This window comes from Streptomyces sp. NPDC051740 (assembly GCF_044453165.1).
GTDB lineage: Bacteria > Actinomycetota > Actinomycetes > Streptomycetales > Streptomycetaceae > Streptomyces > Streptomyces atrovirens.
This window is the reverse complement of the sequence record NZ_JBITCL010000005.1, coordinates 131,005-187,217: the sequence shown is the minus strand read 5'-3', so window position 1 is coordinate 187,217 and position 56,213 is coordinate 131,005. Positions and strand designations below refer to the sequence as shown.

Here is a 56,213-nt window from a genome sequence, read left to right as displayed (position 1 = left end):
CGGAGCGAGGGTCGCCGTCACCGCCGGCACCACGGAGAAACTGGAGCGCTGTGCCGAACTCGGCGCCGACATCCTGATCAACTACCGCGAGCAGGACTTCGTCGCCGAGCTGAAGCGGGCCACCGACGGCGCGGGCGCGGACGTGATCCTGGACAACATGGGCGCCAAGTACCTGGACCGCAACGTCCAGGCCCTCGCCGTCAACGGCCGGCTCGCCATCATCGGCATGCAGGGCGGGGTGAAGGGGGAGCTGAACATCGGCGCCCTCCTCGGCAAGCGCGCCGCCATCAGCGCGACCTCGCTGCGCGCCCGGCCGCTGGAGGAGAAGGCGGCGATCGTGGCGGCCGTACGCGAACACGTCTGGCCGCTCGTCACCGGCGGCCGGGTCCGCCCCGTCATCGACCGCGAGATCCCGATGCCGGACGCGGCCACCGCCCACCGGGTCGTGGAGGACAGCGGCCACATCGGCAAGGTCCTGCTGGTCACACCGGGCTGAGCCGGCCCGGCTGCCGGGGCGGGGCCGCCCCCACCGTTGGCGTGGCACGTCGGTCGTGCCCACCGTTGGCGTGGCACGTCGGTCGTGCCCACCGTTGGCGTGGCACGTCGGTCGTGCCCACCGTTGGCGTGGCACGTCGGTCGTGCCCACCGGGGGCGGGTTCCCGTCCGGGTACGGCACCGCCCTGCGCGTGTCCCACCCGGTGCGGTGGAGGGAGACGGCGCGGGACCCTGGGCCGGCCCCGCGTTCCGCGTCCCGGCAGGAGGCCCACCCGGCGGTGGCGCTTCCGCTCGGTGATACCGCGCCCCGGGTGCCGGGAGGGGCCGTGCGCGGGTGGCCGCCGCGGCCCGTCAGGGGATTCCGGGCGGAGCTCAGGACGTGCCGCGTCCCTGACGCATGCGCAGTGCGACGAAGGCGAGGCCGAGACCGAGTCCGATGAGCATCAGGCCGCTGCCGAGCGGCAGGATGCGCAGTACGGGCTCGGTGGAGGAGGCGACCGTGTTCGGCTCCGCCGACCGCGAGGTCGCGGAGGGCACGGGGACCGCCGCCCGGGACGCCGGTGTCCGCGGGACGGTGTCGCCCGCGCCCGGTGCCCGGGACACGGCCCCGTCGTCCCCCGGCCGCGGTGGCGGCTCGCCCACCTCCCCGGCACGCCCCGGCTTCCGCGGTACGGCGCCCGCGCCCCCGTCGTCCGGACCGTCCCGGTCGCCGTGCTCCCGGTCGCCGTGTCCTCGTTCCCGTGACTCCCTCTCGGTCATCTCGTGCCGCCCCGGCCGGTCCCGGCCCTCACCCGGCCGGCTCCCGGCCCGCGACGGCTCCACTGAGGGCGACGACGCGGGCGAGGGGGACGAGGACGACGAGGACGGGGACGGGGACGGGGAAGAGAGGACGGCGCCGACCCCGTACGCCACCCCCGTGCCGAGGGGCGCCGCGACAGGGCCGTACGGCACCACCGCCGCCCCCGTGACCAGAACAACCGTCGCCCCCACTACACGCAGCCATGGAGCCACGACCGTGACCTCCCGCGCCGGCCGGTGCTCGGTCACACCGTCGGCAAGATGGGCCGGATGGACGCCCAACAGCCTGGCATTCCCGGATGATCCCGGCATTCCGGATACGGCCGTCGGGTGGACCTCCGCCGGAGAACCCCGCTTCCGGGGGCACTGCCGAAGCGGTGCACGGCCGTGCGCGACAATGGCGGCATGGAGATGCCGAGGAACGAACGGTCGCCGGAGAATCCGCAGATCCTGGTCGTCGGCCAGGACGGCATGGCGCTCAGCGGCGGCACCGGAGACGAGGACTCCCGCGAGACCCCGGTGACGGAGCAGGTGGAGCAGCCGGCGAAGGTCATGCGGATCGGCAGCATGATCAAGCAGCTGCTGGAGGAGGTGCGCGCGGCCCCCCTGGACGAGGCCAGCCGGGTCCGCCTCAAGGAGATCCACGCCAGTTCGGTGAAGGAACTGGAGGACGGTCTGGCCCCGGAGCTGGTCGAGGAGCTGGAGCGGCTCTCCCTGCCCTTCACGGACGAGACCACCCCGAGCGACGCCGAACTGCGGATCGCCCAGGCCCAGCTGGTGGGCTGGCTGGAGGGCCTGTTCCACGGGATCCAGACCACGCTCTTCGCCCAGCAGATGGCCGCGCGCGCCCAGCTGGAGCAGATGCGCCGCGCCCTCCCGCCCGGTGTCGGCGACGGCTTGGAGGAACCGCACCCGGGCGGCCGCTCGGGCGGCCCGTACCTGTAGACCGCGCGACGTCCCTGGCCGAACGCCACGAAGGGGCCCGGCATCCGGTGCCGGGCCCCTTCGTCACGCCTTGTACGTCCCGGGGTCAGGACGGGGGGTTGCCCGTCGAGACCTTGAGGGTGATCTCGGGCATGTTCTCGGGGTCGACGTCCGTGCCCGCCGGCGGGAACTGCTCCCTGACGGAGCCCTCGCCGTAGGTGTTCTCGTCGACCTCGACGATCTTGAAGTCTCCCCAGCCGGCGGCCTGGAAGCACTCCTTCACCGACTGGATGTACTTGAACTTGAAGTCCGGGAGCTGGACCTTGTCGGGGTCGTTGGTGGACTCGTACGGCTCCTCGCACTTCTCCTTGTCGATCGTCTTCTTCGTGTCGGGTCCGCGGTAGCCCTCCGCCTTGGTCGCCGACGCCGAGGCCGAAGCACTGCCGCCCCCGCCGGCCTGCGGGTCCTCGTCACCGCCGTTCATCGTCAGCGCCGCGATCAGGCCGCCGACGGCGACGAGGGAGACGACGACAGCCCCGATGACCACCGGCTTGCTCCGGCCACCGCCCGAGCCGCCCGAGCCGGATGTCTGGGGTGTGATGTTGTACTGCGGCTGCGGCTGCGGCTGCGGCTGCGGCTGTGGCTGCGGCGCGTACGGCGACGGGGCGGGCGTCTGGTAGCCGCCCTGCTGGGGATAGCCGTACGCGGGGGACGGCGCGGACGGCGCCGGGGTGCCGTACGGGTACGGCGCCGGCTGGTACGGCGTCTGCACGTTGCCCGCGGGTGCCTGCGGCGCCTGGCCGACCGGCGGGAACACCGCGGAACCGACGCCCGCGCCGCTCTGCGCCTGCGCGCCCGGCACGATGCTCGGCGGGGCCGGGTGGAAGGACTGCGCCACCCGCAGGCACTCCCCGCGCATGGACTCCGCGCTGGGGAAACGCTCGTTCGGATTCTTCTTCAGCGCGCGGGCGATCAGCGCGTCCACGGCCGGCGGCAGCGAACGGTTGATCGAGGACGCGACCGGCGGCTCCTCCTGCACATGCGCGTACGCGATGGCCAGCGGCGAGTCCGCGTCGAACGGCAGCCGCCCGGTGACCAGCTGGAACAGCATGATGCCGACCGAGTACAGGTCGGAGCGGGCGTCCACGCCCCGGCCGAGCGCCTGCTCCGGGGAGAGGTACTGGGGGGTGCCGACGACCATGCCGGTCTGCGTCATCGACGTCACGCCGGACTGCATGGCGCGGGCGATGCCGAAGTCCATGACCTTGACCACGCCGCGCTTGGTCATCATCACGTTGCCCGGCTTGATGTCGCGGTGGACCAGCCCCATCTCGTGGCTGATCTCCAGGGCCGCCAGCACGTCCGCGGTGATCTTCAGCGCCTTGTCGGCGGGCATCGCGCCCTGCCGCCGTACGTCCTCGTCGAGCACGGAGCCGAGCGGGCGGCCCTCGACGTACTCCATGACGATGTACGGCGTCGTCATGCCGTCCACGTCGTCCTCGCCCGTGTCGAAGACCGAGACGATGTTGGTGTGCGTGAGCTTCGCCACGGACTGGGCCTCGCGGCGGAAGCGCTCACGGAAGGCCTGCTCCCGGCCGAGTTCCGTGTGCAACGTCTTGATCGCGACCTGGCGGTCGAGCACGCTGTCGTAGGCGAGGTGGACCGAGGCCATGCCGCCCTGGCCGAGCAGGTCCCGCAGTTGGTAGCGTCCGCCGGCGAGCGCCCGCCCCGCGCTGTGGCCCTGTGCGCCGTCCTGGCTCATGTTCCGCGTCCCCCGTAGCCTCTCCGGCGCCGCCGTCCCGGTGGCCGATCCGTCGTAGATCCCATGCGCTATTCCCGGCCAAGTCTGCCCCAGGCCACTGACACGTCAAGCGCGGTGCCCGTTCCGTGACCGTACGCGAAGGAAGCGTCGCGGAAGCGTTACAGCGGTCGTACTACCGGTACACGGAATTTGCACGACAGTACGGAGTACGGGTTTCATGGCCGGTCCGTCTCGTGCCGGTCCTGGAGGCCCGTACCGGGCCGGGGGCACACGCCGAGGCTGTAGCGTGGCCGACGAAGACCGTAACAACACCGCGCGCACCGCGGGCAGAAACGACGGCGAGGACTGATGGCACAGCAGCAGCGCGCTCAGGGCCCGTCCGACCCCGAGGCGACTGGCGGCGGCATCTCGGACGCGCCGGACAACTGGGGCAACGGCGGGCTCGTCGGCGACGGCCGGTACCGGCTGACCCACCGGCTCGGCCGGGGCGGCATGGCCGAGGTGTTCGCCGCCGAGGACGTACGTCTCGGCCGCACGGTCGCCGTCAAGCTGCTGCGCGCCGACCTCGCCGAGGACCCCGTCTCCAAGGCGCGCTTCACACGCGAGGCGCAGTCGGTGGCCGGTCTCAACCACCACTCCATCGTCGCCGTGTACGACTCCGGCGAGGACGTCGTCGGCGGCGGCCAGTCGGTGCCGTACATCGTGATGGAGATCGTCGAGGGCCGCACCATCCGCGACCTGCTGATGAACGCCGAGGCCCCGGGCCCCGAGCAGGCGCTGATCATCGTCTCCGGTGTCCTGGAGGCGCTCGCCTACTCGCACCAGCACGGCATCGTGCACCGCGACATCAAGCCGGCCAACGTCATCATCACCCACAACGGTGCCGTGAAGGTGATGGACTTCGGCATCGCCCGCGCGCTGCACGGCGCGTCCACGACGATGACCCAGACCGGCATGGTCATGGGCACCCCCCAGTACCTCTCCCCGGAGCAGGCGCTCGGCAAGGCCGTCGACTACCGGTCCGACCTGTACGCCACCGGCTGCCTGCTGTACGAACTGCTGGCGCTGCGGCCCCCCTTCACGGGCGAGACGCCGCTGTCGGTGGTCTACCAGCACGTCCAGGACATCCCCACGCCCCCGTCGGAGGTCTCGGACGCCTGCCCGCCGGAGCTGGACGGCATGGTCATGCGCGCCCTCGCCAAGGAGCCCGACGACCGTTTCCAGACGGCCGAGGAGATGCGCGGGCTGATCCAGTACGCGCTGCAGATGCTCTACGAGCAGGGCGGCCACACCGGCACCTGGAACACCGGCCCGGTGGAGATGCACGAGGGCCCGCGCACCCCGGCGGCCGGCTTCGCGGGCACGACCGCGATGCCGCACCCGGACGTCGCCGGTACGGCGGCGATCCCGCAGCCGATCCTGCCCGCCGGGTACGGCGGTGGGTACGGCGGTGACGACGGCGGCTTCGAGGGCCACGGCAACAAGGGCAGCGGTCGCGGCAAGCTGTGGGTCCTCGCGGTGCTCGCGGTGATCGCCGTCGCGGCGGGAGTGGCGCTGGCGCTGCAGAACGGCGGTGGCGGCGGGGGCGGGGGCAAGACCGACACGTCACCGTCCGTGACGCAGAGCACCGGGGACGAGAAGGCCAGCGAGAGCCCGAGCGACGAGGCGACCGAGGAGACGACCGACCCCGGCACCGAGACCGAGACCGACCCGGGCACGGGATCGGGCGGGAACTGGGACCAGCCGTACACGCCGTCCCAGGATCCGACGTACACGGAGACGCAGGACCCGACGAGCGAGGCGCCGAGCACCCCGCCGACGTCCGTGCAGCCGACCCAGTCGGGTGGCACCGGGGACGGCGGCACCGGGGACGGCGGTACCGGGGACGGCGGCACCGGGGACGGCGGCACGGACGCGGGCACCGAGAACGGCGGCACGGACGCGGGCAGCGAGAACGCCGGCACGGGCAGCATCGAGGGTGTGACCGGCGGCTGACCCCGGCCGCACCCTCACTCACCCCGTGCGGCTGACCCCGGCCGCACTCCCGCTCACCCCGTGCGGCTGACCCCGGCCGCACCCTCGCTCACCCCGTGCGGCTGACCCCGGCCGCACTCCCGCTCACCCCGTGCGGCTGACCCCGGCCGCACCCCCGCTCACCCCGCGCGGCGTACCACTTCCGGTCACGAAACTCGACCCTTCCCGTGCCCGGGGTGGCCGGGATAACGTGCCGTTGCTCCGGCCTCCTGCGAGGCTGTGACCAGCGCGCCTTCGACGCCTTCTCCGATTTACTTGGAAATCCAAGCAAAATCGCAGGTCAGAAGGGTTTCACAGAGATGTGGAGCACTGGGTAACGTGCCTCTTGCAGGGCGCTCGCCGGGGCACCTGTCACGCCTGTTCCCGGCCGAGTGGCACCCACCCCGTGCCCGGTGGTCGAGAACAGGTGAGCCGCACTGGCCTACCGGCAACCCCGGGGGCCGGACCGACGGAGGAGCACACGTGACCGTGGAGAGCACTGCCGCGCGCACACCGCGACGCAGCGCCGGAACGAAGGCCGGCACCACCGGCACCAAGCGCACCACCAGCACCACCAAGAAGGCCACCAGCGCCAAGAAGGCCACCAGCGCCAAGAAGGCCACCGGCGCCGGGAAGAGCGCCGAGCCCGCCCTCGTCCAGTTGCTGACACCCGAGGGCAAGCGCGTCAAGAACGCCGAGTTCGACAAGTACGTCGCCGGCATCACCGCCGACGACCTGCGCGGCCTCTACCGCGACATGGTGCTCACCCGACGCTTCGACGCCGAGGCCACCTCCCTGCAGCGCCAGGGCGAGCTGGGCCTGTGGGCCTCGCTGCTCGGGCAGGAGGCGGCGCAGATCGGCTCCGGCCGGGCGCTGCGCGACGACGACTACGTCTTCCCCACCTACCGCGAGCACGGCGTCGCCTGGTGCCGCGGGGTGGACCCGACCAACCTGCTCGGCATGTTCCGCGGCGTGAACAACGGCGGCTGGGACCCGAACGGCAACAACTTCCACCTGTACACGATCGTCATCGGCTCGCAGGCCCTGCACGCCACGGGCTACGCGATGGGCGTCACCAAGGACGGCGCGGACAGCGCGGTCATCGCCTACTTCGGCGACGGCGCGTCCAGCCAGGGCGACGTGGCCGAGGCCTTCACCTTCTCCGCGGTCTACAACGCCCCGGTGGTGTTCTTCTGCCAGAACAACCAGTGGGCGATCTCCGAGCCGACCGAGAAGCAGTCCCGCGTGCCGCTGTACCAGCGCGCCCAGGGCTTCGGCTTCCCGGGCGTCCGCGTGGACGGCAACGACGTGCTGGCGAACCTGGCCGTCACCAAGTGGGCCCTGGAGCGGGCCCGCGCGGGTGAGGGGCCGACGCTGGTCGAGGCGTTCACGTACCGCATGGGCGCGCACACCACCTCCGACGACCCGACCCGCTACCGGGGCGACGAGGAGCGTCTGGCCTGGGAGGCCAAGGACCCGATCCTGCGTCTTCGCCGCTATCTGGAGTCCGCAAACCACGCGGACGAGGGATTCTTCGCGGAACTGGAGACCGAGAGCGAGGCGTTGGGCAAACGAGTGCGCGAAGCGGTCCGTGCCATGCCGGACCCGGACCACTTCGCCATCTTCGAGAACGTGTACGCGGACGGACACGCGCTCGTGGACGAGGAGCGTGCGCAGTTCGCGGCGTACCAGGCGTCGTTCGCGGACGCGGACGGGGGTAAGTGACATGACGGACAAGATGGCCCTGGCCAAGGCGATCAACGAGTCGCTGCGGCACGCCCTGGACGCGGACCCGAAGGTCGTCGTCATGGGCGAGGACGTCGGCAAGCTCGGCGGCGTGTTCCGGGTGACGGACGGCCTGCAGAAGGACTTCGGCGAGAGCCGCGTCATCGACACCCCGCTCGCCGAGTCGGGCATCGTCGGTACGGCGATCGGCCTGGCCCTGCGCGGCTACCGCCCGGTGGTGGAGATCCAGTTCGACGGCTTCGTCTTCCCGGCGTACGACCAGATCGTCACGCAGCTCGCGAAGATGCACGCCCGCTCGCTGGGCAAGGTCAAGCTCCCCGTCGTCGTGCGCATCCCCTACGGCGGCGGCATCGGCGCCGTGGAGCACCACTCGGAGTCCCCGGAGTCGCTGTTCGCCCACGTGGCGGGCCTGAAGGTGGTCTCCCCGTCGAACGCGTCGGACGCGTACTGGATGATGCAGCAGGCCATCCAGAGCGACGACCCGGTGATCTTCTTCGAGCCCAAGCGGCGCTACTGGGACAAGGGCGAGGTCGACACCGAGGCGATCCCGGGCCCGCTGCACACCGCGCGCGTGGTGCGCGAGGGCACGGACCTCACGCTCGTGGCGTACGGCCCGATGGTGAAGCTCTGCCGGGAGGTCGCCGACGCGGCGGCCGAGGAGGGCCGCTCCCTGGAGGTGCTGGACCTGCGCTCGGTCTCCCCGATCGACTTCGACTCGATCCAGGCGTCGGTGGAGAAGACCCGCCGCCTGGTCGTCGTCCACGAGGCACCGGTGTTCTTTGGTTCCGGCGCGGAGATCGCCGCGCGGATCACGGAGCGCTGCTTCTACCACCTGGAGGCCCCGGTGCTGCGGGTGGGCGGCTACCACGCCCCGTACCCGCCGGCCCGCCTGGAGGAGTCCTACCTCCCGGACCTGGACCGGGTGCTCGACGCCGTCGACCGCTCGCTGGCGTACTGAGGAGAGGGCCGTGACGACGATGACGAACGCGTCCGTACGCGAGTTCAGGATGCCGGACGTGGGCGAGGGCCTCACCGAGGCCGAGATCCTCAAGTGGTACGTCCAGCCCGGTGACACGGTCACCGACGGCCAGGTGGTCTGCGAGGTCGAGACGGCGAAGGCGGCCGTCGAACTGCCCATCCCCTACGACGGTGTGGTCCGCGAGCTGCACTTCCCCGAGGGCACCACGGTGGACGTGGGCACGTCCATCATCGCGGTGGACGTCGCGGGTGGCGCGGCGCCGGTGGTGGAGGAGGAACCCGCCCCTGCCGCCGAGCCCGAGGAGCAGCCGGCGGCCCGCCAGCCGGTCCTGGTCGGCTACGGCGTGGCGACGTCCTCGACGCGCCGCCGCCCCCGCAGGACGCCGGCCCAGGACACCGCCGTCCAGCCGGAGCTGAACGGCCATGCCGCCCCCGCCGTCCCCCGGGAACGCCCGCTGGCGAAGCCGCCGGTGCGCAAGCTGGCGAAGGACCTGGGCGTCGACCTGACGACGGTCACCCCGACCGGCCCGGACGGCATCATCACCCGCGAGGACGTCCACGCGGCGGTGGCGCCTCCGGCTCCGCAGGAGACCGCCCCGGCCACCGCCGTACCGGTCGCCGCCCCCGCGGCCCCGGTGTCGTACGACACCGCCCGCGAGACCCGCATCCCGGTCAAGGGGGTCCGCAAGGCCACGGCGGCGGCGATGGTCGGCTCGGCGTTCACGGCGCCGCACGTCACGGAGTTCGTGACGGTGGACGTGACGCGGACGATGAAGCTGGTCGAGGAGCTGAAGCAGGACAAGGAGTTCACGGGCCTGCGCGTGAACCCCCTCCTGCTGATCGCCAAGGCCCTGCTGGTCGCGATCAAGCGCAACCCGGAGGTCAACGCCTCCTGGGACGAGGCGGCCCAGGAGATCGTGGTCAAGCACTACGTCAACCTGGGCATCGCGGCGGCCACCCCGCGCGGTCTGATCGTGCCGAACATCAAGGACGCCCACGCCAAGACGCTGCCGCAACTGGCCGAGTCCCTGGGTGAACTGGTGTCCACGGCCCGCGAGGGCAAGACCTCGCCGGCGGCGATGCAGGCGGGCACGGTCACGATCACCAACGTCGGCGTCTTCGGCGTCGACACGGGCACGCCGCTCCTCAACCCCGGCGAGTCCGCGATCCTCGCGGTCGGCGCGATCAAGCCCCAGCCATGGGTCCACAAGGGCAAGGTGAAGCCCCGCCAGGTCACCACCCTGGCGCTCTCCTTCGACCACCGCCTGGTCGACGGCGAGCTGGGCTCCAAGGTCCTGGCGGACGTGGCGGCGGTCCTGGAGCGGCCGAAGCGGTTGATCAGCTGGGCATGAGGGCTGTGAACCGCTAGGTTCATGAGACAGGAGGGGCGCCGCAACTTCGGATTGCGACGCCCCTCCTGCTGTACCGGCCCTACGGAAGCACGTACACCGGAGCCGCGTCCTCGGCCCCGCCCCGCGAGCGAATGCAGGCGTGCTTGCGCAGCAGCCTCAGACACTCGTTGACGCGCCGCACGGAAAGCCCCGTACGGGCGGCGATCGACTCCAGCGGCTCGCGCAGCTCACCCTGCTCAAGGTGTGGCGGCCTTCCTGCTGCACTGCTTCGATCACCTCGGCCACCCACTGTTTGAAGGGTGCGCAGGCCGGTTTCGTGCAGGCGTTGACGAGCAGGATCAGGCCTTGCAGATCGATGAGCTGAAGGTCTCGGCGCCAGCTCCTACCTGCGGGAATGCTGAGACAGTGACTTCCAGTCACTGTCTCGAGATTGTCTCGACGATCTTCCGGAACATGGTCGAGGAGTGCCTTGCGAGGGGTGGTGTACCCCAGTGACTTGCAGACGTCCACCGCCGGGAACCAGTGGCTTCCGTTCGGCATGGTCAGCCGCCGGATCCGCTCTCCGGTCGCCGCGTAGACGAAGTCGCTGATGTCGATGGCCCCGGTCCGTTCGGTGGAGCCGGGCTGTTTGCTGGGTTCGTCCATCGAGTTTCTCCTTCGTGGATACCCCGTCCTTCAGGGCGGGGTGGGGGCACCTCCCGCTTGTGGGGGAGAAACGAAGCTCCTGCGGAGCAGGGCAAGGAAAGCCGGTTCGCCGCCAGGGCGGGCCCGCGTCTACCTCCAGCTGCCCGCATCCTTCACAAACTGATGGTCCAGTATGTGAGATATGGGAACCGCCCATGTGAAGCGGGCGTTCAAGTACCGCTTCCATCCGACCGATGCGCAGGCAGCCGAGCTGTCGCGCACGTTCGGGTGTGTGCGGAAGGTCTACAACCTGGCCCTCGCCGCCCGCACTCAGGCGTGGACGCGGCAGGAGCGGGTGAACTACAACCAGACGTCGGCGATGCTGACGGCCTGGAAGAAGACCGAGGAACTCGCGTACCTCAACGACGTCTCCTCCGTCCCCCTGCAGCAGGCCCTGCGCCACCTCCAGACGGCGTTCACCCACTTCTTCGGCAAGCGGGCGAAGTACCCGCGGTTCAAGTCGCGGAAGAAGTCGAGGAAGTCGGCGGAGTACACCACCAGCGCGTTCCGGTTCCAAGACGGCAGGCTGACGCTGGCGAAGATGGCCCGGCCGCTCGACATCGTGTGGTCCCGTCCACTCCCGGAGGGAGCGTCGCCGTCCACGGTGACCGTGTCGCAGGACGCGGCCGGACGCTGGTACGTGTCCCTGCTGGTCGAGGACCCGACGGTTCAGCCGCTCCCGGCCACCGATACGGCCGTCGGTGTCGACGTCGGACTCGACCACCTGCTGACCCTCTCCACCGGGGAGAAGGTCGCCAACCCCCGGCACGAGCGGCGCGACCGCGCCCGTCTCGCCAAGGCCCAGCGGCAGCTCGCCCGCAAGGCCAAAGGCGACGGCGCCAACCGCCGTAAGGCCCGTCAGAAGGTCGCCAAGGTCTACGCCCGGATCACCGACCGGCGCCGGGACAACCTCCACAAGCTCACCACTCGACTCGTTCGTGAGAACCAAACGATCGTGATCGAGGACCTCACCGTTCGGAACATGGTGAAGAACCACAGCCTGGCCCGCGCCATCAGCGACGCGGCCTGGGCCGACTTCCGGAGCCTGCTGGAGTACAAGGCCCAGTGGTACGGCCGCGAAGTGATCGCGGTCGACCGCTGGTTCCCCTCCTCCAGGCTGTGCTCCACCTGCGGCATCCTGCGGGACAAGATGCCGCTGAACGTCCGCACCTGGACGTGCGGCTGCGGGACGACCCACGACCGGGACGTGAACGCGGCGAAGAACATCCTGGCTGCCGGGCTGGCAGTGTCTGTCTGCGGAGCTGGCGTAAGACCTCAACGGAGTACTCCGGGCGGGCGGCCGGTGATGAAGCAGAAACCCCTACGGCGCGAGCCGTAGGAATTCCCCTCCTTCAGGAGGGGAGGAAGCCAAATGAACCACCTCCGCTGCGGAACGTAGGGCGCAAAGGAGGGCATATGCCGGCCAGTTCGATGATGTTCAGGACTGCGAGCGAAAGTGAACGAAACCGCTGCGGCGGCTCATGACGACGTGTATGGCGGATACCCGAGGCGATGGTGAGGTCGTCGGGGCGGTGACATTTCTCGGCACCGCTCTCCACCTGCGTAAACGCTGAGACCGTAACCTCCAGTTACGGTCTCGGACATCTCTCGGCGTCCCCGCGCCGAAGGCATGCGAAAGGGGCCCACCCGCGCCGGGTGGACCCCTTTCCGGTTCGGCGGTGTCAGATCTTGCCGAAGCCGTAGCCCAGGAGCTTCTTCGCGTCCTTCTCGCGCTGGGCGGACGACGACGAGGCGAGGACCGTGCCGATGACCGTCTTGCCGTTGCGGGTCGCGGCGAAGACCAGGCAGTACTTGGACACCGAGCCGGAGCCGGTCTTCACGCCGATCGTGCCGCTGTAGCTGCTGAGCAGCGAGTTCGTGTTGGTCCACGGCGCCATCGTGCGGGTGCTGCCCGTCTTGGTCTTCGTCTTCGCCGTGTACTTCTTCGTCTTCACGATCGAGCGGAACGTGGAGCTCTTCATCGCGCTGCTCGCGATCTTCGTCAGATCGCGCGGCGTCGAGTAGTTGCTGCCGTTCCCGATGCCGTCGAAGGAGTCGAAGTGGGTGTTCTTCAGGCCCAGCTTCTTCGCCTCGGAGTTCATCTTGCCGATGAACGACTTCACGCGGGCCGCACGCGTCGTGCCCGAGCCGAACTTGTCCGCGAGCGCGTACGCCGCGTCGCAGCCGGACGGCAGCATCAGCCCGTACAGCAGCTGGCGCACGGTGACCTTGTCACCGACGATCAGCCGTGCGGACGAGGCGTTCTTCGACACGATGTAGTCGCTGTACGCCTTCTGGATCGTGACCTTGGTGTCGAGGTTCAGGTTCTTCTGCGCCAGCACCACCTTCGCGGTCATGATCTTCGTCGTCGAGCCGGTCGAACGACGCGTGTCGGCCGCCTTCGTGTACAGCGACTTGCCGTTCGCGTTGTTCATCACGAAGCCGCCCTTGGCGACGATGGACGGCGCGGCGGCGGCCTGCGCGGGCGCGGCGTAGAGGGCCCCGGAGGCGAGCAGGGCGCCGGTGGTCACGGCGACGCCGGCGGCTCTGCGGACACGGAAGCCCTGAATGTCGATCTTCAAGTCGAATACCCCGATTACCTGGAATGACCGTACCCTGCGGCCAAGTTGAGGCGCGGCCCATAAAGGGGCCGCGTCTTTCTGACTCGCGGTGCGTGCGGATGGTTGTGCGTGAATCGGGGTCACTTCGGACTTCTTGGAGTCCGCATCGTGGATGGATTCTTCCATGCGCGCGTGTTGTATCTATCCTGTCCGCATGACCAGCCTGGCCCCCGTGAAGCAACCCCCCGCCGCCGACCGCGTCTACACCCACGTCAAGCAGAGCGTCCTGGACCGCCGCTACGAGGGCGGGACACTGCTCACCGAAGGCGAGCTGGCCGAGGCCGTGGGGGTCTCGCGGACCCCCGTGCGCGAGGCGCTGCTGCGGCTGCAGGCCGAAGGGCTGCTCAAGCTCTACCCGAAGAAGGGCGCCCTCGTCCTGCCCGTCTCCGCGCAGGAGATCGCCGACGTCGTCGAGACCCGGCTGCTCGTCGAGGAGCACGCCGTCAGGAAGGCCGTACCCGCGCCGCCCGGTCTCGTCGAGCGGCTGGAGGAGCTGCTCGCCCGGCAGGAGGAGCAGGCCGCGGCCGGTGACTTCGCCGCGGCCTCCGTCACCGACCGGTGTTTCCACGCCGAGATCGTCCGCAGCGGCGGCAACGAGATCCTCTCCCGCCTCTACGACCAGCTCCGCGACCGTCAGCTCCGGATGGGCGTCGCCGTGATGCACTCCCACCCGGACCGGATCGCCAAGACCCTCGCCGAGCACGGGGAGATCCTTCGGGCGCTGCGCTCCGGCGACGCGGAGGCGGCCGTCGGGGTCGTCCACCGGCACGTCGGCTGGTTCTCCCACCTGGCCAGGGGTGAGGTGCGATGAACGGCACGCTGCCCGGGGATCCTCCCGGCGGACGGCGCGCCCTCGCCGTGTGGGGGATCGGCGTCTCGGTCTACTTCGTCGCCGTCATCTTCCGTACGTCGCTGGGTGTGGCCGGCCTCGACGCCGCCGACCGCTTCGACGTGGGCGCCTCCGCCCTGTCCACCTTCTCCATCCTCCAGCTGCTGGTCTACGCGGGCATGCAGATACCCGTCGGGCTGCTGGTCGACCGGCTCGGCACCAAGAAGGTGCTGGGCATCGGCGTGGTGCTGTTCACGGCCGGGCAGCTCGGCTTCGCGTTCTCACCGTCGTACGGCATGGCGCTCGCCTCACGGGCACTGCTCGGCTGTGGTGACGCGATGACGTTCATCAGCGTGCTGCGGCTGGGCACCCGGTGGTTCCCGGCCCGGCGCGGGCCGCTGATCGCGCAGATGGCGGGGCTGGTCGGAATGGCGGGCAACCTCGTCTCCACGCTGGTCCTCGCGCGGCTGCTGCACGGCATCGGCTGGACGGCGGCGTTCGCGGGGAGCGCGGTGGCCGGTGCCGTGGTGTTCGTGCTGCTCCTGTTCTTCCTCAAGGACCATCCCGAGGGGTACGGACCGGAGCCGGTGCCGCACCAGGGGGCTGCTTACGTACGCCGTCAGATCGCCGCCTCCTGGCGGGAGCCGGGGACACGGCTGGGACTGTGGGTGCACTTCACGACCCAGTTCCCGGCGATGGTGTTCCTGCTGCTGTGGGGGATGCCGTTCCTGGTGGAGGCGCAGGGGCTGTCGCGGGCGGTCGCCGGAGAGCTGCTGACTCTCGTCGTGCTGTCCAACATGGCCTTCGGGCTCGTCTACGGCCAGGTCATCGCCCGGCACCACGGGGCGCGGCTGCCGCTGGCGCTGGGGACGGTGGGGGCGACGGCGGTGCTGTGGGCCGCGACGTTGGTCTATCCGGCGGACACGGCGCCGATGTGGCTGCTGGTGGTGTTGTGCGTGGTGCTGGGGGCCTGCGGGCCGGCGTCGATGATCGGGTTCGACTTCGCGCGGCCGGCGAATCCGGCTGAGCGGCAGGGGACGGCGTCGGGGATCACGAACATGGGGGGGTTCGTGGCTTCCATGACGACGCTGTTCGCGGTCGGGGTGCTGCTGGACGCGACGGGGGACGACTATGCCGTCGCCTTCTCCTCCGTGTTCGTGCTGCAGGTGTTGGGCGTCACCCAGATTCTGCGGTTGCGGAGGCGGGCGGTGCGCAGGGAGCGGGAGCGGTTGGTGACGAGCCGGGTGAGCTCGGTGCACGTGCCTGTGTGACGGCGCCCGGTGCGGGGGCTGGGCGGGGGTGGGGCGCGCGGCCCGGCGCTGCCGGGGTGCCGGCGCGCCCACCCGTGCCGCCCTGCGGCACGACTGCCCGCGGCTACGGGGTGACCGCGAAGTGGCGGAGGATCGCTGTCGCCAGGTCCAGGTCGCCCTCCGTCTTCACCCTGTCCGTCACCGCTTCCGCCGTCACGCGGCCGCAGGCCAGGCGGACGTAGGTTTCCCAGTCGAGGATGAGGGTGGCGGCCGGGCCGAGGGCCGGGGCCGTTTCCAGGGTGCCCCGGCCCTGGATGTCGACGCGGATGGTGCGGAGGAACTCCACGGGACCGTGGACGTCGAGGACCACGGCCGAGCTGCGCGGCGCCTGCGCCAGCTCGGCGACCACGCGCGGCAGCTCGGCGAGCAGCACGTCACGGGCGATGTGCGCGCCGGGGGAGTCGAGGTTGCCGGGGCGGCCGAGGGCCGTGCGCAGGTCCTGCTCGTGCGCCCACACGTCGAAGGCGTGCCGGCGCATCGACTCCTCCAGCGTCAGCTCCGTACCCAGCGGGCCGCGCACCTTGGTGCCGGGCTCGCGGTTCTCGTTCCGCAGCTGACGGTTGCGGCGGATGATCGAGAGCTCCAGCTCGGAGGTCATCTCGGGCGCCGTGTGGTGGCGGCGCACGTCGACCTGCATCTCCATGTACCGCTGGTGGTCGTTGGTGACGTGGAACAGGTCGCGCGGCAGCGTGTGGATGGGGCGGGGGTCTCCGTACATCTCGGAGTCCAGACCGATGACGTGCGAGACGACGTCGCGGACCGACCAGCCCGGGCACGGCGTCCGCCGGTTCCAGTCGGCCTCCGGGAGCGGCTGCACCAGCTCGGATATCGCCTCGATGGAGTGGGTCCAGGCGTCGGCGTAGGGCTGGAGGGTGGGATGCAGACTCACGGAAACGGGACCCCTCGGCGGTCGGTACACGGGCAGGTTGTGGCGGCGGTGCCAGTGGGCGGTGGCTGCACTCGGCGGGTGTCTTGGGACGCTAAGTTACGCTGCTGTGAGGCACCCCGGCAGTGCTTTCGTGTGACGATCGTAGGCCCGTGTGCGCGGGTCGAATGCCAGGACGGTGGTAGTGTGCGCGCTTCCTTGCTCCAAGTCGCCGTGAACGAGGACGAATCAGTCGAATCGCGTCGGCTCCGGGTCGCCGGGATGGTACGGGACCAGGCCGGGGCCGATCTCGTCGTGCTGCCGGAGCTGTGGACCACGGGCGCGTTCGCGTACGAGGAGTTCGGCAGTGAGGCGGAACCGCTCGAAGGGCCGACCTTCGAGGCGATGGCCGAGGCCGCGAGCGACGCGGGCGTGTGGCTGCACGCGGGCTCGATCCCCGAGCGTGCCCCTGACGGCACCCTCTACAACACCTCGCTCGTCCTCTCCCCCTCCGGTGAGCCGGCCGCCTCCTACCGCAAGATCCACCGCTTCGGCTTCGACAAGGGCGAGGCCGTGCTGATGGGGGCGGGTGACGCACTGGTGACGGTCCGTCTGCCGCACACCGTCGTCGGTGTGGCGACCTGCTACGACCTCCGTTTCCCCGAACTCTTCCGCGGTCTCGTCGACGCCGGCGCCGAGACCCTCGTCGTCCCGGCGGGCTGGCCGGAGCGCCGCCGGTCCCACTGGACGCTGCTGGCCAGGGCACGGGCGGTGGAGAACCAGTCGTTCGTCCTCGCGTGTGGAACGGCCGGGACGCACGCGGGAGTTCCGCAGGCGGGTCACTCGATCGTGGTGGATCCGTGGGGCGAGGTCCTGGCCGAGGCGGGCCCCGGCGAGCAGATCCTCACGGTCGACTTCGACCCCACCACGGTGGCGGGCACCCGCGAACGCTTCCCGGCCCTCAAGGACCGTGTCCTGGGCCTGGACCGCCCCCACCGCTGACCGGGCCCCGGTTCTCCCGCTCCGGGCCGGGGGCTAATCCTCCTGCTCCGGGCCGGGGTCTAGTCCTCCCGCGCCGGGCCGGGGTCTAGTCCTCCCGCTCCTTCTCCGCCAGGCTGATCACGCACACCGTCACCGCGATCAGCAGCGACGGGTCCGCGTCCTCGCGTACGACGTCGACGGCGTAGGTGTCCCGTACGCTCAGCAGCCGCCGGGAGATCACGGCGAGCAGTTCGCCGTCGTACTCGACGGCGAACTCCCGGTCGAGGATCCGGCCGCTGACGTCCAGTTCGGTGCCGCCGTCCGCCAGGGCCACCCGGTAGTGGTTGCGCAGCAGCGACAGCCGCCTGCGCCGGACCGTCGCCAGGGGCTCCCCGCCGCGTTCGATCACCATCGTGTCGCGCAGGGCGAACATCTTCTGGCGGATGTCGATGAGGACGCGCCCCTCGGTGTCCTTCAGTTCGAAGGTGTCCCGCAGCCGCATCGCCTTGCCGTCGACGAGGAAGACCTTGTTCCCCTGGTCGTCCTCGATCCAGTAGTCGTCCCCGATCCCGAGGATCCGGTCCCGCACCAGGAATCTCATGCCGCCAGCCCTTCCCCGCGCCCGGTTCCGGGACACGGGCACTAGCCCGACGGGCTGACCCCTCCGGGCACGACGAAGGGCGCGGGAGAGACGTTCTCCCGCGCCCTTCGGTGGGGCCGGCCGGCCGGTCGGTCAGACCCCGTACCCGTCGCTGTAGCCGTCCCGGGTGCGGGTGGTGTCGTCGACGACCGGGGTGGTCGGGGGCACCACGACCCGCCTGCGCCGGGCGATGCTGCTGAACGTCGCGACGCCGATCAGACCGACGATCATGAAGATGACGCCGACCAGGTCAAGGTTGACACCCTGCATGTCCCAGTCGGTCGCGAACGTGAGGATTGCTCCCACGGCGATGAGGATGATGCATCCGCCGAGGCCCATGAGTGTCGCCTCCCTGTCCGGTGTTTCCGGTGCGGACCGGGTACCCGGGCGGGCGTCACCCATGCGCCTCAGGGCGGTCGACTAGCCGTCGAGGAACGCGACGAGGGCGTTCGCGAGCAGGAACGGGTCCTGCGCGCCGCACAGTTCGCGGGCGCTGTGCATCGACAGGATGGCCACGCCGATGTCGACGGTCCTGATGCCGTGCCGGGCGGCGGTGATCGGGCCGATGGTGGTGCCGCACGGCATCGCGTTGTTGGAGACGAAGGACTGGAACGGGACGTCCGCCTTCTCGCAGGCCGCCGCGAAGACCGCCCGTCCGGAACCGTCCGTGGCGTAGCGGTTGTTGACGTTGACCTTGAGGAGGGGGCCGCCGTCGACGCGCGGGTGGTGCGTCGGGTCGTGCCGCTCCGCGTAGTTGGGGTGGACGGCGTGGCCGGTGTCGGAGGAGAGGCAGACGGTGCCGGCGAAGGCGCGGGCCCGGTCCTCGTACGATCCTCCGCGCGCGAACACCGAACGCTCCAGGACGCCGCCGAGCAGCGGGCCGTCCGCACCGGTGTCGGACTGGGAGCCGTTCTCCTCGTGGTCGAAGGCGGCGAGGACGGGGATGAAGGAGAGGCCGGAGCCCTTGGCGGCCACGGCGGCGAGCGCGGCCGTGCCGGCGTGCACGGAGAGCAGGTTGTCCATGCGTGGGCCGGCCACCAGCTCGCGGTCGCGGCCCAGGTAGGCGGGTGCCTCGACGGAGTGCACCATCAGGTCCCAGCCGGTGACCTCGCCGGACGGGAGCCCGGCGGTCTCCTCCAGGAAGGCGATCAGGTCGCCGTCGCGCACGTCGTCGCCCATGCCCCACACCGGCTGCATGTGCCGCTGCTTGTCGAGCTTGAGGCCGTCGGCGTTGACCGAGCGGTCCAGGTGGATGGCGAGCTGGGGGACCCGCAGCAGGGGGCGGTCGACGTTGACCAGCCGGGTGGAGCCGTCGCGCAGGGAGAGCCGGCCGGCCAGGCCCAGGTCGCGGTCGAGCCAGGAGTTGAGCAGCGGCCCGCCGTAGATCTCCACGGCGACCTGGCGCCAGCCGTGCGCCCCGCTGTCGGGCCGGGGCTTGACGCGCAGGTTGGGGGAGTCGGTGTGGGCGCCGACGATCCGGAAGGGGGTGTGCGCGCCCGCGCCCTCGGGGACGTACCAGGCGATGATCGCACCGCCGCGCAGCACGTACTTGCCGCCTGCCGACCCGTCCCAGGCGTCCGTCTCCGCGACCTGCCGGAAGCCCGCCTTCTCCAGCCGCTCGGCGGCGTTCGCCACGGCGTGGTACGGCGTGGGGCTCGCCGCCAGGAAGGACATCAGGTCGTCGGTGTGGCCGCGGTCGAAGCGGGAGGGTGCGCTCATGGGTTCACCTTAACGAGGACGAGGGCCCGCTTCCCTGTGCGGGAGCGGGCCCTCGGGCGGGGTCCGGCCGGATCCCGTGGGGTCTGTCCGGGGAGGTCCCGGGAGGCCCGGAGAGGTCCGGAGGAGATCCGGGAGGTCCGGAGAAGAGCAGAGAGATCCGGAGGAGGTCCGGGAGGTCCGGAGGAGGTCCGGGAGGTCCCGGAAGGGGCTAGAACGCCGCCTCGTCCAGCTCCATCAGGTCCAGCTCGACGCCCTCGGCGACCTTGCGGGCCAGGGTGACGCCGGGCAGGACGTTGGCCGCGAAGAACTTCGCCGCGGCGATCTTGCCGGTGTAGAAGGCGACGTCCCTGGCGGAGGCCGTCGGGAGCTTCTCGGCGGCGATCGCGGCACCGCGCAGGAGCAGGTAACCGACGATCACGTCACCGGACGCCATCAGCAGACGGGTGGTGTTCAGGCCCACCTTGTAGATGTTCTTGACGTCCTGCTCGGTGGCCGCGAGGTCGGTGAGCATCAGGCCGACGATGGCCTCCAGCTCGACGGCCGCCTTGGCCAGGTGCTCGCGGGCCGTGCCGAGCTCCTCGCCGCCCTCGCCGAGCGCCAGGAACTTCTTGATGTCCTCGGCCAGCGAGTTCAGTGCCGCGCCCTGGTTGCGGACGATCTTCCGGAAGAAGAAGTCCTGGCCCTGGATCGCGGTGGTGCCCTCGTACAGGGTGTCGATCTTGGAGTCCCGGATGTACTGCTCGATCGGGTACTCCTGGAGGAAGCCGGAGCCGCCGAAGGTCTGCAGCGACTGGGCGAGCTGCTCGTAGCCCTTCTCGGAGCCGTAGCCCTTGACGATCGGCAGCAGCAGGTCGTTGAGGGCGTGCTCGGTCCTCGTGTCCTCGCCCGCCGCCTCCTTCACCGCGATCGCGTCCTGCACCGACGCCGTGTACAGCACCAGCGCGCGCATGCCCTCCGCGTACGCCTTCTGCGTCATCAGCGAGCGGCGCACGTCGGGGTGGTGGGTGATGGTGACCTTGGGCGCGGACTTGTCCATGAAGTTGGCCAGGTCCGGACCCTGGACGCGCTCCTTGGCGTACTCCAGCGCGTTGAGGTAGCCCGTCGACAGCGTGGAGATCGCCTTCGTGCCGACCATCATGCGGGCGAACTCGATGATGCGGAACATCTGGCGGATGCCGTCGTGCTTGTCGCCGATCAGCCAGCCCTTGGCGGGGTGGCGGTCGCCGAAGGTCATCTCGCAGGTGTTGGAGGCCTTCAGGCCCATCTTGTGCTCGACGTTGGTGGCGTAGGCGCCGTTGCGCTCGCCCAGCTCGCCGGTCTCGAAGTCGAAGAGGTACTTCGGGACGAGGAAGAGGGACAGGCCCTTGGTGCCGGGTCCGGCGCCCTCGGGACGCGCGAGCACGTAGTGGAGGATGTTCTCCGACATGTCGTGCTCACCGGAGGTGATGAACCGCTTCACGCCCTCGATGTGCCAGGAGCCGTCCTCCTGCCGCACGGCCTTGGTGCGGCCCGCGCCCACGTCCGAGCCGGCGTCCGGCTCGGTGAGGACCATGGTGGAGCCCCACTGCTTCTCGACGGCGATCCGCGCGATCCTCTTCTGCGTCTCGTTGCCCTCGTCGTGCAGGATCCCGGCGAAGGCCGGGCCGGAGGAGTACATCCACACGGCCGGGTTGGCGCCCAGGATCAGCTCCGCGTACGCCCAGATCAGCGACGGGGGAGCCGTGGTGCCGCCGACGCCCTCGGGCAGGCCCAGGCGCCAGTACTCGGAGTCCATGAAGGCCTGGTAGCTCTTCTTGAAGGACGCCGGGACCGGCGCGGTGTTGGTCTCCGGGTCGAAGACCGGCGGGTTGCGGTCGGCGTCCGTGAAGGACTCCGCGAGCTCGTTCTCCGCGAGCCGGGTCAGCTCCTCGAGGATGCTCTTCGCGGTGTCGACGTCCATCTCGCCGAACGGACCCGTGCCGTACAGCTTGTCGCGTCCGAGCACCTCGAAGAGGTTGAACTCGATGTCGCGGAGATTCGACTTGTAGTGCCCCATGGCGACGGCTCCGTTGGAGAGGTATCGGCGAGGCGCTGACTCCTCGCGACTGATTCACGTGATTCACGTACCGGCAAGTAGCTACGATGATGCTACCCGTCGGTAATAAGAAGCAACCCCGATCCGGACATCTGTGACCCAGCCCTCCCGCCGGATCAGTAGTCTGTGCGGCATGTACGGCTACGACCAGAGCGCAGGGGCACAGCAGGGTTACGTCCCGCCGCAGCAGCAGATGCAGGGCGGGTACGGACAGCAGGCGCCGCTGTATCCGGAGCCGTCCGCGCCCTCGCTCGCCGACGCGGTGCGCGCGTTCACCACCGGACAGATGGCGGCCGAGGACTTCCAGCAGGTCTTCGCCACCTCCAAGGTCTACTGCCCGCGCGGCGACAACCCCGGATTCCTCGCCCTGCACAACACCCAGCAGCCGGTGATCCCGATGTTCACCTCGCTGAAGGAGCTGCGGCGGTACGCGGGCAAGGAGTCCAAGTACTTCGTGATCACCGGCGCCGAGGTGATCGACCTGCTGCCCACGGGGTACGGCTTCGTGCTCGACATGGAGGGCGAGCACCGGATGGTGTTCGACGCGAAGGCCGTGGAGCAGATGGTCGAGTTCGCGATGCGCCGCATGTACGGCTGAAGCCGTCGCTGCGCGGACGGCTGACCCGCGCCGCCCTGATGCGGAGCCCGGAGGGAATTCCCTCCGGGCTTTCCGCGTTCGGGGTGGCAAGAAGTTCAACGCTCAACTAAAATGGGCGTACCCGAGGAGGTACCGACATGCCTGCAGTGACCGTCGAGAACCCGTTGACGCTGCCCCGTGTGACCGCGCCCGCCGACGCCGTGGCACGCCCCGTGCTCACCGTCACGACCGCGCCGAGCGGTTTCGAGGGCGAGGGCTTCCCGGTGCGCCGGGCGTTCGCCGGGATCAACTACCGCCATCTCGACCCGTTCATCATGATGGACCAGATGGGTGAGGTGGAGTACGCGCCCGGGGAGCCGAAGGGCACCCCCTGGCACCCGCACCGCGGCTTCGAGACCGTCACCTACATCATCGACGGGATCTTCGACCACCAGGACTCCCACGGCGGTGGCGGCACCATCACCAACGGCGACACCCAGTGGATGACGGCGGGTTCCGGCCTGCTGCACATCGAGGCGCCGCCGGAGCAGCTCGTCATGTCCGGCGGGCTCTTCCACGGGCTCCAGCTGTGGGTGAACCTCCCCGCCAAGGACAAGATGATGGCGCCGCGCTACCAGGACATCCGGGGCGGCAGCGTCCAGCTGCTCACCTCCCCCGACGGCGGCGCGCTGCTGCGCGTCATCGCCGGTGAGCTGGACGGCCACGAGGGTCCGGGCGTCACGCACACGCCGATCACGATGGTGCACGCGACGCTGGCGCCGGGCGCGGAGATCACCCTGCCCTGGCGCGAGGACTTCAACGGCCTCGCGTACGTCATGGCGGGCAGGGGCGCGGTCGGTGCCGAGCGCCGCCCGGTCCACGTCGGCCAGACGGCCGTCTTCGGCGCGGGTTCCTCGCTGACCGTCCGCGCGGACGGGAAGCAGGACTCCCGCACCCCGGACCTGGAGGTCGTCCTGCTCGGCGGCCGGCCCATCCGGGAGCCGATGGCCCACTACGGCCCGTTCGTGATGAACACCCGCGACGAGCTCCAGCAGGCCTTCGAGGACTTCCAGAAGGGCCGGCTCGGAACGGTGCCGGCGGTGCACGGCATGTCGGAGGGCGGACCGGCGGTCGGCAACGACGACGCCTGAGGACTGCCCGCGTCCGGCAGTGATCCCGGCCGCGTACGGACACGATGATGTCCGTACGCGGCCGGGTCGTTGAAGAGAGGGCGGACACCGATGGGCGAGCGCCGGGTACGGAAGATGCTGCGGCAGATGGAGAGCGGGGAGCCCGTACGGGTCACCAGCGCCATGCCGACCACGACGAAGCTCGCCCGGTTCGCCGCCATGGCCCGGAAGTTCGGCTACGCGTACGCGGACGTACGCCGGGGCGGCGGGCCGAAGGGCGACCAGTACCTGATCGTGATCGTGCCCGATCCCAGCCCCGAGGCCCGCGAGCGGGCCGCGCGCAACCGGGCGCGCTATCCGGGGGCCGCCCACGGCGGCGAGCTGCCGCGCCTCGCGCCCGAGGAGGTCGAGCTCCTCAAGGCCCGCATCACGTTCGACATCAGCACGATGTACACCGACAAGCAGATGATCCTGCTCGCCGGCATCGCCGCCGTCCCGCTGGCCCTGCCGTTCGGCCTCCTGCTCGGCTCGGGTGCCACGGCAGTCGTCCTCGCCGCCGTCTTCTGGGCGGCGCTGATGGCCCTCGTCCCCGTCGGACTCGCCGTCAGCCGTCGTTACCGGACCAGGTACGCCGCCGTCCTGCGGGCCGCGGGGTTCACACCGGTGACCGACCCGGCGGGCCGGCTGCGGTATGTGCCGCCGGGCGGCTGAGCCACCGGTCCGGACCGCTCAGCCGGGACCGGCCTCCTCCGTCTCGTACAGCTCGAACCAGATGCTCTTGCCCCTGCCGCGCGGGGCGACGCCCCAGGTGTGGGCGAGGAGCTCGATCAGGACCAGGCCGCGTCCCGAGGACGCCAGCTCGCCCGGCCTGCGCATGTGCGGCAGGTCGTCGCCGGCGTCGGTGACCTCGACGCGCATCCGGCGGCCGTCGCCGCCGCCGGTGACCTCGGCGAGCAGCAGGGCGTCGGTGTCGGTGTGCACGAGGACGTTGGTGAGCAGCTCCGACAGCAGCAGCACCGCCGAGTCCACCTGGTCCGGCGAGGACCAGTCGTGGAGCAGTTCGCGCAGTTGCCGGCGGGCCACCGAGACCTGCTCGGGCTCGGCCTGCGCCACCGTCAGTGCCGTGCGGCGCACCGGCTGGTCCACCGTGTCCGCCCCCATGCCGCAGCCGCGGCCCCCGCCCTCCCGGGACAGCAGCATCATGGCGATGTCGTCCTCGCGGCGGTCGGCGAGCGGGCCGGTGGTGTGGTGGGAGGAGGGGCCGTGCACCGCCTGCACCAGGGCGTCGGCCAGTTCCTCCTGGCTGCCCTCGTGCTCCTCGAGGACGGTGCGCAGCCGCCGCCAGCCGGTCTCCAGGTCGTGGCCGCCGGTCTCGATCAGCCCGTCCGTGCAGATCAGCATGGTCTCGCCGGACTCCAGGACGAACCGGGTGGTGGGGTAGTCGGCGTCCGGGTCGATGCCCAGCGGCGGCCCGCCCGCCGTCGGCCGGGCCAGCACCGTCCCGTCGGCCATGCGGATCACCGGTTCCGGGTGCCCGGCGCGGGCGGCCTCCAGCACCCCGCTCACCGGGTCGACCTCGACGTACAGACAGGTCGCGAAGCGGAACTCGGCGGGGTCCGCCTCGTCGATCCCGTGCAGGAAGCGGGAGGCGCGGGACAGGACGGCGTCGGGGCGGTGCCCCTCCGAGGCGTACGCCCGCAGAGCTATCCGCAGCTGGCCCATCAGCCCCGCCGCCCGTACGTCGTGGCCCTGGACGTCCCCGATGGCCAGGGCGAACCGCCCGCCGGGCAGCGGGATGACGTCGTACCAGTCGCCGCCCACCTGGAGTCCGCCGCCGGTGGGGACGTAGCGGGCGGCGACGCTCATGCCGGGGATGTCCGGGCCGAGTTTCGGCAGCATCGTGCGCTGCAGGTCCTCGCTCAGCGCCCGCTGGCTCTCGGCGGTGCCCGCGCGGGACAGCGCCTGCGCCAGCATCCGGGCGACCGTGGTCAGCACGGACCGCTCGTCGGGGGTGAAGGCGACCGGGTGGGCGAAGGTCGCCAGCCAGGCACCCATGGTGCGGCCGGACACGGTCAGCGGCAGGTACGCCCAGGACTGCCGTCCGAAGCGCTGGGCGAGCGGCCAGGTGAGCGGGTAGCGGGCCTCGTACTGCTCCGGGGAGGAGAGGTAGACCGCGCGGCCCGTGCGCACCACCTCGGCGGCCGGGTAGGCCGTGTTCAGCGACATGGAGGTGAACGGACGCTCGGACCCGGGCTCCTGGCCGTGGTGACCGATGATCGTGAGGTGGTCGCCCTCCACGCCGAACACGGCGAAGCCGTCCGGTGAGAAGCCCGGCATCGACAGGTTGGCCGCGACCCGCAGCACCTCCTGCGTCGACCGCGCCTCCGCCAGCGCCCGGCCCGCGTCCAGCAGGAACGCCTCGCGGGAGCGCCGCCAGTCGCCGGTGACCGCGTTGCGCCCGGCGGGTGTTCCCGGCCGGGGTTCGGCGACCTCCTGAAGGGTGCCGGTCAGGACGTACGCCTTGCGGGAGCGGTCGAAGGAGGGCTTGGAGCGGCTGCGCACCACCCGGACGACCCGCTTCTGGTCGTCCATGATCCGGATCCGTACCTCGGCGAGGGTGCCCTCGGCGACGGCGAGCTGGACCACTCCGGTGATCTCGTTCCAGTCGACGGGGTGCAGACGGGCCCGGACCTGGGCCTCCGTGAGGGTGACCTCTTCGGCGGGGAGTCCGAGCAGCCGTGCTGCCACGGCGTCGACCGTGACCAGCCCGGACGCGGTGTCCCAGTGCCACAGGCCGGTGTCGAGGGCGGCGAGGACGTCCCCCAGGGCGGGCAGGGGCTCACCAGTGCGCATTGCACCACTTTATGAAGACCGTGTCGAAAACTGCCACCGCGCCCGGCCGGTAATGACGGGGAAGCGATCTTGGACCGGCCGGTAGGCTTGGGGGGAGTTTCACGTGAAACGACGACCCCGATCCGCGAAGGCTGGATGAACGACGATGCATCGGTACAGGTCCCACACCTGCGGCGAGCTCCGCGCCTCTGACGTCGGCACCGACGTCCGGCTGAGTGGCTGGCTGCACAATCGGCGCGACCTGGGCGGCATCCTCTTCATCGATCTGCGCGATCACCACGGCATCACGCAGCTCGTGGCCCGCCCGGGCACCGAGGCGTACGAGGCGCTGGACAAGCTCTCCAAGGAGACCGTGGTCCGCGTCGACGGCAAGGTCGTCTCGCGCGGCACGGAGAACGTCAACCCCGAGCTGCCGACCGGTGAGGTCGAGGTCGAGGTCTCCGTGGTCGAGGTGCTGGGCGCCGCCGCCCCGCTCCCCTTCACGATCAACGCCGAGGACGGTGTCAACGAGGAGCGGCGCCTGGAGTACCGCTTCCTGGACCTGCGCCGCGAGCGCATGCACCGCAACATCATGCTGCGTACGCAGGTCATCTCGGCGATCCGCCACAAGATGACCGCGCTGGGCTTCAACGAGATGGCGACGCCGATCCTGAGCGCCACCTCCCCGGAGGGCGCCCGCGACTTCGTGGTCCCGTCCCGGCTGAACCCCGGCAGGTTCTACGCGTTGCCGCAGGCGCCGCAGCAGTTCAAGCAGCTGCTGATGATCTCCGGCTTCGACCGGTACTTCCAGATCGCGCCCTGCTTCCGTGACGAGGACGCCCGCGCGGACCGCTCGCCGGGCGAGTTCTACCAGCTCGACGTGGAGATGAGCTTCGTCGAGCAGGAGGACGTCTTCCAGCCGATCGAGAAGCTCATGACCGAGCTGTTCGAGGAGTTCGGCAACGGCCGTCATGTGACGTCCCCGTTCCCGCGCATCCCGTTCCGCGAGGCGATGCTGAAGTACGGCTCCGACAAGCCGGACCTGCGCGCCAAGCCGGAGCTCGTCGACATCACCGACATCTTCGAGGGCTCGGAGTTCAAGGCCTTCGCGGGCAAGCACGTACGTGCCCTGCCGGTGCCGGACGTCTCCGGCCAGCCCCGCAAGTTCTTCGACCAGCTCGGTGACTACGCGGTCTCCCAGGGCGCGAAGGGCCTGGCGTGGGTGCGCGTCGGCGAGGACGGCGCGCTGTCCGGCCCGATCGCGAAGTTCCTCACCGAGGAGAACGTCGCGGAGCTGACCAAGCGGCTCTCCCTGGCCCCCGGCCACGCGGTGTTCTTCGGCGCGGGCGAGTTCGACGAGGTCTCCAAGATCATGGGCGCGGTGCGGGTCGAGGCCGCCAAGCGCGCCGGCCAGTTCGAGGAGAACGTCTTCCGCTTCTGCTGGATCGTCGACTTCCCGATGTACGAGAAGGACGAGGAGACCGGCGCGATCGACTTCTCGCACAACCCGTTCTCGATGCCGCAGGGCGGTCTGGAGGCCCTGGAGACCCAGGACCCGCTGTCCATCCTCGGCTGGCAGTACGACATCGTCTGCAACGGCGTCGAGCTGTCCTCGGGCGCGATCCGGAACCACGAGCCGGAGATCATGCTCAAGGCGTTCGAGATCGCGGGCTACGACCGTGAGACGGTCGAGGAGAAGTTCGCCGGCATGCTCCGCGCGTTCCGCTTCGGCGCCCCGCCGCACGGCGGCATCGCGCCCGGCGTGGACCGCATCGTCATGCTCCTCGCCGACGAGCCCAACATCCGCGAGACCATCGCCTTCCCGCTCAACGGCAACGCCCAGGACCTGATGATGGGCGCGCCGACGGAGCTGGAGGAGGCCCGCCTGAAGGAGCTCCACCTGACGGTGCGCAAGCCTCAGCCGAAGTAGACCCCGGCAGTGGGGAAGGGCCCGGAACCGACCTCGGTTCCGGGCCCTTCCCCGTGCGCGCGGCCGACGCGGACCCGGACACGATGGCCACCGGGTCCGTCGGCGGGCGTCCTGCGCGCGGCTACCGCGCCACGAACTGGGTGAGGATCGCCTGGACCTCGTAGATGTCGACGCCCTTGGTGAAGGTCTTCTGGATGGGGGCCGGGGTGCCGGATATCCAGATCTTCAGTTCGGCGTCGAGGTCGAAGGTGCCGGCCGTCTCCACCGCGAAGTGGGTGATGCTGCGGTACGGGACGGAGTGGTACTCCACCTTCTTGCCGGTGATGCCCTGCTTGTCGACCATGATCAGGCGGCGGTCGGTGAACAGGATGGTGTCGCGGATCAGCAGGAACGCGGCGTGCACCTGCTCGCCGTGGCCCAGCAGACGGGCGTAGTCCTGCTGCGCCTGGGCCGGGTCGACGGTGTGCGCGTTGCCGAAGAGTGCCATGGACGAAATCCCCCCACGTGAGTGGTGACGGCCGGACCTCGGCCGTCTTCACGCGATCTTCGCGAACGGAAGGATCCGGGAGAAGGCTTCCCTCCGTCCTGGGACGCTGCTGTAGCGAGCGCGTTACGCGGCCGGCGTCTCCTCGGGACGCGGGAAGAGGACCGCGCCCGGCGCGGACCGTATGCGTCGTGCTCCCCGCCGACCGGCCCGGCACCGGCGGGAGCGACGCCTTTCCGCTCCACGGCGACGCCCAGGACCCGATGACGAGGGGAAAGCGGGGAGAAAAAATCTCCGCGCGCGGCAACCCTTCACCGTGCGGCGGCCACTGACAGGGCGTAACCCCGCTCCTCCCCCGTAAGGAAGCCCCGTGGCTGCTCGTTCCCACCGCCGGTCCCTCCGCTCCCGTCGTGCCGCCGTCGTCTGCGCGGCCGTCGTGGCCGCGGGCGCCGGCGCCGGTGTCTTCGTGATGAACGCCAACGCCGGGACCGTCGACCTGTACCACCAGACGCTCGCCGCGAAGGACGGCTGGGCGTCCTCCGGTACGGGCACCACCGGCGGCACGAAGGCCGACGCCGCCCACACCTTCACCGTCTCCACCCGCGCGCAGCTCGTGAAGGCGCTGGGCTCGGCGTCCGACACCACACCCCGCATCATCAAGATCAGCGGCATGATCGACGCCAACACCGACGACAGCGGCAAGAAGCTGACCTGCGCCGACTACGCCTCCGGCACCGGCTACTCGCTGTCGGCCTACCTCAAGGCCTACGACCCGGCCACCTACGGCCGCTCCAAGCTGCCCTCCGGCACCCAGGAGACGGCGCGCGCCGCCGCCCAGACCAAGCAGGCCAAGAACATCGTCCTCAAGGTCCCCGCCAACACGACGATCGTGGGCGTCCCCGGCACGAACGCCGGCCTCACCGGGGCCATGCTCCAGATCCAGAACGTGGACAACGTCATCGTCCGCAACCTGACCTTCGCCGCCACCGAGGACTGCTTCCCGCAGTGGGACCCGACCGACGGCGACGACGGCAACTGGAACTCCGACTACGACTCGGTGTCCCTGCGCGGCGCGACCCACGTGTGGGCGGACCACAACACGTTCACCGACGCGCCGCACTTCGACAGCGCCAACCCGGAGTACTTCGGCCGCGAGTACCAGATCCACGACGGCGCCCTCGACATCACCAAGGGCTCCGACCTGGTGACCGTCTCGCGCAACCAGTTCACCAACCACGACAAGACGATGCTGATCGGCGGCAGCGACACCGACAGCGTCGGCAAGCTGCGCGTCTCCCTCCACCACAACGTGTGGAAGGGCATCATGCAGCGCGCCCCGCTGGCCCGCATCGGCCAGATCCACATCTACAACAACTACTACGACGTCACGCCCCTCAACGGGTACGCGCCGCAGTACAGCATCAACTCCCGTGCCAAGGCCCAGGTCGTCGCGGAGAACAACTACTGGAAGCTGCCGTCCGGCGCGAAGGCCGCCAAGCTCCTCAGCGGTGACGGCACCGGCTCGGTCAAGGGCTCCGGCAACCTCGTCAACGGCACGGTGACCGACCTCGTCGCCGCCTACAACGCCGCCTCGTCCAAGGACCTGAAGACCACGGTCAACTGGACCCCCACCCTCACGGCGGGCCTGGAGGCCTCGGCGGGCAGCCTGCCGACGTCACTGGCGACGACGACGGGGGCGGGCGTGCTCAAGTAGCACCCGAGACGCGCGAGGGCCGGGAGACCACGAGCCCCCGGCCCTCGCGCACCCACACCGCGCGGCCCGCCGCGCCACGGACCGTGCGGGGCCCCGGACGCGTTCCCGGGCCCTCACGACGTCCTCCGGGCAGCCGGCCGTGGGACGGTTCACGCAGGCCGCATGATGTTGTTCCCGGCGGCCAGGAGCCAGCGGAAATGATCCACGAGCGGCTCCACCAGGTGGGGGTCACGCAGCACCACACCGAGCTCGATGTTGTCCGACAGAGCCCGGTCGGTGAGGTTGGCGCTGCCCAGAAGCGCTGTGTGCCGGTCGGCCGCGATCAGCTTGGCGTGCAGGACGCCCGACGAACCGACTCGATGCCAGACGTGCACACGGTCGGGAAGCGCGGCGAACGCCGCCGCCGCCTGCGTCGACTCTTCGAGCAGGAGGTCCACGCGGACCCCTCGGTCGACCGCTCGTCCTATCTCCGTGACGACGCTTCGCGCGCCGTGGGCGGCGAAACTGGCGATCAGCAGCGAGGTGTGTGCCGAGCGGATGACCTCCACGGCGACCCCACTGGTCAAACGTGCTGATACGGATGCGCTCATCGGTCCGCTCACCGCGACCTGTGCGGGTCCGGGCCGGGGGAGCGACCGGGCGGTGGCAAGGGCGAGCGCCGGCCCCGCTCCGGTCATGTCCGGAGCTTCGGCGCGCCAGACACGGGTGATCTCCGTCAGCTGCTGCGCCAGTCCTGCGGCGGACTGGGCCGCGATGAAGCGGCCCCACGCGGGGTCCTCAGGGCCGGCGACCGTACCGAGGGCTTGCTCCACGACGGCGATGCGGTCCCTGGGGAGGCGCTCGCAGAGCGCGGCCAGAAGCCGGGGCAGGCGATGAGAGGAGGCGCTGCTCCGGGCTGCGGGTACCTCTGCCGTCCGAGCATCGGAGGACGGTTCGTCCGATCCGCTCAGCCCTCGGCCGGTCGGCCGGCTCACGGCCTGAACGCACACTTGTCGTCCGCCAGCGTCTCCACCAGCAGGGCCCGGTCCAGGTAGTGGTTGCCCCGCTCGCAGGAGGTCTCCGCGGCGAACAGGCACGCATGACATGCCGCGCCGTGCAGCCGGGCGTGTACGCGGGGATCGTGCTCGGCGCACATGGGATCGGAGCTGCACAGTCTGGCTTCCTCGAGGGCCTGGGCGATGGCCGGCCCGAGCCGGTCGCCGCGACCGAGCGAGACGAGCCCGCCCAAGGTTCCCTCACTGTCGGGCGCGGCGGTGTAGAGCAGGATTCCGGACATGGGGTCGGGGCCGGAGCGGGCGTAGATCCGTTCCGCTATGCCCGAGGCGCCGTAGCCGCATTCCAGGGCGAACTGGCGGATGAGGACGTGGGCCAGGGTGTGCAGGAGCACGTACCTGATACCGGGCCAGCGGGGTTCGATCCGGCGGGCCAGGCACCAGTCACGATGTGCCGCCTTCAGGACTTCCTCGCGGGCGCGTACGGCGGGCTGCTGTTCCCACTCCGTGAGCGGGCGTTCCTTGAGCGCGAGGAACACGCCCTCACCGCGCAGTTCGGCGCACGGCACCCAGGTGGAGGGAGCGCGGCTGAGCGGCGCCACCTGACGGGTGCGCCCGTCGTCCTCCGGCAGCCACTCGGGGGCCTCTATGCGGGTGAAGCCGGTGAGGGCCGACACCTCGCGGAGCCGGTGGACGAGGACGACGCTGTCGAGCCAGTCGGACGTGCCGTCGGGCACCCGCCGTTCCCGGACGGTGGTGAAGTCCGGCAGCGAGTGGTCCTGAGGGTGGGTGAAGGCGCGCCACTCCGGCGTGATGAGGTCGAACTCCTCTTCCTCCTCGCCCTGGTCTCCTGCGGCCGCCTGGGCTTCCCTGGTGACCGCGGCCCAGACGGCGTCCGTTCCGTACTGTTCCAGCTCGGGCCAGCACGCCTGCGTCGGCAGCAGCATCTTCGCGGCGTCCGCGGGGACGGCGGCGAGCGGCGACAACAGGCTCCAGTGCTCCCTGACCGCCTGGGTGAGCGGCTCCTCGGCGCGGGGGATGCTGAACACGCGCAGCTGGGAGGCGAACCAGCTGTTGGTGGCGCCCAGCACCATCGTGCGCGTCTGCTCGGGACATCCGCCCGGGACGAAGGTGCCGAGGTGCGGGTGGTGGCCCCGGCAGGCGGGCAGGTTCCGCTCGCCCGCCTGGCCGAGGGCGTCGGCCATGGAGCGGGGCGGCACCCCGCAGGTGCACCGCACGAAGACGTTGGCGGCTTCGCCCGTGGTGCCGGACTCGGTCAGGCTGAGGGTGTTCCCCTCACAGTCGGACGCGCCGCGGTGGACGAAGTAGACCCAGGGGAAGTCGTCCATGTGCCCGGCCGGGCAGGCGACGAGGAAGCGGGCGGGCAGCGCGGTGGGCTGGCCCTTGCCGGCACCGCCGCAGTTGACGTGGACGTACTTGGTCTTCTCGGGCCGGTAGGGGTTCGGCCGGAGCTGGAAGAGACCGCCCGACGCGGGGGCCAGCTGGTTGCAGCGCTCGCGCGAACAGCGCAGCCAGCGGGGGAACAGCCCTACCGGTACGCCGGTCCTGGTCCAGTCGCCGTACGGGTCCGCGGGGTTCTCCGGCAGGTGGGGCGGGGTGCGCAGGGCGGCGACCTGGCCGCCCAGCCGACGCCGGACGGCTGCCAGGAGGCGGTCTTCGGTCAGCACCGTGGCGCGCACCGGGTCCCAGGAGTCGAGCCCCATCACCATGGTCGACAGGTTGGGCAGGTCGGTGACGGCGCCGACGCCGTAGGTGTGCAGGAGCTGGCTCGGACGCAGCTCACCCACGCGGAGTGCTGCGGTGGTGGGGCCGGTCATGTCGTCTCCATGGGGTCCGAGGGATCCGCGTCGGTGGCCGGGGCGCTGCCGTCGGTCTGCTGCCGGGGCACGTAGGGCGGTTCCTCCTCGGGTTCGTGGCCCGCGGGACCGGTGAAGATCAGCCGGATGGGGGGTTCCACCTCGCGCAGTGACGTCGGGCAGGTCATGAGCCGCCAGGGGCCGCTGTCCGGTTCGAGGAGGAGCGGGGCGACGTCGCCCTGCCGGCGGGCCGCGCGGTAGCCGAGGACCGCGCCCGGTGCCTTGCGTTTCAGCTCCCAGTAGTCGAGACGGGCGTCGAGCCGGGTGCGTACGTCGTCGACGGTGTGCTGGACGTCCGTGACGTCCTTGGCGCGCAGTTCCAGGGACCGCACGGCATGGCTGACGACCTCGCCGCGGCGGTCGACCCACTGGGCGCCGCGGTTGGGGTTGTAGTCGGGTTTGAGGTTGCGTACCAGGGAGGCCAGGACGCCGGTGAGGCCCCGGTCGACGGCGCGGTCCGCGAACGGGGTCACGGACAGCGCCTCGACGTGCTGGTAGATGGTGGCGTGGAAGGACTCGAAGGTCTCGTAGTGGGAGAGGTCGCGCGGGCGGGCCCAGTTGAGGACGGTGAAGACGAGACCGGGGGCCCGGCGCCCGACGCGGCTGGTGGCCTGGATGTACTCGGCGGTCGACTTGGGCTGGTTGTTGACGACCATGACGCCGAGCCGGGAGACGTCCACGCCGACGGCGATCATGTTGGTGGCGAGCAGCACGTCGATGGGCTTGGGTGACCCCTTGGGCCGGCGGCCGAAGGTGATGTCGAGCTTCTCCAGGATGTCGGGGATGGCGTCGGAGGCCATGCGGCTGGTCAGCTCGGCCGGTTCACCGATCCGCCGTGCGGCGAGCCCTCGGCGGTCGGCCCTGACGAGCCTGGCCGACACGTCGTCCTCCACGAGGCGCCGCATGCCGCCGAGGTCGCGCAGGCTGTTGAAGTAGCCGACGAGGGTCATGTACGGGTCGGTCAGCTCGCTCGCGCCGTACGTCTCGTAGAGGTGCTGGGCGGCGGCGAGCTGGGCGACGAACACCCTGATCGCCACGGACTTGGTCCGCACGCCTTGCGCGCAGATGCCCACGTAGCGGCGGCCGGGCGTGGTGGCGGTGGACCGGCGGCGGGCGAAGAACGTGTCGTCGGCGCTCAGCCCGGACGGCGGGAAGACGGCCGTCCTACGGGCGAACAGGTCGTGGATCTGCCGGTCGGCGCGGCGCACGGTGGCGGTCGAGGCGATGACCTTCGGGCGCACGGCACGGCCGTGTTCGGGCTCCCAGGTGGAGAGCCGGTCCACGGCGGTCTCGTACAGCCCGGTGAGGGAGCCGAGCGGGCCGGAGATGAGGTGCAGTTCGTCCTGGACGATCAGGTCCGGTGGGCGCACGCGCACGGCGTCGACGGTGGAGGCGGCCTCGTGGCCGTTCGCCTTGGGGTGGCTGGAGGATTCCCATTCGGCGTCCACGGCGGCCGGCGTGACGTAGCCGTGCCGGGTGCAGCGTCGGGAGACCTGACCGAACAGCGCCTGTGTCTCGCCCTTCCAGGGCAGCTGCGCGAACTTGTCGACGGTGGCGATGACGAGGCCGGGCGGGTGACGGTAGATCTCCTCGTCCACGACGAGGACCGGCAACCCCCGTTCGTTCGGGGGCAGTCCGAAGGCGCTCACTCCGAAGGGGCACTCGTAGACGTCCGGGCAGGTGACGAACGTCCGGCGGAGGGTGGTGTCGACGGTGATGTCGCGGCCCGCCTCCAGCTTCGTGCCGCACCAGGGGCAGCTGGTGAGCTGGTGGGGCGAGCCCAGCCGGCCGAAGCCGCCGAACCCCTTCTCCCTCTTGCGCTCCTTGACCCATTCGGCGGCCTGGTCGTTGGTGTTGGGGGTGACCCTGCCGCCCACCCACAGGCCGATGCGGAACGGGTTGCGGCCCCAGTGGTCGGGATCCTCGCGGCGGATCACCTCGCAGGCACAGATCAGCGCGGTGGCGCGCTGGAACTGCTGGATGGTGAGCAGCCGCAGCGTGTACCGCATGATCACCGCGACGCCGTTCTCGGCGTCGAGCCCGCCGAGGTGGGGCTTGCGCCGCCGTATGGCGAGGGTGAAGGCGGTCAGACCGAGGTAGGCCTCGGTCTTGCCGCCACCGGTGGGGAACCACAGGAGGTCGGCCAGGGCGCCGCTGTCGTCGGCGCGCTCGGGGTGGGCGGGGTCGGCGAGCGAGGGCAGGTTGAGCAGCAGGAAGGCCAGCTGGAAGGGGCGCCAGCTGCGGTTCTTCGGCAGGTCGACCGCCCGGACCGCTTCTTCCAGCGAGGTCGAGGGGGAGCGCCGCCGGTCGCCGGCGGCGATGGTGTGGATCCGCTGGTGCGCCATGGCACGGTTGGCGAACCGGAACGCGTCGAGTGCGTCGGGGTCGTCCCGCAGCAGGTCGATGCCGGCCTGGATCCGGTCGGCGGCACGCCCGGCGAGACGCATGTTCTCCCCGGCCTCCGCACGGTAGGCGCCGAGTCCGGCGGCCGGGTCGTCCACCGACCGCCTCTGCCGCGCGATCCAGGAGCGGTAACCGTCCACCAGGGGCAGCAGGGCGGCTCGCAGAGGGGCGCCCTCCAGCCTGCTCAGCTCTTTCATGTCCAGTACGAGGTCGCCGAGTTCGGGCAGGTCCGCGTCGCGCGCGTCGTGCCGCGGGTCGGGGACGTCGGTGTGCGGGACCTCGTACGAGGGCGTGGCCGTGGTGGAGAGGCGGACCGCGCGCCGGGGGTTCGCCGGGTCGGCGTCGGCGTGCACGCCGGTGCCGTGGCCCACGGCGAACTCGGGGTGGAACCGGTAGGTCATGGCGAGGGCGCGCCGCTCGTCCTGGCCGCTGCCGGGCGGCTCGGCGCTGCGACGCGGCAGGAAGGGCGCGGTGTCCGGGGCGCCCGCCACGGTCATCGACGCCTGGAACATCCAGTGGGTCGAACCGGGCTTGTTCTCCTGCCCGTTGACCAGGAAGAGGGACACCAGCCACGAGCCCTCGTGCAGGCGGGCCCGGCCGCGCACCACGACGTGCGGGAAGTCGCGGACGTGGACCGGCTGGGCGGCCAGTCGGCCCTCCACGAGTTTCACGGTGACCTGCCCCGAGCACGGCACCCGGTGGTAGACCCGCTTCGGGTTGCCCTCGATCTTCGAGTCCCCGCGCTCGTACCGCGCCCAGGCGCAGTCGACGGTCAGCTCCGGCACCTCGCCGTCCACGCGGAAGGTCAGCCCCAGCGTCGACGGGTGCAGGCTCGGCATGGTGGGCGCGGAGGGGTCGGGGTCCCCGGCTTCCGGCTCCTGCTCGGGCGTCATGCCCGGCTCGTCGAGGGTCTCGGGCTCGACCACCTTGCCGACGGTCCGCAGCGGCGCGCCCTCCTCGTCCCGCGCACCGCCGGGAGCCAGCCGCCCGATGATGTAGTGGTCCAGCGGATTCCCCGCCAGCTCCTCCGGCTCGTCCCCGGTGGGGCCCAGGAGGTCGCGCACGACCAGCTCGGCGAGCCGGTCGCGCAGTTGCTGCGGGGTGGGCGCGGACAACACCGCCCCACCGGAGGCGGGGCCGGGCTCGGGGTCCGGGCCGGCGAGAGGTTGCTGGGTCACGGGGCCAGATTAGGGGCGGCCACCGACAACGGGTACGGACTTCCGTGCGGAACCCGATCAGCCGCATCACCTGACGGCGGCTCCACGCCGTCCGGCGGGTGGCTTTCGGCCGGATTCCGATCAAGGTCTTCGGTTCGGCATGTGACCTTCGTTACGGTGCGTGGCTCGGAGGGTACGAAACGCGTGCGAGGAGCCGGACCGCGGAGCGGTGCGCGGGGGCGAAGGGCGAGCGGGGGCACATGACGGACAGCGGCACCGGTGGTATCCCGCAGCAGCCGTCGAGCGGCCTGCCGTCCGCGAGGTCCTGGCCCGTGTCGTACGGCATCCCGCTGACCGGCCCCGAGTACGCGCCGGGGTGGGCGAAGGGGTCTTCGGGGTTCGGGGACAACGGCCACCGGGGCGCGTTCGGCGAGGAGTTCGTCCGCATGCTCGCCACGGCGGCCAACCTGGACGTGACCCGCAAGGAGCGGGACCGGGTCGGTGTCGACTGGCAGTTGGGGTACGCGGGGCGGAGAGGCACACGCCGGTATCCGGCCATCGAGGCACAGGTCAAGTGCACGTCGTCCCCGGACGTCCGCGAGGACCACATCCGCTATCCCCTCAAGGTCAAGAACTTCAACCAACTGGCCGGTCCCGACTACGAGATGCCCCGCTTCCTCTTCCTCGTCCTGGCGCCGGCCGATCCCTTCGCGTGGTCGCACGCCACCGAGGACCGTCTGCACCTGAGCCACGCCGCGTACTGGCTGTGTCTGCACGACCAGGAGCCGCTCCCCCTGGACAACCGCTCGGCGACGGGCACGCGCACGGTCCACGTCCCGCGTGCCAACCTGCTGACCGTCGACTCCCTGCACGACCTGTTCGCCGAGGACTACCGGGACCTGGTGGCGCTATGACCGCGATCACGGATGCCGAGTTCGAGGAGGCCGCGGCCCTCGCCCCCGAGGTCGTGCGGCGCTATCTGAGCGGCAAGGGGTGGAACGCGGAACGCGACCTGTCCGGTGCCGAGCTGTGGGAGTGGAGGCCGCGGAACGAGCCGGGACCGCCCTACGAACTCCTGGTGCCGGTGACGCGCCGCCGTGACTACGCGGGCCGGGTCGCCGACATCCTGGAGACCCTCGCGGTCGTCGAGGCGCGCCGTCCGGGCGAGATCCTGCGGGAGATGCGGTTACCCCCGGTGGACTGGCAGTTCCTGCGGCTCGTACCGCCCGGCCCCTCCGGTACGGCTCCGCTCCTGGACCTGGTGTCGGCGCTCAGCGGCCTGAAGGACCTGCACACGGCGGCGGCGTCCTCCGCCCACCATCCCCAGGCCGTGCAGCCCGGACGGAAACCGCAGGTGGTGAAGGACCACGTGGCGGCGGTACGCCTGGACCAGACCCGCGTCGGCAGCTACGTCATCGCCGCGCACATCCCGCTGCCGGAGGGCCCGTACGGCGGATACGACCGGACGGGGCAGAGGTCACTCCTCGACGAGGCCGCACCGGCCGGGCACAGCCTGCTTCATCCCCAGCCGTCCGAGCCCTTCGCCCGCAGGATCTCCCGGATGCTGTACGCGGGTGTGGCCTGCGCGCGTGCTGCGGCGGAGGAGACGCTCGCCGACGACTCCGTGCCCCGCGTCGAGCACATGTCGGGCGCCGGCCTGTCCGCGAACCTCTGCGAGGCCCTGGTGAGGATCGCGGGTGAGGAGCGCCGTGACTTCTCGCTGTCCTTCGCCTGGTCGTCCGAGATGCCGATGGAGCAGCCCTCCCCGCCGGTCGGGATCTCCCACCGGCATGTCGGCGCGCTGGACGCGGTGGCGAAGGATCTGCGGGAGCGGCTGGGCCGGGAGGAGGGGGCGGTCCTGAACGGTGTGGTGACCAAGCTGCACCGGGACGTACATCCTCGCGAGGCGACGATCTACGGTTCCTTCCTCCACGAGGACGCCCCGCGCCAGCGGAGGGTCCGGGTGGAGCTGCGGGCGGAGGACATCGACCGGGCCGCCGATGCCTGGCGGGCGGGGCTGGAGGTGGCGGTGGCCGGCGATCTGGAGCCGCGTGGAACGGGTGTCCGGATGCGGCGGGTGACGAGGTTCGTGGTGCGGCCGGAGTAGACGGGCGGGTGCGGTTCGGACAGGGAGTGTGCCTGCGTTTCCGCCGGCGCGCTGCCTTCAGGGGTCGGCCCGTGCACCGGGCCGACCCCTGTCATGGTTCCGGGCTACTCGTCTTCGAAGATGTCTTCGGCCGTCGGGGCCGTGACGGCACGCCGGTGCCAGCGGCGCAGGATCTTGAGGTCGTCGCAGCCGGTGACGCGTTCCCGGACCGCTTCGGGGACGTTGATGCCGCGCACTTCCAGGACGATCAGGACGTTCTCGGCACCACATTGTGCCGCGCCTTCGGCTCGGGCTTCCTCGCGGATTTCCTCGGAGAGGTCGGACTTGTAGAAGGAGAGGTCCATGGTCACCAATTTCCTCCACAGGTGTACGGCCGGGTGCTTGCCCCGGCCGTGTGCGACGAGTGCGCGCCGAGGGCTGCGCGCAGCGGTCAGGCGGCTTCGGAGGTGAAGGTGACCGAAACATCGCTGTTGGGTGCGATGTCCAGGTGCAGCGTGGCGTCGAGCGCGGCGGCCAGGCGTTCGAGGAGTGGGATGGTGGGGACGGAACCCCCGTGCTCCAGGCGGGAGACGGCGGCCTGGGTCATACCGGCTCGCGCGGCGAGCTGGGTCTGGGTCATGCCCAGGGCGGTGCGGCGGTCACGGACCGCTTTGCCGAACAGGTAGGCGTGGCGGGCCTCCTGATATCCCTCCTGCGCCCGGTCGGCATCGGTGATGTCCCAACGGGTGTGGCTCATGGCCTGGCCTCCGGGAAGCGGTCGTAGACGGTGTGAGCGGGCGGGTGCCGCGCTTCGCAGTCCTTCTGGGCGGCGAGAGCGCGCTGCACCTCGGCGGTCTCCTGGCGTTGCGTCTTGGCGAAGACCGTGAGAAGCACGACGCGCCGGTCCGGAGCGAGCCAGTAGGTGATGCGGTGGTGCTGCCGTCCGAGCCGGAATCGGAGTTCTCGCACTTTACCGCCGAGGTGGCGGCTGTAGGGCTCGTCGAGCACACCTTCGAAGTCGGCGAGGAGGTCGGCGTAGAACATCACCCGGCCGTGGTCGTGCGGCGTGAGCGAGTCCAGCCATCTCTCGACCTCGGGTTCGAGTTCGATGGTGTTCGCAAGCCCGACATGTACTCCACGCTATATATCCTCACTGGTATAGGCAAGAGGGAAGCGCCCGTTCCGTCGGCAGCTCCGCACCGGCGCATTTCTGGCAGTGGTGGGGGTCCGGGCCGCGGTACGCGTGGTCGCAGGTGTCGCAGTTGCGCAGGGGGTGCCGGACGGGCGGGGGCTGTTCGGGGGCGCGGTACGGCGGGAGGGGCGGCAGTTTGGCCGTCAGGCGGTGGGCCAGGAAGGCGGCGGGCCGGATCAGGGGCTCCATCGGCAGGTCGTCGGCCAGGGCCTTGCGCACGGCGGTGGGGGGCAGGTCGCGCTCCAGCCAGGCGGCGACGCCGGGGGCGAGGTGTTCGGCGTCGGTGGCGGAGAGCAGCAGGCGGGGGTCCTCGCGACGGAGGCCGGCGAGGACGTCGGTGGCCGCCCGGAGGAGGTCGGGGGAGGTGTACGCGGGTTTCGGTACGGCGGGGAGGGCGCGGCGGCGTGGGGGTTCCTGCTGCGGGGCGGTGGCCGCGCGGCGGGCCGGAGGGCTGGGCGCCTCGCCCGGTTCGGACGCGGTGTCGCGTCGGCCGGGCTGGTTGCAGGAGACGGTGCGGGTGACGAGACGGCCGGTCGGGGTGCGTTCGCGGATGCGGCGCAGGTAGCCGTGGGTCTCCAGCTCGTTCAGGGCGGCGGCGATCCGGGTCGGGCCCTCGGGGAAGCGGGCGGCGAGGGTCTTGATGTCGACGGGGGTGCCGGTGGGGAGGGACTGGATGTGACAGGCCAGTCCGATCGCCAGCAGGGAGAGGTCCGGGTGCTGGGTGAGGTGGTTGCCGATCACCGTGAAGCGGGCGGTGTGGCGGGTGTTGTCGTGGGTGACGCCGCCCGGGTGCCGCTTCGCGCGGGGGTGCCGGGAGGGGTGGTTTTTCCCGCCGATGCGGGACTGGGCGTGCGGGGGCACGCTAGTGTTTTGGGTGTCCATCGGGAAGGTGCTTCTTCCTTGGTGGTCAGGCCCTCGCATCGGGTGCAAGCCGAGCGGGGGCCGTCGTGTGTCTGGGGTTGGTTGTTGTGTCGTGCTGCGCTGAGCGTAGGGCAGACAACCTGTGGCATATCCACTCCAGTTGGTGATGTTCACCCGCGCGAGTGAGTGTGCGCCGTGGGCGGGAGGGGTGGGGCTTGGTGGGGTTTCTTTCTCTCCCGTGGTCCTTGGGAAAGACGTCCGACGGCACCGGAACACACGCGATCGGGTTCCGGTGCCGATGTCGTTTCCGCTGGTCAGCGTGGAGGCAGATCGAGTTCCGCCCATACGGTCTTACGGGGGACCGGTCCGAGCTCCACGCCCCAGCGGTCGGCGAGGGCCTCGACGAGGAGCAGACCGCGTCCGGACTCGGCGTCGGGGGCGGGGACGCGGCGGTGCGGGAGTTCGTCACTGCGGGTGTCCGTGACCTCGATGCGGAGGGTCGCGTCGAGGGACAGGAGGGCGAGGCGGAAGTCGCGTCCCGTGAGCCGGCCGTGGGTGGCCGCGTTGGCGGCGAGTTCGGCGACGAGGTGTTCGGCGGCCTCGGTGGTGCGGTGGGGCAGGTCCCGGCCGCGCATCCAGTCCGTGGCGAGCAGCCGGGCGAGGCGGGCGCCGCGGGGCGTGGGTGACAGGAGCACGCTGAAGTGGTCGGCGGGTGACAGAAGTTGGGTGGACTTTTCGCTGTTCACGGGACCGAGGGTGGCCGGACGTGCTTACCGTGAATAGTGACAGCGCCGATACGTAGGGTGACTGTCGGTGCTTGTCGGCCGCTGTCCGAGCCGTCGGAAAAACCGGCCTACGAGTACGGGCGTTGCACAGCACGGCGGTACGACAGAGGGGTGCGGTATGTCGGTGGACGGCGAGGCGGTACGGCTCCGGACCGAGACCGAGGAGGACGAGCCGGGGTGGGAGGTGGACCCGGAGGACGAGTGGGGGGTGGCCGTTCTCACCACGGTGGGGCGTCAGTTGAGGCTGCGGCGGGAGGCGATGGGCATGCGGGTCGTCGACTTCGCGGCGGCGGTCAGGTACGGGGACGACCTGGTCTACAAAGTCGAGGGTGGGAAGCGGATTCCCCAGCAGGAGTATCTGTGCAGGGCCGACGAGGTGTTGGGCGCGGGCGGGCTCATCGCGGCGGCTTGGGAGGACGTGAGGAAGGTCCGGTACCCGAAGAGTGTGCGGGCGCTGGGGAAGCTGGAGGCGCAGGCGGTTGAGGCTGCGTTGTACAGCAACCACAACATCCACGGTTTGTTGCAGACCGAGGAGCACATGCGGGCGCTCTTCGAAGCGTGGCTTCCTGCCTACTCGGATGAGGAAACGGAGCGCATGGTGGCCGCGCGGATGGCCCGCCGCTCGATCTTCGAGCGGTCACCGGCGCCGACGCTGAGTTTTGTCCAGGAAGAGGTGACGCTGCGGCGCCCGGTCGGGGGCAGAATGGTTTGGCGGCGGCAGCTCGAACGCCTGTTGGAGCTCGGGCAGTTGAGGAACGTCTCGATTCAGGTGATGCCGACTGACTGCGAGGATCACTTTGGCACGGGCGGACTGATCGAGGTGCTCAAGTTTCCGGACGGTACGGCGGTGGGGCGCACCGAGGGTGCGTTCAGTGGTCGCCCGGTGTCCGAGCCGAAGCAGCTCAGGATCCTTGAACTGCGCTATGGCATGATCCGGGCGCAGGCTCTCACGCCCCGAGAGTCGCGGGCCCTCATCGAGCAGATGCTTGGAGAGACATGATCAGCACCTCCACTGGCCACGACGCTTCTGCGCTGGTCTGGTTCAAGAGCAGCTACAGCAGCAGCGGTGACGGCAACGACTGCATCGAGATCGCCGAGGCCCCTGATGGGGTGCACGTCCGCGATTCCAAGGACATAGATGGTCCTCAGCTCGTACTTACGCGCTACGCGTGGGCCGACTTCGTGGCACACACGTCGGGAAACTGACCCCTTCAACTGCGCAGAGGCCCGGAAACAAGCCGTTTCCGGGCCTCTGGACGTACGTCACGCGTTCTACGCGGTCGGCTTCTCCTCAAGACGCGGGAAGAGGACCGCGCCCTTGGTGACCGTCGAGCCGGCGGGCAGGACGCCCCAGGTGCCGGCCTCCTGGACCTTCTGGTCGGCGAGCGCGCCGAGGCCGGCCTCCGCGCCGAGGGAGTCCCAGAGCTTCTGCGAGGTCTCCGGCATGATCGGGTTGAGGAGGACCGCCACCGCGCGGAGGGACTCCGCGGCCGTGTAGAGGATGGTCGCCAGGCGGGTCCTGCCCTCCGGCGAGTCGTCCTTCGCGACCTTCCAGGGCTCCTGTTCCGTGATGTAGCCGTTGACCTGCTTCACGAAGTCGAACACCGCCAGGATGCCGCCCTGGAAGTCCAGCTCCTCGCCGATCTTCCGGTCCGCCTCCGTGACGGCCTTCGCCAGGCCGTCGTGGATCGCCCGCTCCGCCTCGCCGTCGGCCGTCGACGCCGGCAGCTCGCCGCCGAAGTACTTGCCGACCATCGCCGCGACGCGAGAGGCGAGGTTGCCGTAGTCGTTCGCCAGCTCGCTGGTGTAGCGGGCGGAGAAGTCCTCCCAGGAGAAGCTGCCGTCCTGGCCGAAGGCGATCGCCCGCAGGAAGTACCAGCGGTACGCGTCCACGCCGAAGTGCGAGGTCAGGTCCTGCGGCTTGATGCCGGTCAGGTTGGACTTGCTCATCTTCTCGCCGCCGACCATCAGCCAGCCGTTCGCGGCGACCTTCCCGGGCAGGGGGAGGCCCTGCGCCATCAGCATGGCCGGCCAGATGATCGCGTGGAAGCGGAGGATGTCCTTGCCGACCAGGTGCACGTCGGCGGGGAAGGTGGCCCCGAACTTCTCCGGGTTCTCGTTGTAGCCGACCGCCGTGGCGTAGTTCAGCAGCGCGTCGACCCACACGTAGATGACGTGCTTCTCGTCCCAGGGGATCGGGATGCCCCAGTCGAACGTCGAGCGGGAGATGGACAGGTCCTGCAGGCCCTGGCGGACGAAGTTCACGACCTCGTTGCGCGCGGACTCCGGCTGGATGAAGCCCGGGTTGGCCTCGTAGTGGGCGAGGAGCTTCTCGCCGTACTCGCTGAGCTTGAAGAAGTAGTTCTCCTCGCTGAGGATCTCCACCGGCTTCTTGTGGATCGGGCACAGCTTCTGGCCCGCGTACTCGCCCTCGCCGTCGAGCAGCTCGCCGGGGAGCTTGTACTCCTCGCAGCCCACGCAGTACGGGCCCTCGTAGCCGCCCTTGTAGATCTCGCCCTTGTCGTACAGGTCCTGCACGAACTCCTGGACGCGGTCGGTGTGCCGCTTCTGCGTGGTGCGGATGAAGTCGTCGTTCGCGATGTCGAGGTGCTCCCAGAGGGGCTTCCAGGACTCCGTGACGAGCTTGTCGGCCCAGGCCTGCGGGGTGACCCCGTTCGCCTCGGCCGTGCGCATGATCTTCTGACCGTGCTCGTCCGTGCCGGTGAGGTACCACACCTTCTCGCCGCGCTGGCGGTGCCAGCGGGTGAGCACGTCGCCTGCGACGGTCGTATAGGCGTGGCCCAGGTGAGGAGCGTCGTTGACGTAGTAGATGGGGGTCGAGACGTAGTACGCCTTCGCCCCCTGCTTCTCGGATCCAGTGGCCGCCATGGTCGAAATCCTACTGGGCTCGTGGAGATCGACTCACACGCGTTTCGGGGGGCGGACGGGAATTCCGTCCGCCCCCCGACAGAGGTCGGGAAGGGTTTACGGGCGCCAGGGCGCCAGTACGCCTTCGTAGAGCTCCTCGTCCGTGAGCTCGCGGGGGGTGGGGCCCGCGTGGAAGAAGGAGGTGTTCTCCGTCTTCAGCTTGCGGAGGTAGTCGAAGGCCTTGTTGTCGTGCTCACCGAAGGCGACGAAGGAGAAGAAGACGGTGGGGTGGTCCTTCGCCGCGTCGGTGAGGGACCGGGTGGCGGGGGTCTTGGCGTCGGGGGCGCCGTCCGTCTGGAAGACCACCAGGGCGGGGGTGCCGGCCGGCTCCTCGGCGTGCTTCGCGAGGACGGCCTCGACGGCCGCGTGGTAGCTGGTACGGCCCATGCGGCCGAGGCCGGCGTGCAGCTCGTCGATCTTGTTCTCGTGGTCGGTGAGGGTCAGCTCGCCGGTGCCGTCCAGTTCGGTGGAGAAGAACGTGACGTGGAGGGTGGCCTCGGTGTCGACGTGGGCGGCGAGGGCGAGGGTCTGCTCGGCGAGGGCCTGGGCGGAGCCGTCCTTGTAGTACGGGCGCATGCTCGCGGAGCGGTCGAGGACGAGGTAGACCTTGGCGCGGGTGCCGGTGAGGTCGTGCTTCTCGAGGGTGGCGCCGGCTGCTTTGTAGGCGGTGGTGAGGGTGGTGTCGCGGAGCTTCGCGAGGGGGGTGGCGGGGGTTGGCTTCGCGGCGGGCTGCTCGGCCTCGCCTTCGGCTTCGGCCTCGGTTTCGTCCCCACCCGCACCGCCCGTGCTGGTTTCGTCGTCGGGTGCGGGTGGCCCCTGCGGGGCGTCCTCGCCGTCGGCGGCTGCGGGCTCGGTGACAGCCTCGGGCTCGGCCTTGACCTCGGGCTCGGCCTCAGTGGTGGTCCCGGGCTTCGCCTCGGCCTCTGCCGTCGGCTCGGCCTCTGCCGTCGGCTCGGCTTCCGGCTCGGGTGCGGCCTCGGCTTCGCCTTCGGCCGGGGATTCGTTCCCACCCGCACCGCCCGTGCTGGTTTCGTCGTCGGGTGCGGGTGGTCCCTGCGGGGCGTCCTCGCCGTCGGTGGCTGCGGGCTCGGTGACAGCCTCGGGCTTCTCTTCCACCTCGGCCTCGGCCTCGGGCTCCGGCTTGGTCTCAGGCTCCGCCTCGGCAACTGGTTCCGCCTCGGCGGCCGGCTCGGGTTCGGCTTCCGGCTTGGTCTCAGGCTCGGCCTCGGCGGCCGGCTCGGGTTCGGCTTCCGGCTTGGTCTCAGGTTCCGGCTTGGGGGTCGGCTCCGGCTCGGGTTCCTGTTCGGCTTCCGGCTCGGGCTTCGGTTCGGGGGCCGGGGGTGCCTTGGCTTCCTGGGCGGGGGCCGGGGGGTCGTCCGAGCGGGTGGGGCTGGGGACCGTGATGTTGTCGAAGGCCGCGGAGACCAGGTCGTGTTCCTCGCGGGGTTCCGGGACCGAGGCCGCGCGGGGTGCGGGGGTGGGCTCGGGGGACGGGGACGGGACCTTCGGGGCCGCGGGCGCCTCCGCGGCGGGCTCCGGGGCCGGCTCCGCCGGGGCGGGCGACGTCGGGGACGTGCTCGCCGTCCCGGCGGCGTCCACCGCACCCCCCGCTTCGACGGACCTCGCTTTGCGTGACCGGCCGAACGCGTTCCGCAGGAGAGTGAGAATGCCCATGTGCGCAACCCTTCGCGTGAGTTGATGCCCGTCAATCCCTGGCCAGGACGGACACGTAAGGTTATCGGCCCGCAAGGGCGATCTTGGGCAGGGTTGGGTTTGCGGAATCGTATATGTCAAGGGTGCGATTCGGCCCGGTGCGCCTTCCCGAATGCTGCCGCAGGTTCACGCACCGTTCACCCGGCCGCCCGGCTACCGCACATATGTACTCCTACGGTCACGCTGACACCACGGGTACCCAAGGAGAGAAAACGTGCGAAAGCTGCTGCCGCTGATCGGAACGCCGTCCGGTTCCCACCCCGGCGGCCGGTCCGCCATGACCTGCCGCTTCCGGTGTGGTGACGCCTGCTTCCACGAGGTGCCCAACACCAGCTCCAACGAGTACGTCGGTGACGTCATCGCCGGCGCCCTCAGCCGCCGCTCCATGATGCGCGCCGCCGCCGTCGTGACGGTGGCCGCCGCCGGTGCCGGGGCGGTCGGCGTCGCCGCCGCCCCCGAGGCGCAGGCGGCGCCTGCCGCGAAGAGCCACGGCCACAAGGCCAAGGGCGCCCGCGGTCTGCGGTTCACGCCCGTCGCGCCGAACACGAACGACGCCGTGACCGTGCCTGAGGGCTACCGGCAGAACGTCGTCATCCGCTGGGGCGAGCCCATCCTGCGCGGCGCGCCCGCCTTCGACGGGGACAAGCAGAGCGCCGAGGCGCAGGCCGGGCAGTTCGGGTACAACTGCGACTTCCTCGCCCTCCTGCCGCTGCGCGGCGAGCGCGACCGGCAGCTGCTCGTGGCCAACCACGAGTACACCGACGAAGTCCTCATGTTCCGGGACTACGACGCCGACAACCCCACCCGCGAGCAGGTGGAGATCGCCTGGGCCGCGCACGGCCTCGCCGTGGTCGCGGTGGAGGAGGAGCGGCGGAGCGGCAAGCTGACGCCCGTCACCCGGCACCAGCTGAACCGGCGCCTCACGGCCACCTCCGAGTTCCGGCTCACCGGGCCCGTCGCCGGGTCCGACCTGGTGAAGACCTCCGCCGACCCGAGCGGCACCAAGGTGCGCGGCACCCTCAACAACTGCGCCGGCGGCACCACCCCGTGGGGCACGACCCTGCACGGCGAGGAGAACTTCAACCAGTACTTCGCCCACGGCAGCCGCGCGACCGACAAGCGGTACGGCATCGGGACCGGCGCCACCGAGCGCAAGTGGGAGCGTTTCGACAAGCGGTTCGACGTCTCCCAGGAGCCCAACGAGGTGCACCGGTTCGGGTACGTCGTCGAGCTGGACCCGTACGACCCCCACTCGACGCCCCGCAAGCACACCGCGCTCGGCCGGTTCAAGCACGAGGGCGCGACCGTGCGGCTGACGCACGACGGGCGCCCGGTCGTCTACTCGGGCGACGACGAGCGCTTCGACTACTTCTACAAGTTCGTCGGCAGCAAGAAGATGCGGCACGGCAACAGCCGCTCCGCCCGCGAGCACAACCTCTCGCTGCTCGACGAGGGCACGCTGTACGTCGCCGAGCTCACCGGCGACTCCCCGGCCATCGAGATCGACGGCACCGGCAAGCTCCCGAAGGACGGCGAGTTCGACGGCGGCGGCCGGTGGATCCCGCTGGCCACCGCCACCGCCGACGGGGCCGTCTCGCACGTCGAGGGCATGACCGCCGAGGAGGTCTTCGTCTTCACGCGCCTCGCCGGCGACAAGGTCGGCGCCACCAAGATGGACCGGCCCGAGGACATCGAGCCCAACCCGGTCACCGGCAAGGTCTACATGGCCCTCACCAACAACTCCAACCGCGGCAAGACCGACTACGCCGCCGCCGACGAGGCCAACCCGCGCAACTCCAACAAGCACGGCCACGTCCTGGAGCTGACCGAGCGCTGGAACCGGCCGGAGAGCACCCGCTTCGCCTGGTCGCTGTTCCTGGTCGCGGGCGACCCGGAGGACCCGGCGACGTACTTCGCCGGGTTCCCGAAGGACTCCGTCAGCCCGATCTCCTGCCCGGACAACGTCGCCTTCGACGACCACGGCAACCTGTGGATCTCCACCGACGGCAGCGCCCTCGGCTCCCACGACGGCCTCTTCGGCGTCGCCACGCGCGGCGACCGGCGCGGTGAGCTGAAGCAGTTCCTCACCGTGCCCAACGGCGCGGAGACCTGCGGCCCGGTCATCCAGGACCGGCGGGTGCTGGTCGCCGTACAGCACCCGGGCGAGGTGGACGGGGCGACCGTGGACCAGCCGGCCAGCGCCTGGCCCGACGGACCCGGCACGTACGTCCGCCCGGCCGTCGTCGCGGTGTGGCGCGCGGACGGCCGTGACATCGGCGTCTGACGCGCCCCTTCGGGGGTGGCCGGATCAGGGTCCCGGAACCAGGTCCTGATCCAGCCACTCCCGGTACGCCGGTGCCTGCCGCGCCACCTCCCGGTACGCCTCGGCCAGATCGGGATAGACGCCCTCCAGCTCCGACTCCGTACGCGCCGCCAGCAGCAGCCGTACGCCCAGCGGGTCGCCGTGCAGCCGGCGGACCGCCGTCTCGGGGCGGGAGGGCGAGGTCGGCTGGCACACGGTGACGACCTCGCCGATGGCGACCAGGGACGCGGCCGTGTGGTAGTCGCCGTGCAGCACGCGCGGGCTGATCCCGGCGGCGTGCAGGACCCGTCGTACGGCGTCCCACTCGCCGTCGACCGCCGGGTCGATCATCCAGCGGTCGCCGGCCAGGTCGGACAGGTGGACCACCGGGCGCGCGGCGGCCGGATGGTCGGCCGGGAGCGACACGAACTGCGGTTCGCGCTCGACGAGGACCCGGGTGCGCAGGCCGTCGGGTACGCGCAGCGGGAAACCCTCGACCTCGTGCACGAACGCCACGTCGAGCTGGCCGTCGGCGACCATGCGCAGCAGGGCGTTGGCGGAGACGTCCATGTGCAGGGTGGGTTCCTGCCAGTGCCGGCGCAGCCGTCGCAGCCAGCCGGCCAGGGCCCGGCTGGCGGTGGAGCCGATGCGCAACTGCCGGCCGCCGACGGCGGCGGCGCGGGCCTCGGTGACCAGCGAGCGCATCTCGGTGACGAGTGGGCGGGCGCGGCTGAGCACCAGCCGGCCCAGCGGGGTGGGACGGCAGCCGGTGCGCGCGCGTACGAACAGGGCACCGCCCAGCTCCTGTTCGATGCGCCGCAACTGCGTGCTCAACGAGGGCTGAGACACGCCGAGTTGGCGTGCGGCGCGGTGCAGACTGCCGGTGTCGGCGATCGCGCACAGCGCCCTGAGGTGCCTGACCTCAAGCTCCATGCCCTGGGAGGGTAAGGCGGAAGTTCAGGTTTCACCAGACACACAAACCCCGTCCGTTCAGGCGGAGTCGGGCGCGCGCGGCCGGGTGTCCGGAGTCGGTCGATAGGGCCGTCCTATCACCGGTTGCCATCATCACAGCCGCCGCACAGGCGCACACACTCCTCGGTGACATGTGACTCGACCCCCACCTCAAGGAGTCATCGATGCGTATGCGCATGCCCATGTCCGTGCTCACCGCCGCCGGCCTGAGCCTCACGGCTCTCGGCCTCGGCACCGCCCCGGCGACGGCGGCCCCCGCGCCCGTCGACGCCGGGTCGTCCGTCGCGTACGCCGCCTACGACGGGTCGGCGGAGGAAGCGGCGGCCAACCGGGCCTTCTTCGAGGCCGTGCTGAAGTCGGCGGCCGAGAAGCGGGCCGCGAACCCGACGAGCGCGGCCGCCGTCACCGTCGTCTACAACGCCTCCCGGGCGCCGTCGTTCGCCACGCAGATAGCCCGCAGCACGCAGATCTGGAACAGCTCGGTCTCCAACGTGAGACTCCAGGCCGGCACGTCGGGTGCCGACTTCTCGTACTACGAGGGCAACGACTCGCGCGGGTCGTACGCGTCCACCGACGGGCACGGGCGGGGGTACATCTTCCTCGACTACCGGCAGAACCAGACGTACGACTCGACGCGGGTGACCGCGCACGAGACGGGGCATGTGCTGGGACTGCCGGACCACTACTCGGGGCCGTGCAGTGAGCTGATGTCCGGGGGCGGGCCCGGGACGTCGTGCACCAACGCGTACCCCAACTCGGCTGAGCGGTCGCGGGTGAACCAGTTGTGGGCGAACGGGTTCGCCGCGGCGCTGGACAAGGCGGAGAAGGGGTTGCAGAAGTCCTCGCGGTAGCCGGTAGCCGGTAGCCGGTAGTCGCACGGTGTGGGGGCGGTCGGGGGGTGTCGCGCAGCCCGGCGTTTGCGGGGTGCCGCCGCGTCCACCCGTGCCGCCCCAGCGGCACGATTGCCCGCAGTTGGGCGGCGGGGGCGCCCGCAGTTGGGCGGCACGATTGCCCGCAGTTGGGCGGCGGGGTGCCCGCAGTTACGTGGCGTGCAGGGTCAGGTCGACCAGTAGGGCTCGGTGGTCGGTGTTCTCGAGGTCGAGGAAGCGGGCTCGGGGCGCGGCGAACTCCTCCGAGACCAGGACGTGGTCGATCTGGGTGCCGAAGGCCGGGGTGGTGCGGGAGGGCCAGGTCGGGGTCCGGTCGGCGCCGGTCAGGCGGGCCGCGTCGCGCAGGCCGGTGTCGAGGATGCGGCGGAAGGCCGCGTGGTCCTGGGAGGCGTTGAAGTCCCCGGCGAGCACGGTCGGGGTGTCCCGGTCGGCGGCGGCCGCGTCCCGCAGCCGGCCGAGCTCCCGCTGCCACAGGCCCACCTGGCCGGGCAGCGGCGGCATGGGGTGCGCGAGCTGGAGCCGTACGGCGTGCCCGTCGACGTCGGCGACGGCGCCCGGCATGCCCATGGTGCCGGGGACGCCGTCGGTGGCCCGCAGCGGGAAACGGCTGAGGACGACCGAGCCCTCGGAGCCGCCGCCCTCCACCGCCTCCCGGTACGGGTAGGTGTCGGTCAGCTCCCGCTTCAGCGCCGCGTCGCAGGTGTACTCGCACTCCTGGACGAACACGACGTCCGGTTCCGCACGGCGTACGGCGTCGATCAGCGCGCCGGTGGCCTGCCCGAACTCCACGTTCGAGGTCAGCACCCGCAGCTCGGCCACGGGCGGCCCCGCGGGATCGCCGGTCTTCCCGTACGGCTCGATGAACCAGGCCAGCAGCCCCAGCAGGGCCACGCCCCACACCGCGCCGGTCCACCACCGGGCGAACAGGGTGAACAGCAGCCCGGCGGCCGTGGGCACGAGCAGCCAGGGCAGGAAGGCGAGGAGCTGGGGCACGGGGGTGATGCCGTCGGTGTCGGCGGTCCGGCAGCCGACGACCACGCTCACCCCGGCGAACAGCAGCCCCGCGCAGCGGGCGCCGAACCGCCGCCGTCCGCCCTTCCGCCCCGCCCCGTCCCCGGTGACCGTCGGGTCGGCAGTCGCAGTGTCCAACGTTCCGGCCTTCCGCTCGCGGGTGCGATGCCCGGATTCTCCCTCAAGGACGAGGGGGCGTGGCGGGGGGTCGCGGGGGACGGGGGTGGGCGGCGGCTGCCGTGGCGGCCGGCCAGCCAGGAGACCAGGGCCACCGTCAGGCCCAGGGCGAGGAGGAGCCAGGACGCCGTGCGCAGGGTGGCGGTGAGGGCGTCGTAGACCGCGCCCGCCGCCGGGCGGTGGACGCGGTCGGGCAGGTCGGCCAGGGTGAGCCGGCGGCCGGCGGCGACCGCGAGGACGAGCAGGGCGCCGCCCAGGGCCGTGCCCAGGCCGGTCGCGGTGAGCGCGCGCCGGCGGCGGGCGGCGACGGCGATGCCGGTGACGGCGAGGACGACGGCCGCGAGCGGCAGCCAGAACGCGGCGGCGTCCAGTACGTGGTACCCCTTCCGGAGCCCGGCCACCTCCCCGGCCGGCACCACCGCGACCTCGGTGTGCTCGACGGGGATGCGGTGGGCGAAGGGCAGGTGGTCGGCGGCGAGCCGCGCGCGTACCCGCGCGGTGACGGGGGCGAGGTCGACGGTGACCGGGCCGGGGGTGGCCGCGTCGTCGCGCAGGGCGTGCAGGACGGCGTCGTGGACGGCCCTGTTGCCGGCCTCCCACGCGGTGCGGAACGCGTCGGTGCGGGTGAAGGAGCGGACCGCTTCGCGGACGAACGGTCCGAGGGGGGTGGTGTCGGTCGTCTCCGCGTGCAGTTCCCGTACGACCTCGTCCCCCACGGCGTCGGCCACGGCGTCGCGGATGTCGGGGTCGGTGGCGAGCGGGGCCATGGTGTCGACGTAGTGGCCGGTGTCGGCGAGGGCGGCCGCCCAGGCGGCCAGGGTGCCGCAGGGGGTGAGGAGGCAGGTGAGGGTGAGGAGTGCGGCGGAGAGGGCGGTGCGGAGGCGGGTGCTGTGGGGGGCCACCCCTTCAGTCAAGGGGGCGGGTGGTGGGGGCGCGAGTGGTGGCGGCCCGAACGGGCGGTTGTGCGGGGTGCTCCGCGTCGGGGTGGGCCGGAGGGTGCTTGCGCGGCCCGGCGCTTACGGGGTGCCGTCGCGCCCACCCGTGCCGCCCCAGCGGCACGACTGCCCGTGGGAACGCGGGGAGCGAGTGGCCGCGGGAACGCGGCGAGCGACTGCCCGTGGGAACGCGGGGAGCGACTGCCCGTGGGAACGCGGGGAGCGAGTGCCCGTGGGAACGCGGGGAGCGAGTGCCCGTGGGAACGCGGGGAGCGAGTGCCCGTGGATCACGGGGTGGGGGCGGCCTACCCGATCCGGTGGCCCGTCGCGTCCTCGTGGGTGTAGAAGCGGTAGAACATCGCCGCGAAGACCCCCGCCGCGACCAGCAGGCCCAGGATCGTGGAGCGCAGGACGCCGGGGCTGGGGGCCTGGATGACCAGGAAGCCGAGCGCGCTGCCGATGAGGGCGGCCCAGAGCACCGCGTGCAGTTCGCGCCGCACCTTCGGGGCCAGGGCGAGGAGCGCCATGAACAGCAGCGAGAACACGACGCCGGCGAAGAAGCCGTACAGGAAGTTCTCCACGGTGATCGGCCCGCCGTAGCGGCGGTTGGCCGCCACCCAGTAGCCGTACACGACTCCGAGCAGGACGGGTACGACGACCTTCGCCACCCGGTGGGTCCGTGCGCCGAAGACGTCGGTCGTGCCGGCCGGCTCGAGCATTCCCCGGGGCCGGGGTGCCGTGTGCGCCATGAGGTCACTCCTCTCTCCTCGCCCCCGTCCCACCAATGCACACCTCCCGGGGCCCGTCGGCAAGTGGAGACCGGATGCGGGCCGCACGGTGCCGTGTTTCGCTGGGGCCGTGAGTCAGGGCAGCGGGGGACAGGGCCCGCGCGACGTCGTGCACCGGCACGAGATGCTGCGGCTGAGGGGCCGCAGCGTCGCCTGGGTGCCGCCGCTGCTGCTGCTCGTCATCATCGCGGTCATCGACTACAACACCGGCGGCGAGTTCCGGACCGTCTCCTGGATCGTGCTGGTGCCGGGCATCGCCGCCGCGATCTGCGGGGTGTGGGGAACGGCCCTGTTCGCCGTGCTCGCGATGGTCACGTACACCCTCGTGGACAGCGCCTGGCCGCACCAGTTCCGGGCGGGACTGCCCGACTTCATCCTCGTCGCCACCGGCGGCGTCCTCGCCACACTGGCCTGTCTGGTGCGGGTGCGCGGTGAGCGCCGGACGCTGCACATGCGGGACGTCACCGAGACCGTACGGCGCACCGTGCTGCGCCCCCTGCCGCCGGACTGGGGCGGTCTGGAGCACGCCGGGATCTACCTCACCGCGGACGCCCAGGCCCGCGTCGGCGGCGACTTCTACGACATCCAGCCGGGCCCGTACGGCACCCGGGTGCTGGTCGGTGACGTCCAGGGCAAGGGGCTGGGCGCGGTGGAGACGGCGTCGGTGCTGCTCGGGGCGTTCCGCGAGGCCGGCTACCACGAGGCCGACCTGACGGACGTCGCGGACCGGCTGGAGAACCGGATGCTGCGCCACCGCGAGTACACCGCCGCCCTCGGCCGGGGCGACCGCGACCGGTTCGCCACCGCCGTACTGCTCGGTTTCCCGGCGGACCGTACCGACGTGGTGGACACCGTCGTCTTCGGGCACGAGCCCCCGCTGGCCGTCGGCCCCGACGGTGTGCGGTCCCTGCCGGCCGCCGGGGGTCTCCCGCTCGGCTGCCGCGACCTCGCCCCCGGCCGGCCGCCGGTGTGCCGGGTGCCGGTCGCCGACGGTGAGACGCTGCTGCTGGTCACCGACGGCGTGACCGAGGCGCGGGACGGTGCCGGCGACTTCTACCGGCTCGCCGACGACCTGACCCGGGCGGTGGCGGCGGACCCGCGGGTCGCCGCGCCGGGCCGGCTGGTCGCCGTCGTACGGGACGGGACGCTGCGGCACAGCCGGGGGCACCTGGTCGACGACACCACGGCCTTCGCGGTACGACGGATCCGCGCGCCCCGCCTGTCCCGCGCGCCGGGGGGCGAAGGCCCCGAAGGGGGACGTTCACCCCACTGACACCACCCTTCGCGGCCGCAGCGGTTACCGTGCTGCCGTAGGTGATCGACAGGGGAGGGGACCATGCCCGGAACCGTGCTGCTGCTGGCGGCCTCGCCGCTGGGCCGCGGGCGGCTGGTGGACGCGGCGTCCGTGCTCCCGGTCCTCGCGGCGGTGCCGCCCGCCGTGCTGTCCGGCGCGGAGACCGCGAACGTCGTCGAACTCGCCGACCCGCTGGAGCCGCAGGCCGTACTGACCCGGCTGCGTGCCGCCGCCGCGGCGCCCGGACCGCTGACCGTGTACGTCACCGGCCAGCTCCAGCTCGACCGACGGCAGCGGCTGCCGCACCTCGCGCTGGCCCGGACGACCGCGCCCACCGTGCGGTACACCGGACTGCCGTGGCACTGGTTCCGGGAGGAGCTGCGGCTGCGTCCGGCGGGCGCGACGACGCTCTTCCTCGACCTGCACGCCGACCCGGAGACCTGGCAGGCGCTGAGCGCGCCGCGCCCGCCGGGCCCGTCCCCGCTCGACTGCGGCCCCGACAACGCCGTCTACGGCCGTGTCGCGCCCCCGCCGTCCCGTCGCGGGGTCGCGGCACCGGAGTACATGAAGGCGGTCGCGACGATCCTGCGCAGCGGGTGGCGTCCGCCGGACGAGGAGCTGCACCAGCAGGCGCTGACGCGGATCGCGCCGGAGAGCGCGGGCACGGACCTGCTGCTGGCGCGGCCCGGTCCGGTGCCGGGCGATCCGCACGCGGCGGTCACCGCCGCCGTGCGCGCCGGCCGGCACGCGGACGCCGACGCGCTCGCCGCGCGGCTGGAGCAGGCGGCCGGTCTGGCGCACGGGCCCGCCTCCGAGGAGGCGCTGCACTGGACGGAGGTCCGGGCGGACCTGGCGATGCTGGCCGGGGACGCGGCGCGCAGCTGCCGTACCTGGCTGGCCGTCGCGAGCGCCCGGCTGACCGCCGGGCAGCCGGCGGACGCGCCCGCCGTCGAGACGGCCGTGGACCGGGCACACCACCAGTGGGGCCGGATCGGCGACCCGGCCAGGGCCCGCGAACTCGGCACGGTCCTCGCGGAGCTGCGCGGCCGGGTGCCGGGACGCCGAGAGGGCGCCCTGGACCACGTACGGCGACAGCTGCGGCAGCTGCAGACACAGGGCTGAACACCGCCCGGCCCGGATACCGGACCGTCTCCGCCACCGGTGTCGTGGTCCGCCGGTCCGGTCCGGTTCGGGGTCGGTGGGCCGGAGTGCCGTGCCGGGGGCGGTCCGCGTCGCCCGTGCGGCCGGGGTGCGTGCCCTTACCGGACCGTCTCCGCCGCCGGTGTGGTGGACTGCCGGTCCGGTCCGGTTCGGGGTCGGTGGGCCGGAGTGCCGTGCCGGGGGCGGTCCGCGTCGCCCGTGCGGCCGGGGTGCGTGCCCTTACCGGACCGT

Annotated in this window: 47 protein-coding genes and 1 pseudogene (1 of these 48 running past the window's edge); 23 read left to right on the top strand and 25 right to left on the bottom strand. The window is 71.3% G+C overall.

Annotated elements, in window-relative coordinates; all coding sequences use genetic code 11:
• Positions 1-496, top strand: partial view of an NAD(P)H-quinone oxidoreductase gene (locus tag ACIA6T_RS10785; RefSeq protein WP_399446211.1) — the 3' portion only. It extends 488 nt beyond the left edge of the window; only the last 496 of its 984 coding nucleotides appear in the window; its start codon lies off the left edge, out of view; its stop codon occupies positions 494-496.
• Between the two features lie 371 nt (positions 497-867).
• Here ACIA6T_RS10785 and ACIA6T_RS10780 read toward each other — a convergent pair whose 3' ends face one another.
• Positions 868-1,254: a hypothetical protein gene (locus ACIA6T_RS10780; protein ID WP_399446210.1), complete on the bottom strand. Its 387-nt coding sequence runs from the start codon at positions 1,252-1,254 to the stop codon at positions 868-870.
• A 444-nt stretch (positions 1,255-1,698) separates the two neighbouring features.
• On the opposite strand from ACIA6T_RS10780, the gene ACIA6T_RS10775 reads away from it, so the two are divergent.
• Positions 1,699-2,238 carry a bacterial proteasome activator family protein gene (locus ACIA6T_RS10775; RefSeq protein ID WP_399446209.1) on the top strand — a complete coding sequence of 180 codons (540 nt, stop codon included), beginning with the start codon at positions 1,699-1,701 and terminating at the stop codon, positions 2,236-2,238.
• A gap of 85 nt (positions 2,239-2,323) precedes the next feature.
• On the opposite strand, the gene ACIA6T_RS10770 is transcribed toward ACIA6T_RS10775, so the two are convergent.
• Positions 2,324-3,979 (bottom strand): protein kinase, encoded by a 1,656-nt coding sequence (locus tag ACIA6T_RS10770; RefSeq protein ID WP_399446208.1) that lies wholly within the window; start codon positions 3,977-3,979, stop codon positions 2,324-2,326.
• A gap of 348 nt (positions 3,980-4,327) precedes the next feature.
• Here ACIA6T_RS10770 and ACIA6T_RS10765 point away from each other — a divergent pair, with 348 nt between their 5' ends.
• From ACIA6T_RS10765 to ACIA6T_RS10750, 4 genes are all read left to right on the top strand, one after another.
• Complete coding sequence (locus tag ACIA6T_RS10765; protein WP_399446207.1) at positions 4,328-5,974, top strand: protein kinase; 1,647 nt, start codon at positions 4,328-4,330, stop codon at positions 5,972-5,974.
• 501 nt (positions 5,975-6,475) lie between these two features.
• Positions 6,476-7,717, top strand: a complete 1,242-nt coding sequence (gene pdhA, locus ACIA6T_RS10760; RefSeq protein WP_399446206.1) for a pyruvate dehydrogenase (acetyl-transferring) E1 component subunit alpha — start codon at positions 6,476-6,478, stop codon at positions 7,715-7,717.
• A gap of 1 nt (position 7,718) precedes the next feature.
• The gene (locus tag ACIA6T_RS10755; RefSeq protein ID WP_399446205.1) at positions 7,719-8,696 is read left to right on the top strand and encodes an alpha-ketoacid dehydrogenase subunit beta; all 978 of its coding nucleotides are present in this window, start codon (positions 7,719-7,721) and stop codon (positions 8,694-8,696) included.
• Positions 8,697-8,706: 10 nt separating this feature from the next.
• Entirely contained in the window at positions 8,707-10,068 is a 1,362-nt protein-coding gene (locus ACIA6T_RS10750; RefSeq protein WP_399446204.1) for a dihydrolipoamide acetyltransferase family protein, read from the top strand.
• Positions 10,069-10,147: 79 nt separating this feature from the next.
• On the opposite strand, the pseudogene ACIA6T_RS10745 reads toward ACIA6T_RS10750, so the two are convergent.
• A pseudogene (locus ACIA6T_RS10745) lies at positions 10,148-10,713 on the bottom strand (Bro-N domain-containing protein).
• 181 nt (positions 10,714-10,894) lie between these two features.
• Between ACIA6T_RS10745 and ACIA6T_RS10740 the strand changes: the two are divergent.
• Positions 10,895-12,091 (top strand): RNA-guided endonuclease InsQ/TnpB family protein, encoded by a 1,197-nt coding sequence (locus tag ACIA6T_RS10740; RefSeq protein WP_399446203.1) that lies wholly within the window; start codon positions 10,895-10,897, stop codon positions 12,089-12,091.
• Between the two features lie 343 nt (positions 12,092-12,434).
• Here ACIA6T_RS10740 and ACIA6T_RS10735 read toward each other — a convergent pair whose 3' ends face one another.
• Positions 12,435-13,334: a D-alanyl-D-alanine carboxypeptidase family protein gene (locus ACIA6T_RS10735; protein ID WP_385051094.1), complete on the bottom strand. Its 900-nt coding sequence runs from the start codon at positions 13,332-13,334 to the stop codon at positions 12,435-12,437.
• A 193-nt stretch (positions 13,335-13,527) separates the two neighbouring features.
• Between ACIA6T_RS10735 and ACIA6T_RS10730 the strand changes: the two genes are divergently transcribed.
• Together ACIA6T_RS10730 and ACIA6T_RS10725 are read left to right on the top strand one after the other, a co-directional pair.
• Positions 13,528-14,184 carry a GntR family transcriptional regulator gene (locus ACIA6T_RS10730; RefSeq protein WP_399446202.1) on the top strand — a complete coding sequence of 219 codons (657 nt, stop codon included), beginning with the start codon at positions 13,528-13,530 and terminating at the stop codon, positions 14,182-14,184.
• Positions 14,181-15,473 carry a nitrate/nitrite transporter gene (locus tag ACIA6T_RS10725; protein ID WP_399446201.1) on the top strand — a complete coding sequence of 431 codons (1,293 nt, stop codon included), beginning with the start codon at positions 14,181-14,183 and terminating at the stop codon, positions 15,471-15,473. The genes ACIA6T_RS10730 and ACIA6T_RS10725 overlap by 4 nt, the downstream gene beginning before the upstream one ends.
• Before the next feature lie 103 nt (positions 15,474-15,576).
• Here the strand turns inward: ACIA6T_RS10725 and ACIA6T_RS10720 are convergent, their stop codons facing one another.
• Positions 15,577-16,401 (bottom strand): maleylpyruvate isomerase family mycothiol-dependent enzyme, encoded by an 825-nt coding sequence (locus tag ACIA6T_RS10720; RefSeq protein WP_399446200.1) that lies wholly within the window; start codon positions 16,399-16,401, stop codon positions 15,577-15,579.
• A 183-nt stretch (positions 16,402-16,584) separates the two neighbouring features.
• On the opposite strand from ACIA6T_RS10720, the gene ACIA6T_RS10715 reads away from it, so the two are divergent.
• Entirely contained in the window at positions 16,585-17,379 is a 795-nt protein-coding gene (locus ACIA6T_RS10715; protein ID WP_399446199.1) for a carbon-nitrogen family hydrolase, read from the top strand.
• Positions 17,380-17,464: 85 nt separating this feature from the next.
• Here the strand turns inward: ACIA6T_RS10715 and ACIA6T_RS10710 are convergent, their stop codons facing one another.
• The 4 genes from ACIA6T_RS10710 to ACIA6T_RS10695 all read right to left on the bottom strand — a co-directional run bounded on the left by ACIA6T_RS10710 (position 17,465) and on the right by ACIA6T_RS10695 (position 21,752).
• Complete coding sequence (locus ACIA6T_RS10710) at positions 17,465-17,959, bottom strand: LURP-one-related/scramblase family protein (protein ID WP_399446198.1); 495 nt, start codon at positions 17,957-17,959, stop codon at positions 17,465-17,467.
• 132 nt (positions 17,960-18,091) lie between these two features.
• Complete coding sequence (locus tag ACIA6T_RS10705; RefSeq protein WP_399446197.1) at positions 18,092-18,337, bottom strand: DUF6458 family protein; 246 nt, start codon at positions 18,335-18,337, stop codon at positions 18,092-18,094.
• A gap of 81 nt (positions 18,338-18,418) precedes the next feature.
• A complete protein-coding gene (locus ACIA6T_RS10700; protein WP_399446196.1) occupies positions 18,419-19,717 on the bottom strand; it encodes a M18 family aminopeptidase in 1,299 nt (432 codons plus the stop codon).
• Between the two features lie 208 nt (positions 19,718-19,925).
• A complete protein-coding gene (locus ACIA6T_RS10695) occupies positions 19,926-21,752 on the bottom strand; it encodes an acyl-CoA dehydrogenase (RefSeq protein ID WP_399446195.1) in 1,827 nt (608 codons plus the stop codon).
• Positions 21,753-21,924: 172 nt separating this feature from the next.
• Here ACIA6T_RS10695 and ACIA6T_RS10690 point away from each other — a divergent pair, with 172 nt between their 5' ends.
• The 3 genes from ACIA6T_RS10690 to ACIA6T_RS10680 all read left to right on the top strand — a co-directional run bounded on the left by ACIA6T_RS10690 (position 21,925) and on the right by ACIA6T_RS10680 (position 24,209).
• On the top strand, positions 21,925-22,389 hold the full coding sequence (locus tag ACIA6T_RS10690; protein ID WP_030856883.1) for an SseB family protein: 465 nt from the start codon (positions 21,925-21,927) through the stop codon (positions 22,387-22,389).
• A 137-nt stretch (positions 22,390-22,526) separates the two neighbouring features.
• Positions 22,527-23,519 (top strand): pirin family protein, encoded by a 993-nt coding sequence (locus ACIA6T_RS10685; RefSeq protein ID WP_399446194.1) that lies wholly within the window; start codon positions 22,527-22,529, stop codon positions 23,517-23,519.
• Positions 23,520-23,609: 90 nt separating this feature from the next.
• Positions 23,610-24,209 (top strand): sulfurtransferase TusA family protein, encoded by a 600-nt coding sequence (locus ACIA6T_RS10680; RefSeq protein WP_399446193.1) that lies wholly within the window; start codon positions 23,610-23,612, stop codon positions 24,207-24,209.
• Positions 24,210-24,227: 18 nt separating this feature from the next.
• On the opposite strand, the gene ACIA6T_RS10675 is transcribed toward ACIA6T_RS10680, so the two are convergent.
• Entirely contained in the window at positions 24,228-26,351 is a 2,124-nt protein-coding gene (locus ACIA6T_RS10675) for a SpoIIE family protein phosphatase (RefSeq protein WP_399446192.1), read from the bottom strand.
• Positions 26,352-26,496: 145 nt separating this feature from the next.
• On the opposite strand from ACIA6T_RS10675, the gene aspS reads away from it, so the two are divergent.
• On the top strand, positions 26,497-28,260 hold the full coding sequence (gene aspS, locus ACIA6T_RS10670; protein ID WP_399446191.1) for an aspartate--tRNA ligase: 1,764 nt from the start codon (positions 26,497-26,499) through the stop codon (positions 28,258-28,260).
• A gap of 121 nt (positions 28,261-28,381) precedes the next feature.
• Here aspS and ACIA6T_RS10665 read toward each other — a convergent pair whose 3' ends face one another.
• Complete coding sequence (locus tag ACIA6T_RS10665; RefSeq protein ID WP_399446190.1) at positions 28,382-28,747, bottom strand: PH domain-containing protein; 366 nt, start codon at positions 28,745-28,747, stop codon at positions 28,382-28,384.
• Between the two features lie 367 nt (positions 28,748-29,114).
• On the opposite strand from ACIA6T_RS10665, the gene ACIA6T_RS10660 reads away from it, so the two are divergent.
• The gene (locus tag ACIA6T_RS10660) at positions 29,115-30,458 is read left to right on the top strand and encodes a polysaccharide lyase family 1 protein (protein WP_399446189.1); all 1,344 of its coding nucleotides are present in this window, start codon (positions 29,115-29,117) and stop codon (positions 30,456-30,458) included.
• 149 nt (positions 30,459-30,607) lie between these two features.
• On the opposite strand, the gene drmC is transcribed toward ACIA6T_RS10660, so the two are convergent.
• The 3 genes from drmC to drmA are packed head-to-tail and all read right to left on the bottom strand — an operon-like array spanning position 30,608 to position 36,908.
• Positions 30,608-31,543, bottom strand: coding sequence for a DISARM system phospholipase D-like protein DrmC (gene drmC, locus ACIA6T_RS10655; RefSeq protein WP_399446188.1), 936 nt, complete (start codon positions 31,541-31,543; stop codon positions 30,608-30,610).
• Positions 31,429-33,288, bottom strand: a complete 1,860-nt coding sequence (gene drmB, locus ACIA6T_RS10650) for a DrmB family protein (protein WP_399446187.1) — start codon at positions 33,286-33,288, stop codon at positions 31,429-31,431. The genes drmC and drmB overlap by 115 nt, the downstream gene beginning before the upstream one ends.
• Positions 33,285-36,908, bottom strand: coding sequence for a DISARM system helicase DrmA (gene drmA / locus ACIA6T_RS10645; RefSeq protein ID WP_399446186.1), 3,624 nt, complete (start codon positions 36,906-36,908; stop codon positions 33,285-33,287). The genes drmB and drmA overlap by 4 nt, the downstream gene beginning before the upstream one ends.
• A gap of 239 nt (positions 36,909-37,147) precedes the next feature.
• Between drmA and ACIA6T_RS10640 the strand changes: the two genes are divergently transcribed.
• Positions 37,148-37,801: a DUF4365 domain-containing protein gene (locus ACIA6T_RS10640; RefSeq protein ID WP_399446185.1), complete on the top strand. Its 654-nt coding sequence runs from the start codon at positions 37,148-37,150 to the stop codon at positions 37,799-37,801.
• A complete protein-coding gene (locus tag ACIA6T_RS10635) occupies positions 37,798-38,994 on the top strand; it encodes a hypothetical protein (protein WP_399446184.1) in 1,197 nt (398 codons plus the stop codon). The genes ACIA6T_RS10640 and ACIA6T_RS10635 overlap by 4 nt, the downstream gene beginning before the upstream one ends.
• A 104-nt stretch (positions 38,995-39,098) precedes the next feature.
• Here ACIA6T_RS10635 and ACIA6T_RS10630 read toward each other — a convergent pair whose 3' ends face one another.
• From ACIA6T_RS10630 to ACIA6T_RS10610, 5 genes are all read right to left on the bottom strand, one after another.
• The gene (locus ACIA6T_RS10630) at positions 39,099-39,344 is read right to left on the bottom strand and encodes a hypothetical protein (protein WP_399446183.1); all 246 of its coding nucleotides are present in this window, start codon (positions 39,342-39,344) and stop codon (positions 39,099-39,101) included.
• Between the two features lie 80 nt (positions 39,345-39,424).
• Complete coding sequence (locus tag ACIA6T_RS10625) at positions 39,425-39,730, bottom strand: helix-turn-helix transcriptional regulator (RefSeq protein WP_311641720.1); 306 nt, start codon at positions 39,728-39,730, stop codon at positions 39,425-39,427.
• Positions 39,727-40,017, bottom strand: coding sequence for a type II toxin-antitoxin system RelE/ParE family toxin (locus tag ACIA6T_RS10620; protein ID WP_399446182.1), 291 nt, complete (start codon positions 40,015-40,017; stop codon positions 39,727-39,729). The genes ACIA6T_RS10625 and ACIA6T_RS10620 overlap by 4 nt, the downstream gene beginning before the upstream one ends.
• Positions 40,018-40,123: 106 nt before the next feature.
• Complete coding sequence (locus ACIA6T_RS10615; protein ID WP_399446180.1) at positions 40,124-41,047, bottom strand: helix-turn-helix domain-containing protein; 924 nt, start codon at positions 41,045-41,047, stop codon at positions 40,124-40,126.
• 293 nt (positions 41,048-41,340) lie between these two features.
• A complete protein-coding gene (locus tag ACIA6T_RS10610) occupies positions 41,341-41,772 on the bottom strand; it encodes an ATP-binding protein (protein ID WP_399446179.1) in 432 nt (143 codons plus the stop codon).
• A 157-nt stretch (positions 41,773-41,929) separates the two neighbouring features.
• Here ACIA6T_RS10610 and ACIA6T_RS10605 point away from each other — a divergent pair, with 157 nt between their 5' ends.
• Both ACIA6T_RS10605 and ACIA6T_RS10600 read left to right on the top strand, forming a co-directional pair.
• Positions 41,930-42,811 carry a helix-turn-helix domain-containing protein gene (locus tag ACIA6T_RS10605; RefSeq protein WP_399446178.1) on the top strand — a complete coding sequence of 294 codons (882 nt, stop codon included), beginning with the start codon at positions 41,930-41,932 and terminating at the stop codon, positions 42,809-42,811.
• Positions 42,808-43,017 (top strand): DUF397 domain-containing protein, encoded by a 210-nt coding sequence (locus tag ACIA6T_RS10600; RefSeq protein ID WP_399446177.1) that lies wholly within the window; start codon positions 42,808-42,810, stop codon positions 43,015-43,017. The genes ACIA6T_RS10605 and ACIA6T_RS10600 overlap by 4 nt, the downstream gene beginning before the upstream one ends.
• A gap of 66 nt (positions 43,018-43,083) precedes the next feature.
• On the opposite strand, the gene metG is transcribed toward ACIA6T_RS10600, so the two are convergent.
• Both metG and ACIA6T_RS10590 read right to left on the bottom strand, forming a co-directional pair.
• Positions 43,084-44,700, bottom strand: a complete 1,617-nt coding sequence (metG, locus tag ACIA6T_RS10595) for a methionine--tRNA ligase (RefSeq protein WP_399446176.1) — start codon at positions 44,698-44,700, stop codon at positions 43,084-43,086.
• A 96-nt stretch (positions 44,701-44,796) separates the two neighbouring features.
• Complete coding sequence (locus ACIA6T_RS10590; RefSeq protein ID WP_399446175.1) at positions 44,797-46,413, bottom strand: VWA domain-containing protein; 1,617 nt, start codon at positions 46,411-46,413, stop codon at positions 44,797-44,799.
• Between the two features lie 253 nt (positions 46,414-46,666).
• On the opposite strand from ACIA6T_RS10590, the gene ACIA6T_RS10585 reads away from it, so the two are divergent.
• A complete protein-coding gene (locus tag ACIA6T_RS10585; RefSeq protein WP_399446174.1) occupies positions 46,667-48,736 on the top strand; it encodes a PhoX family protein in 2,070 nt (689 codons plus the stop codon).
• A gap of 24 nt (positions 48,737-48,760) precedes the next feature.
• Here ACIA6T_RS10585 and ACIA6T_RS10580 read toward each other — a convergent pair whose 3' ends face one another.
• A complete protein-coding gene (locus ACIA6T_RS10580; protein ID WP_399446173.1) occupies positions 48,761-49,687 on the bottom strand; it encodes a LysR substrate-binding domain-containing protein in 927 nt (308 codons plus the stop codon).
• Positions 49,688-49,890: 203 nt separating this feature from the next.
• On the opposite strand from ACIA6T_RS10580, the gene snpA reads away from it, so the two are divergent.
• Positions 49,891-50,577, top strand: a complete 687-nt coding sequence (gene snpA / locus ACIA6T_RS10575) for a snapalysin (protein WP_399446172.1) — start codon at positions 49,891-49,893, stop codon at positions 50,575-50,577.
• 189 nt (positions 50,578-50,766) lie between these two features.
• Here the strand turns inward: snpA and ACIA6T_RS10570 are convergent, their stop codons facing one another.
• The 3 genes from ACIA6T_RS10570 to ACIA6T_RS10560 form a co-directional block, all read right to left on the bottom strand.
• Positions 50,767-51,765, bottom strand: a complete 999-nt coding sequence (locus ACIA6T_RS10570; protein WP_399446171.1) for an endonuclease/exonuclease/phosphatase family protein — start codon at positions 51,763-51,765, stop codon at positions 50,767-50,769.
• On the bottom strand, positions 51,657-52,706 hold the full coding sequence (locus ACIA6T_RS10565; RefSeq protein ID WP_399446170.1) for a hypothetical protein: 1,050 nt from the start codon (positions 52,704-52,706) through the stop codon (positions 51,657-51,659). Before ACIA6T_RS10565 ends, ACIA6T_RS10570 begins: the two co-directional genes overlap by 109 nt.
• Positions 52,707-53,044: 338 nt before the next feature.
• Positions 53,045-53,488 carry a hypothetical protein gene (locus ACIA6T_RS10560; RefSeq protein WP_399446169.1) on the bottom strand — a complete coding sequence of 148 codons (444 nt, stop codon included), beginning with the start codon at positions 53,486-53,488 and terminating at the stop codon, positions 53,045-53,047.
• Between the two features lie 163 nt (positions 53,489-53,651).
• Here ACIA6T_RS10560 and ACIA6T_RS10555 point away from each other — a divergent pair, with 163 nt between their 5' ends.
• Together ACIA6T_RS10555 and ACIA6T_RS10550 are read left to right on the top strand one after the other, a co-directional pair.
• On the top strand, positions 53,652-54,800 hold the full coding sequence (locus tag ACIA6T_RS10555; RefSeq protein WP_399446412.1) for a PP2C family protein-serine/threonine phosphatase: 1,149 nt from the start codon (positions 53,652-53,654) through the stop codon (positions 54,798-54,800).
• 63 nt (positions 54,801-54,863) lie between these two features.
• Entirely contained in the window at positions 54,864-55,943 is a 1,080-nt protein-coding gene (locus tag ACIA6T_RS10550; protein WP_399446168.1) for a hypothetical protein, read from the top strand.
• The last annotated feature ends 270 nt before the right edge of the window (positions 55,944-56,213 follow it).

Coding starts and splice junctions, on each gene's coding strand:
- ACIA6T_RS10780 (WP_399446210.1), bottom strand. CDS start 1,254: ATGACCGAGAGGGAGTCACGGGAACGAGGACACGGCGACCGGGAGCAC.
- ACIA6T_RS10775 (WP_399446209.1), top strand. CDS start 1,699: ATGGAGATGCCGAGGAACGAACGGTCGCCGGAGAATCCGCAGATCCTG.
- ACIA6T_RS10770 (WP_399446208.1), bottom strand. CDS start 3,979: ATGAGCCAGGACGGCGCACAGGGCCACAGCGCGGGGCGGGCGCTCGCC.
- ACIA6T_RS10765 (WP_399446207.1), top strand. CDS start 4,328: ATGGCACAGCAGCAGCGCGCTCAGGGCCCGTCCGACCCCGAGGCGACT.
- ACIA6T_RS10755 (WP_399446205.1), top strand. CDS start 7,719: ATGACGGACAAGATGGCCCTGGCCAAGGCGATCAACGAGTCGCTGCGG.
- ACIA6T_RS10740 (WP_399446203.1), top strand. CDS start 10,895: ATGGGAACCGCCCATGTGAAGCGGGCGTTCAAGTACCGCTTCCATCCG.
- ACIA6T_RS10730 (WP_399446202.1), top strand. CDS start 13,528: ATGACCAGCCTGGCCCCCGTGAAGCAACCCCCCGCCGCCGACCGCGTC.
- ACIA6T_RS10725 (WP_399446201.1), top strand. CDS start 14,181: ATGAACGGCACGCTGCCCGGGGATCCTCCCGGCGGACGGCGCGCCCTC.
- ACIA6T_RS10710 (WP_399446198.1), bottom strand. CDS start 17,959: ATGAGATTCCTGGTGCGGGACCGGATCCTCGGGATCGGGGACGACTAC.
- ACIA6T_RS10705 (WP_399446197.1), bottom strand. CDS start 18,337: ATGGGCCTCGGCGGATGCATCATCCTCATCGCCGTGGGAGCAATCCTC.
- ACIA6T_RS10700 (WP_399446196.1), bottom strand. CDS start 19,717: ATGAGCGCACCCTCCCGCTTCGACCGCGGCCACACCGACGACCTGATG.
- ACIA6T_RS10695 (WP_399446195.1), bottom strand. CDS start 21,752: ATGGGGCACTACAAGTCGAATCTCCGCGACATCGAGTTCAACCTCTTC.
- ACIA6T_RS10690 (WP_030856883.1), top strand. CDS start 21,925: ATGTACGGCTACGACCAGAGCGCAGGGGCACAGCAGGGTTACGTCCCG.
- ACIA6T_RS10685 (WP_399446194.1), top strand. CDS start 22,527: ATGCCTGCAGTGACCGTCGAGAACCCGTTGACGCTGCCCCGTGTGACC.
- ACIA6T_RS10680 (WP_399446193.1), top strand. CDS start 23,610: ATGGGCGAGCGCCGGGTACGGAAGATGCTGCGGCAGATGGAGAGCGGG.
- ACIA6T_RS10675 (WP_399446192.1), bottom strand. CDS start 26,351: ATGCGCACTGGTGAGCCCCTGCCCGCCCTGGGGGACGTCCTCGCCGCC.
- aspS (WP_399446191.1), top strand. CDS start 26,497: ATGCATCGGTACAGGTCCCACACCTGCGGCGAGCTCCGCGCCTCTGAC.
- ACIA6T_RS10665 (WP_399446190.1), bottom strand. CDS start 28,747: ATGGCACTCTTCGGCAACGCGCACACCGTCGACCCGGCCCAGGCGCAG.
- drmC (WP_399446188.1), bottom strand. CDS start 31,543: ATGTCATGCGTGCCTGTTCGCCGCGGAGACCTCCTGCGAGCGGGGCAA.
- drmB (WP_399446187.1), bottom strand. CDS start 33,288: ATGACCGGCCCCACCACCGCAGCACTCCGCGTGGGTGAGCTGCGTCCG.
- ACIA6T_RS10640 (WP_399446185.1), top strand. CDS start 37,148: ATGACGGACAGCGGCACCGGTGGTATCCCGCAGCAGCCGTCGAGCGGC.
- ACIA6T_RS10635 (WP_399446184.1), top strand. CDS start 37,798: ATGACCGCGATCACGGATGCCGAGTTCGAGGAGGCCGCGGCCCTCGCC.
- ACIA6T_RS10625 (WP_311641720.1), bottom strand. CDS start 39,730: ATGAGCCACACCCGTTGGGACATCACCGATGCCGACCGGGCGCAGGAG.
- ACIA6T_RS10620 (WP_399446182.1), bottom strand. CDS start 40,017: ATGTTCTACGCCGACCTCCTCGCCGACTTCGAAGGTGTGCTCGACGAG.
- ACIA6T_RS10615 (WP_399446180.1), bottom strand. CDS start 41,047: ATGGACACCCAAAACACTAGCGTGCCCCCGCACGCCCAGTCCCGCATC.
- ACIA6T_RS10605 (WP_399446178.1), top strand. CDS start 41,930: ATGTCGGTGGACGGCGAGGCGGTACGGCTCCGGACCGAGACCGAGGAG.
- ACIA6T_RS10600 (WP_399446177.1), top strand. CDS start 42,808: ATGATCAGCACCTCCACTGGCCACGACGCTTCTGCGCTGGTCTGGTTC.
- metG (WP_399446176.1), bottom strand. CDS start 44,700: ATGGCGGCCACTGGATCCGAGAAGCAGGGGGCGAAGGCGTACTACGTC.
- ACIA6T_RS10590 (WP_399446175.1), bottom strand. CDS start 46,413: ATGGGCATTCTCACTCTCCTGCGGAACGCGTTCGGCCGGTCACGCAAA.
- ACIA6T_RS10580 (WP_399446173.1), bottom strand. CDS start 49,687: ATGGAGCTTGAGGTCAGGCACCTCAGGGCGCTGTGCGCGATCGCCGAC.
- snpA (WP_399446172.1), top strand. CDS start 49,891: ATGCGTATGCGCATGCCCATGTCCGTGCTCACCGCCGCCGGCCTGAGC.
- ACIA6T_RS10560 (WP_399446169.1), bottom strand. CDS start 53,488: ATGGCGCACACGGCACCCCGGCCCCGGGGAATGCTCGAGCCGGCCGGC.
- ACIA6T_RS10555 (WP_399446412.1), top strand. CDS start 53,652: ATGCTGCGGCTGAGGGGCCGCAGCGTCGCCTGGGTGCCGCCGCTGCTG.
- ACIA6T_RS10550 (WP_399446168.1), top strand. CDS start 54,864: ATGCCCGGAACCGTGCTGCTGCTGGCGGCCTCGCCGCTGGGCCGCGGG.